At 67.5% G+C, this 55,045-nt stretch carries 59 protein-coding genes and 1 pseudogene (2 of these 60 only partly in view); 38 read left to right on the top strand and 22 right to left on the bottom strand.

The features are described 5' to 3' along the window. The 7 genes from NFL01S_RS28660 to NFL01S_RS34010 form a co-directional block, all read left to right on the top strand. A protein-coding gene (locus NFL01S_RS28660; RefSeq protein ID WP_062979429.1) for a class I SAM-dependent methyltransferase crosses the window boundary here: on the top strand, positions 1–660 show its 3' portion. The gene continues 105 nt to the left of window position 1, outside the view; only the last 660 of its 765 coding nucleotides appear in the window; its start codon lies off the left edge, out of view; it ends in the stop codon at positions 658–660. Between the two features lie 384 nt (positions 661–1,044). Next, entirely contained in the window at positions 1,045–1,710 is a 666-nt protein-coding gene (locus tag NFL01S_RS28655; RefSeq protein WP_062979428.1) for a GntR family transcriptional regulator, read from the top strand. A gap of 366 nt (positions 1,711–2,076) precedes the next feature. Beyond that, positions 2,077–3,402 (top strand): nucleobase:cation symporter-2 family protein, encoded by a 1,326-nt coding sequence (locus tag NFL01S_RS28650; RefSeq protein ID WP_062979427.1) that lies wholly within the window; start codon positions 2,077–2,079, stop codon positions 3,400–3,402. Next, a complete protein-coding gene (gene atzD, locus NFL01S_RS28645; RefSeq protein WP_062979426.1) occupies positions 3,399–4,457 on the top strand; it encodes a cyanuric acid amidohydrolase in 1,059 nt (352 codons plus the stop codon). The genes NFL01S_RS28650 and atzD overlap by 4 nt, the downstream gene beginning before the upstream one ends. Beyond that, positions 4,454–5,767, top strand: coding sequence for a cytosine permease (locus tag NFL01S_RS28640; RefSeq protein ID WP_084493332.1), 1,314 nt, complete (start codon positions 4,454–4,456; stop codon positions 5,765–5,767). The genes atzD and NFL01S_RS28640 overlap by 4 nt, the downstream gene beginning before the upstream one ends. Beyond that, on the top strand, positions 5,764–6,465 hold the full coding sequence (biuH, locus tag NFL01S_RS28635; protein WP_062979425.1) for a biuret amidohydrolase: 702 nt from the start codon (positions 5,764–5,766) through the stop codon (positions 6,463–6,465). The genes NFL01S_RS28640 and biuH overlap by 4 nt, the downstream gene beginning before the upstream one ends. After that, complete coding sequence (locus NFL01S_RS34010; RefSeq protein WP_063916077.1) at positions 6,462–7,181, top strand: alpha/beta fold hydrolase; 720 nt, start codon at positions 6,462–6,464, stop codon at positions 7,179–7,181. Before biuH ends, NFL01S_RS34010 begins: the two co-directional genes overlap by 4 nt. A 276-nt stretch (positions 7,182–7,457) precedes the next feature. On the opposite strand, the gene NFL01S_RS28625 is transcribed toward NFL01S_RS34010, so the two are convergent. Together NFL01S_RS28625 and NFL01S_RS28620 are read right to left on the bottom strand one after the other, a co-directional pair. After that, positions 7,458–9,002 carry an acyl-CoA synthetase gene (locus NFL01S_RS28625; protein WP_062979544.1) on the bottom strand — a complete coding sequence of 515 codons (1,545 nt, stop codon included), beginning with the start codon at positions 9,000–9,002 and terminating at the stop codon, positions 7,458–7,460. 432 nt (positions 9,003–9,434) lie between these two features. Next, positions 9,435–10,178, bottom strand: a complete 744-nt coding sequence (locus tag NFL01S_RS28620) for a sulfite exporter TauE/SafE family protein (RefSeq protein ID WP_062979424.1) — start codon at positions 10,176–10,178, stop codon at positions 9,435–9,437. 375 nt (positions 10,179–10,553) lie between these two features. On the opposite strand from NFL01S_RS28620, the gene NFL01S_RS28615 reads away from it, so the two are divergent. The 4 genes from NFL01S_RS28615 to NFL01S_RS28600 all read left to right on the top strand — a co-directional run bounded on the left by NFL01S_RS28615 (position 10,554) and on the right by NFL01S_RS28600 (position 14,950). Beyond that, positions 10,554–11,201 carry a GntR family transcriptional regulator gene (locus NFL01S_RS28615; protein WP_062979423.1) on the top strand — a complete coding sequence of 216 codons (648 nt, stop codon included), beginning with the start codon at positions 10,554–10,556 and terminating at the stop codon, positions 11,199–11,201. A gap of 277 nt (positions 11,202–11,478) precedes the next feature. Next, positions 11,479–12,336 carry an alpha/beta fold hydrolase gene (locus NFL01S_RS28610; RefSeq protein WP_062979422.1) on the top strand — a complete coding sequence of 286 codons (858 nt, stop codon included), beginning with the start codon at positions 11,479–11,481 and terminating at the stop codon, positions 12,334–12,336. A 247-nt stretch (positions 12,337–12,583) separates the two neighbouring features. Beyond that, positions 12,584–14,116, top strand: a complete 1,533-nt coding sequence (locus tag NFL01S_RS28605) for an acyl-CoA synthetase (protein ID WP_062979421.1) — start codon at positions 12,584–12,586, stop codon at positions 14,114–14,116. A 234-nt stretch (positions 14,117–14,350) separates the two neighbouring features. Beyond that, positions 14,351–14,950, top strand: coding sequence for a TetR/AcrR family transcriptional regulator (locus NFL01S_RS28600; protein ID WP_062979420.1), 600 nt, complete (start codon positions 14,351–14,353; stop codon positions 14,948–14,950). Here NFL01S_RS28600 and NFL01S_RS28595 read toward each other — a convergent pair. After that, on the bottom strand, positions 14,939–15,868 hold the full coding sequence (locus NFL01S_RS28595; protein ID WP_062979419.1) for an alpha/beta fold hydrolase: 930 nt from the start codon (positions 15,866–15,868) through the stop codon (positions 14,939–14,941). The genes NFL01S_RS28600 and NFL01S_RS28595 overlap by 12 nt on opposite strands. Positions 15,869–16,101: 233 nt before the next feature. Between NFL01S_RS28595 and NFL01S_RS28590 the strand changes: the two genes are divergently transcribed. From NFL01S_RS28590 to NFL01S_RS28560, 7 genes are all read left to right on the top strand, one after another. Continuing rightward, positions 16,102–16,458 (top strand): hypothetical protein, encoded by a 357-nt coding sequence (locus NFL01S_RS28590; RefSeq protein WP_062979418.1) that lies wholly within the window; start codon positions 16,102–16,104, stop codon positions 16,456–16,458. A gap of 177 nt (positions 16,459–16,635) precedes the next feature. After that, on the top strand, positions 16,636–18,159 hold the full coding sequence (locus NFL01S_RS28585; RefSeq protein WP_062979543.1) for a hypothetical protein: 1,524 nt from the start codon (positions 16,636–16,638) through the stop codon (positions 18,157–18,159). A gap of 204 nt (positions 18,160–18,363) precedes the next feature. Next, a complete protein-coding gene (locus NFL01S_RS28580; protein WP_062979417.1) occupies positions 18,364–20,799 on the top strand; it encodes a sensor histidine kinase in 2,436 nt (811 codons plus the stop codon). Between the two features lie 69 nt (positions 20,800–20,868). After that, positions 20,869–21,246: a DUF742 domain-containing protein gene (locus NFL01S_RS28575; RefSeq protein WP_062979416.1), complete on the top strand. Its 378-nt coding sequence runs from the start codon at positions 20,869–20,871 to the stop codon at positions 21,244–21,246. 347 nt (positions 21,247–21,593) lie between these two features. Beyond that, entirely contained in the window at positions 21,594–23,942 is a 2,349-nt protein-coding gene (locus tag NFL01S_RS28570; RefSeq protein ID WP_245670930.1) for a sensor histidine kinase, read from the top strand. After that, positions 23,939–24,451, top strand: a complete 513-nt coding sequence (locus tag NFL01S_RS28565) for a roadblock/LC7 domain-containing protein (RefSeq protein ID WP_084493330.1) — start codon at positions 23,939–23,941, stop codon at positions 24,449–24,451. The genes NFL01S_RS28570 and NFL01S_RS28565 overlap by 4 nt, the downstream gene beginning before the upstream one ends. A gap of 2 nt (positions 24,452–24,453) precedes the next feature. Further along, entirely contained in the window at positions 24,454–24,828 is a 375-nt protein-coding gene (locus NFL01S_RS28560) for a DUF742 domain-containing protein (protein WP_062979414.1), read from the top strand. A 29-nt stretch (positions 24,829–24,857) separates the two neighbouring features. Here NFL01S_RS28560 and NFL01S_RS28555 read toward each other — a convergent pair whose 3' ends face one another. Beyond that, positions 24,858–26,813 carry a GMC family oxidoreductase gene (locus tag NFL01S_RS28555; RefSeq protein WP_062979413.1) on the bottom strand — a complete coding sequence of 652 codons (1,956 nt, stop codon included), beginning with the start codon at positions 26,811–26,813 and terminating at the stop codon, positions 24,858–24,860. Positions 26,814–27,011: 198 nt separating this feature from the next. Between NFL01S_RS28555 and NFL01S_RS28550 the strand changes: the two genes are divergently transcribed. Continuing rightward, complete coding sequence (locus tag NFL01S_RS28550; RefSeq protein WP_218019639.1) at positions 27,012–27,377, top strand: DUF4345 family protein; 366 nt, start codon at positions 27,012–27,014, stop codon at positions 27,375–27,377. A gap of 22 nt (positions 27,378–27,399) precedes the next feature. On the opposite strand, the gene NFL01S_RS28545 is transcribed toward NFL01S_RS28550, so the two are convergent. Further along, a complete protein-coding gene (locus tag NFL01S_RS28545; RefSeq protein ID WP_245670929.1) occupies positions 27,400–28,203 on the bottom strand; it encodes a DUF72 domain-containing protein in 804 nt (267 codons plus the stop codon). A 32-nt stretch (positions 28,204–28,235) separates the two neighbouring features. Further along, the gene (locus NFL01S_RS28540) at positions 28,236–29,039 is read right to left on the bottom strand and encodes an SDR family oxidoreductase (RefSeq protein ID WP_062979411.1); all 804 of its coding nucleotides are present in this window, start codon (positions 29,037–29,039) and stop codon (positions 28,236–28,238) included. 477 nt (positions 29,040–29,516) lie between these two features. Here NFL01S_RS28540 and NFL01S_RS28535 point away from each other — a divergent pair, with 477 nt between their 5' ends. The 3 genes from NFL01S_RS28535 (at position 29,517) to NFL01S_RS28525 (ending at position 31,863) form a co-directional block, all read left to right on the top strand. Further along, positions 29,517–30,170: an AIM24 family protein gene (locus tag NFL01S_RS28535; protein WP_062979541.1), complete on the top strand. Its 654-nt coding sequence runs from the start codon at positions 29,517–29,519 to the stop codon at positions 30,168–30,170. A gap of 116 nt (positions 30,171–30,286) precedes the next feature. Then, positions 30,287–30,694 carry a YciI family protein gene (locus NFL01S_RS28530; RefSeq protein WP_062979410.1) on the top strand — a complete coding sequence of 136 codons (408 nt, stop codon included), beginning with the start codon at positions 30,287–30,289 and terminating at the stop codon, positions 30,692–30,694. Beyond that, the gene (locus NFL01S_RS28525; protein ID WP_062979409.1) at positions 30,694–31,863 is read left to right on the top strand and encodes an RNA polymerase sigma factor; all 1,170 of its coding nucleotides are present in this window, start codon (positions 30,694–30,696) and stop codon (positions 31,861–31,863) included. The genes NFL01S_RS28530 and NFL01S_RS28525 overlap by 1 nt, the downstream gene beginning before the upstream one ends. Positions 31,864–32,127: 264 nt before the next feature. On the opposite strand, the gene NFL01S_RS28520 is transcribed toward NFL01S_RS28525, so the two are convergent. The 3 genes from NFL01S_RS28520 to NFL01S_RS28510 all read right to left on the bottom strand — a co-directional run bounded on the left by NFL01S_RS28520 (position 32,128) and on the right by NFL01S_RS28510 (position 34,168). Then, positions 32,128–32,982: a prenyltransferase/squalene oxidase repeat-containing protein gene (locus NFL01S_RS28520; protein WP_062979408.1), complete on the bottom strand. Its 855-nt coding sequence runs from the start codon at positions 32,980–32,982 to the stop codon at positions 32,128–32,130. Between the two features lie 11 nt (positions 32,983–32,993). After that, on the bottom strand, positions 32,994–33,701 hold the full coding sequence (locus tag NFL01S_RS28515) for a helix-turn-helix domain-containing protein (RefSeq protein ID WP_062979407.1): 708 nt from the start codon (positions 33,699–33,701) through the stop codon (positions 32,994–32,996). Between the two features lie 65 nt (positions 33,702–33,766). Then, complete coding sequence (locus NFL01S_RS28510; protein ID WP_063916076.1) at positions 33,767–34,168, bottom strand: winged helix-turn-helix transcriptional regulator; 402 nt, start codon at positions 34,166–34,168, stop codon at positions 33,767–33,769. 87 nt (positions 34,169–34,255) lie between these two features. On the opposite strand from NFL01S_RS28510, the gene NFL01S_RS28505 reads away from it, so the two are divergent. Then, on the top strand, positions 34,256–35,083 hold the full coding sequence (locus NFL01S_RS28505) for an SDR family oxidoreductase (protein WP_062979405.1): 828 nt from the start codon (positions 34,256–34,258) through the stop codon (positions 35,081–35,083). An 18-nt stretch (positions 35,084–35,101) separates the two neighbouring features. On the opposite strand, the gene NFL01S_RS28500 is transcribed toward NFL01S_RS28505, so the two are convergent. After that, positions 35,102–35,461, bottom strand: a complete 360-nt coding sequence (locus NFL01S_RS28500) for an Rv2640c family ArsR-like transcriptional regulator (protein ID WP_062979404.1) — start codon at positions 35,459–35,461, stop codon at positions 35,102–35,104. A gap of 96 nt (positions 35,462–35,557) precedes the next feature. Between NFL01S_RS28500 and NFL01S_RS28495 the strand changes: the two genes are divergently transcribed. Then, positions 35,558–36,058: an ArsI/CadI family heavy metal resistance metalloenzyme gene (locus NFL01S_RS28495; protein ID WP_062979403.1), complete on the top strand. Its 501-nt coding sequence runs from the start codon at positions 35,558–35,560 to the stop codon at positions 36,056–36,058. 130 nt (positions 36,059–36,188) lie between these two features. Further along, positions 36,189–36,887: a dienelactone hydrolase family protein gene (locus NFL01S_RS28490; RefSeq protein ID WP_210744921.1), complete on the top strand. Its 699-nt coding sequence runs from the start codon at positions 36,189–36,191 to the stop codon at positions 36,885–36,887. A 6-nt stretch (positions 36,888–36,893) separates the two neighbouring features. On the opposite strand, the gene NFL01S_RS28485 is transcribed toward NFL01S_RS28490, so the two are convergent. Next, positions 36,894–37,175 carry a hypothetical protein gene (locus NFL01S_RS28485; RefSeq protein WP_062979402.1) on the bottom strand — a complete coding sequence of 94 codons (282 nt, stop codon included), beginning with the start codon at positions 37,173–37,175 and terminating at the stop codon, positions 36,894–36,896. Positions 37,176–37,448: 273 nt separating this feature from the next. Between NFL01S_RS28485 and NFL01S_RS28480 the strand changes: the two genes are divergently transcribed. Together NFL01S_RS28480 and NFL01S_RS28475 are read left to right on the top strand one after the other, a co-directional pair. Next, the gene (locus NFL01S_RS28480) at positions 37,449–37,763 is read left to right on the top strand and encodes a DUF2795 domain-containing protein (protein WP_062979401.1); all 315 of its coding nucleotides are present in this window, start codon (positions 37,449–37,451) and stop codon (positions 37,761–37,763) included. Between the two features lie 20 nt (positions 37,764–37,783). Continuing rightward, entirely contained in the window at positions 37,784–38,119 is a 336-nt protein-coding gene (locus NFL01S_RS28475) for a DUF3140 domain-containing protein (RefSeq protein WP_062979400.1), read from the top strand. Positions 38,120–38,135: 16 nt separating this feature from the next. Here the strand turns inward: NFL01S_RS28475 and arsB are convergent. The 3 genes and pseudogenes from arsB to NFL01S_RS28455 all read right to left on the bottom strand — a co-directional run bounded on the left by arsB (position 38,136) and on the right by NFL01S_RS28455 (position 40,895). Next, a pseudogene (gene arsB, locus NFL01S_RS28465) lies at positions 38,136–39,676 on the bottom strand (ACR3 family arsenite efflux transporter). Then, positions 39,673–40,041, bottom strand: coding sequence for an ArsR/SmtB family transcription factor (locus NFL01S_RS28460; protein ID WP_062979397.1), 369 nt, complete (start codon positions 40,039–40,041; stop codon positions 39,673–39,675). Before NFL01S_RS28460 ends, arsB begins: the two are co-directional and overlap by 4 nt. Positions 40,042–40,271: 230 nt before the next feature. Further along, positions 40,272–40,895: a TetR/AcrR family transcriptional regulator gene (locus NFL01S_RS28455; RefSeq protein WP_062979396.1), complete on the bottom strand. Its 624-nt coding sequence runs from the start codon at positions 40,893–40,895 to the stop codon at positions 40,272–40,274. 99 nt (positions 40,896–40,994) lie between these two features. Between NFL01S_RS28455 and NFL01S_RS28450 the strand changes: the two genes are divergently transcribed. Further along, the gene (locus NFL01S_RS28450; RefSeq protein ID WP_062979395.1) at positions 40,995–41,954 is read left to right on the top strand and encodes a zinc-binding dehydrogenase; all 960 of its coding nucleotides are present in this window, start codon (positions 40,995–40,997) and stop codon (positions 41,952–41,954) included. A gap of 54 nt (positions 41,955–42,008) precedes the next feature. On the opposite strand, the gene NFL01S_RS28445 is transcribed toward NFL01S_RS28450, so the two are convergent. After that, on the bottom strand, positions 42,009–42,794 hold the full coding sequence (locus tag NFL01S_RS28445; RefSeq protein ID WP_062979394.1) for an adenylate/guanylate cyclase domain-containing protein: 786 nt from the start codon (positions 42,792–42,794) through the stop codon (positions 42,009–42,011). An 8-nt stretch (positions 42,795–42,802) separates the two neighbouring features. Further along, entirely contained in the window at positions 42,803–43,585 is a 783-nt protein-coding gene (locus tag NFL01S_RS28440; protein WP_062979393.1) for a MerR family transcriptional regulator, read from the bottom strand. A 225-nt stretch (positions 43,586–43,810) separates the two neighbouring features. Here NFL01S_RS28440 and NFL01S_RS28435 point away from each other — a divergent pair, with 225 nt between their 5' ends. Continuing rightward, positions 43,811–45,157, top strand: coding sequence for a PucR family transcriptional regulator (locus NFL01S_RS28435; protein ID WP_062979392.1), 1,347 nt, complete (start codon positions 43,811–43,813; stop codon positions 45,155–45,157). Between the two features lie 87 nt (positions 45,158–45,244). Here NFL01S_RS28435 and NFL01S_RS28430 read toward each other — a convergent pair whose 3' ends face one another. Further along, on the bottom strand, positions 45,245–45,655 hold the full coding sequence (locus tag NFL01S_RS28430; protein ID WP_062979391.1) for a RidA family protein: 411 nt from the start codon (positions 45,653–45,655) through the stop codon (positions 45,245–45,247). A 79-nt stretch (positions 45,656–45,734) separates the two neighbouring features. Here NFL01S_RS28430 and NFL01S_RS28425 point away from each other — a divergent pair, with 79 nt between their 5' ends. Further along, positions 45,735–46,124 carry a winged helix-turn-helix transcriptional regulator gene (locus NFL01S_RS28425; RefSeq protein ID WP_062979390.1) on the top strand — a complete coding sequence of 130 codons (390 nt, stop codon included), beginning with the start codon at positions 45,735–45,737 and terminating at the stop codon, positions 46,122–46,124. A gap of 19 nt (positions 46,125–46,143) precedes the next feature. On the opposite strand, the gene NFL01S_RS28420 is transcribed toward NFL01S_RS28425, so the two are convergent. The 4 genes from NFL01S_RS28420 to NFL01S_RS28405 all read right to left on the bottom strand — a co-directional run bounded on the left by NFL01S_RS28420 (position 46,144) and on the right by NFL01S_RS28405 (position 48,992). Further along, on the bottom strand, positions 46,144–46,764 hold the full coding sequence (locus tag NFL01S_RS28420) for an antibiotic biosynthesis monooxygenase (protein WP_062979389.1): 621 nt from the start codon (positions 46,762–46,764) through the stop codon (positions 46,144–46,146). Between the two features lie 279 nt (positions 46,765–47,043). Beyond that, positions 47,044–47,595: a hypothetical protein gene (locus tag NFL01S_RS28415; protein ID WP_062979388.1), complete on the bottom strand. Its 552-nt coding sequence runs from the start codon at positions 47,593–47,595 to the stop codon at positions 47,044–47,046. Continuing rightward, entirely contained in the window at positions 47,592–47,867 is a 276-nt protein-coding gene (locus NFL01S_RS28410) for a hypothetical protein (RefSeq protein ID WP_157117040.1), read from the bottom strand. Before NFL01S_RS28410 ends, NFL01S_RS28415 begins: the two co-directional genes overlap by 4 nt. Positions 47,868–48,197: 330 nt before the next feature. Continuing rightward, complete coding sequence (locus NFL01S_RS28405) at positions 48,198–48,992, bottom strand: quinone oxidoreductase family protein (protein WP_245670943.1); 795 nt, start codon at positions 48,990–48,992, stop codon at positions 48,198–48,200. A gap of 364 nt (positions 48,993–49,356) precedes the next feature. Here NFL01S_RS28405 and NFL01S_RS28400 point away from each other — a divergent pair, with 364 nt between their 5' ends. The 3 genes from NFL01S_RS28400 to NFL01S_RS34865 all read left to right on the top strand — a co-directional run bounded on the left by NFL01S_RS28400 (position 49,357) and on the right by NFL01S_RS34865 (position 51,410). Then, on the top strand, positions 49,357–49,986 hold the full coding sequence (locus NFL01S_RS28400) for a TetR/AcrR family transcriptional regulator (RefSeq protein WP_245670928.1): 630 nt from the start codon (positions 49,357–49,359) through the stop codon (positions 49,984–49,986). Between the two features lie 339 nt (positions 49,987–50,325). Next, positions 50,326–51,207, top strand: a complete 882-nt coding sequence (locus NFL01S_RS28395) for a helix-turn-helix domain-containing protein (protein WP_062979385.1) — start codon at positions 50,326–50,328, stop codon at positions 51,205–51,207. Beyond that, positions 51,138–51,410, top strand: a complete 273-nt coding sequence (locus NFL01S_RS34865) for a DUF397 domain-containing protein (protein ID WP_307616037.1) — start codon at positions 51,138–51,140, stop codon at positions 51,408–51,410. Before NFL01S_RS28395 ends, NFL01S_RS34865 begins: the two co-directional genes overlap by 70 nt. Before the next feature lie 135 nt (positions 51,411–51,545). On the opposite strand, the gene NFL01S_RS37210 is transcribed toward NFL01S_RS34865, so the two are convergent. Next, entirely contained in the window at positions 51,546–51,695 is a 150-nt protein-coding gene (locus tag NFL01S_RS37210; protein WP_245670946.1) for a hypothetical protein, read from the bottom strand. Between NFL01S_RS37210 and NFL01S_RS34005 the strand changes: the two genes are divergently transcribed. From NFL01S_RS34005 to NFL01S_RS28370, 5 genes are all read left to right on the top strand, one after another. Continuing rightward, entirely contained in the window at positions 51,637–52,146 is a 510-nt protein-coding gene (locus tag NFL01S_RS34005) for a DUF3558 domain-containing protein (RefSeq protein ID WP_245670942.1), read from the top strand. The two genes, NFL01S_RS37210 and NFL01S_RS34005, sit on opposite strands and share 59 nt — an antisense overlap. Positions 52,147–52,208: 62 nt before the next feature. Continuing rightward, complete coding sequence (locus NFL01S_RS28385) at positions 52,209–52,586, top strand: hypothetical protein (RefSeq protein ID WP_062979383.1); 378 nt, start codon at positions 52,209–52,211, stop codon at positions 52,584–52,586. A 2-nt stretch (positions 52,587–52,588) separates the two neighbouring features. Continuing rightward, positions 52,589–53,842 (top strand): hypothetical protein, encoded by a 1,254-nt coding sequence (locus NFL01S_RS28380; protein ID WP_062979382.1) that lies wholly within the window; start codon positions 52,589–52,591, stop codon positions 53,840–53,842. Next, entirely contained in the window at positions 53,839–54,759 is a 921-nt protein-coding gene (locus NFL01S_RS28375) for an ESX secretion-associated protein EspG (protein ID WP_063916074.1), read from the top strand. The genes NFL01S_RS28380 and NFL01S_RS28375 overlap by 4 nt, the downstream gene beginning before the upstream one ends. Positions 54,760–54,892: 133 nt before the next feature. Beyond that, positions 54,893–55,045: the beginning of a phosphotransferase family protein gene (locus tag NFL01S_RS28370; protein ID WP_245670927.1), read on the top strand. 711 nt of this gene lie beyond the right edge of the window; the window shows 153 of its 864 coding nt (coding positions 1–153); its start codon is at positions 54,893–54,895; its stop codon lies off the right edge, out of view.

Genomic DNA, 55,045 nt, shown 5'->3' with positions numbered 1-55,045 from the left:
ATCACCGGACTCGTCGTGCGGGAGCGACTACGCGTGCTGGATGTGGGCGCGGGGACCGGCATCGCCTCGGCCCAATTGAGGGCCGCCGGTGCGGATGTCCTCGCGGTGGAGCCGGACCCGCGGATGGCGGAAATCGCCGCCGGAAAAGGGCTCCCGGTCGAGCAGGCGAAATTCGAGGACTGGGAGCCCCGGAGCCGGACGTTCGACCTGGTCGTGTTCGCCCAATCCTTTCATTGGGTTGATCCGCGGGAGGCATTGCGGAAGGTCGCCACAGTGCTGAGCCCGGGCGGCCGGTTGGCCTTGTTGTCGAATCGGTTCTCCCCCACCGCGCCGCCCCGCCAGGACCTCGACGACATCTACGCCGACTTCGATATGCCCCACGGACCGCCCATCGACGCCACCCGCAGAACCGAACTGTTCGCGCTCCTCGACGAATGCGGATACTCCCTCGAGGAGCGCGCGGAGGTCGAGGACCTGCACTACACAACCGGCGACTGGCTCGGCATGGTCTTCACCTACTCGAACCATCTCGGCCTCGAGCCGGAATCTCGCGCGCTGTTGCGTTCTCGTCTCGAAACGCGTATCGGGACCGCCGGAGTCACCGCCCGGAACGACGCACTGGCAATCGTCTGCGCACCCACAGATAACCAGGGCCGGTAGCCGCTTCCGGGGTCCTTCGCACAGGCGTCGCGCCGACCGTGGCGCGGTGCGCGGCCACGGTCCGCGGTAGACCTGTACGCGACTCTAGGGCTCGGTGGTCCGAATTCTGCCGACTCCGACAGTGCGAGCGGCCAATTCGCGGTCCGGCGATCAGCCGGTCCCGGTCGGTACCGACGGCGCGTGCGGACTTCGCCACATGAGGAAGGCCCGGTTGTTCACTCATTCGCGGCACTGACGCCGGATTTCCTCCGCAATGCGCGCTTGATGCGGTTCAGGCACGAATCCCAGCGCCCCATCGGCGTGGCGCGTAGGAGTCCGGCCCGATCCAACACCGCCAGATGCACCCCGAAGGCCCACCATCGCCCCACCGTTTACCCTCGGACCGTGACCACCTCGCCGCAGAACGGCCGGACCGCACCCCGCGCCGCCGTCGCCGACGCGCTTCGGGAGGACATCCTCGCCGGGCGACTGTCCCCGGGTGATCGCCTGCGCGAAGTCGACCTCGCCGACCGCTTCGGGGTCTCCCGGATTCCGGTTCGCGAGGCACTGTCGCAATTGCAGAGCGAAGGGTTCGTCACCCTGGTGCGCTACCGCGGGGCGACCGTATCCGCGCCGTCGGGGACGGCGGCGCGCGAGCTGGTGCAGATCCGGCGCGGACTCGAGGCGCTGGCGGCGCAGTTGGCCGCCCGGAATCGCGGTGGCGCGGTGGCAGCCGAACTGGCTCGCGTGGTGGAACTGGGCCGCTCGGCGAATCTCGGGCACGCACACGACGAGCTACCGGCGCTCACCCTGCGCTTCCACTCCCTCGTCGCAGAGGCCTCCGGCAATCAGCAGTTGCAGGCGATGCTCGAACAGATCCTCGGGCGCGTGGCATGGATCTTCGGGCAGCGGCAGGACACCCGCACGGGTGTGTCGTGGAGCGATCACGCCGCGATCGCGCAGGCCATTCTCAACGGATCCCCCGTGCAGGCGGGCTACCTCATGGACGAGCACATCGCCCGCGACGAAGACCTACTGGTGGATCTGGAAACCGAGCACGCCGGGGAGTGAACCCGGCCCCGCGGAGCCCGTCAGCACGATTTCCGCATCGGCCGGTTTCACCGGACGCCGAATGAACAGGGCCACCCACGGCTGAGACGGCCGAAAATATGCGCGACGGAGCGGACTCGGCCGGTCACTCGCGACCGTCGCGTAATCGGCACGCAACACAGCCGCACATCCCGGGGATCGTCACGCCGATCCGAGCAGCGACCGCCGCGATCAGAACCACACCACCAACGCTTGTATACAAACAATTACTCGCATCTACCCCCTCTTGCATAGTTCACGGCAATGGAACGTCTCGCAACACCACGGAAACGTTGTTTGTATACAAATTCAGGTGTTGCTTGTTTCTTCTGCCCGAGGCCAGGTCCTATGTCCACCGACGCCGCCCCGACCCAGTCGCCGCCGCTGAAATCCCCTCCTCCGCTCCCCTTCTGGCGCACAGCGCTTTTCGGTGTCCAGCATGTGCTCGTCATGTACACCGGCTGCGTCGCGGTGCCGCTCGTCTTCGGCGCCGCGCTCGGCCTGGACACCTCCACCATCGCGACCCTGGTGAACGCCGACCTGCTGGTCGCCGGTGTCATCACCCTCGTGCAGGCCCTCGGCATCGGGAAACTGCTGGGGGCGCGGATGCCGGTGGTAGCGGGTGCTTCGTTCACCGCGGTGACACCAATGATCCTCATCGGCGAGGAGTACGGCCTGTCCGCCGTGTACGGCGCGATGATCGCGGCCGGGATCTTCGGGGTGCTGGTCGCGGTGCCGTTCGCCAAGCTGGTGCGGTTCTTCCCGCCGATGGTGCGCGGGGCGGCGGTCACCATGATCGGGCTGTCGCTGATCGGCAAGGCCGTCTCCATGACCTTCGGCGGCGAACCGGCCGGGGGCGCGCCGCTGGCCCTGGCGGCCGGTGTGGTGCTGACGATCATCGCCCTGATGAAGTACGGTCGCGGGCTCATCGCGCAGTCGGCGGTCCTGATCGCGCTGGTACTGGGCACCCTTGCCGCCGCCGCGCTCTCGCTCACCGATTTCAGCGCCGTGGGCAGTGCCGGCTGGTTCGGCCTGCCGAACCCGTTCCTTTTCGGCACCCCGGCCTTCCCCATCGCCGGAATCATCTCGATGTGCCTGGTGATGCTGGTGATCTTCACCGAATCCACCGCCTACCTGATGGCCACCGCCGACAACCTCGGCCGGCCGCTGGACCAGAAACAGCTGGCGCGCGGGTTGAGCGCGGACGGTGTCTCGGCGGTTCTGGCCGGATTCCTGACCTCGTTCCCCGACACGATCTTCGCGCAGAACGTGAGCCTGGTGCGGATGACCGGGGTCGCGAGCCGGGGCGCGGTCGCGGTGGCCGGCGGTCTACTGGTGGCGCTGGGCCTGGTGCCGAAGATGGGCGAGGTGGTGGCCAGCCTGCCGGGGCCGGTGATCGGTTCGGTGAGCCTGGTCATGTTCGCCACGGTCGCGGGCGTCGGGATCGCCACGCTCGCGCGGGTCGACTACTCCCGTAACGACAATCTGCTCGTGGTCTCGCTGGCGATGGGAATCGGGATGATCCCGGTGGTCGCGCCCGAGGTGTACGAGGGGTTGCCGGCTTCGGTGCGGATTATCGCCGGGGGTGCGATCACCAGCACGGTCATCGTCGCGTTCGTCCTGAATCTGCTGTTCAACCACCTGTTCCGGAACTCCGAGGAGACCGCCGTATGACCGGTATCGCCCTGCTCACCGTGCCCACCGCCGACCCCGGCGATACCCGGCCTTTCGATATCTTGACCGAAACCGGTTATCGCACAGACGATCTGGTGTCGGTGATCGGCAAAACCGAGGGCAACGGCTGCGTCAACGATTTCAGTCGCGGCCTCGCCGCCGCGATCTGGGAGCCGCGGATTCCGGACGCCGCGGTCACCGTGTTCTCCGGCGGTACCGAGGGTGTGCTCAGCCCGCATGTGAATCTGTTCGTCCGCGACGAGCAGCGATATCCCGGTTTCGATCGTGGCCTGGTCGCGGCGGCCCGGCGTAGCCGCCCGCTCGACCCGGCGGAAATCGGCCGGGCCGCCCAGGTCGACACCGTTGCCGGTACGGTCGGGAAACTGCTGGCCGAACTCGGCGTCACCGCCGGCGACGTGCATCTGGTACTGGTGAAATGCCCACTGCTCACCTCGGACAGCATTGCCGCGCTGTACGCCGCTGGGCAAACGCCGGTCGCGACCGATACCTACGCGTCGATGGGCTGCTCCCGGGCGGCGAGTTCGCTGGGTATCGCGGTCGCCCTGGGTGAATGCGACCGTGAGACCGCGCTCGACGCCCTCGCCGGAGAGGCCGGAGTATGGTCGGCCCGCGCCTCGGCCAGCGCCGGCGCCGAACTCGACGACTGCCACATCCTGGTGATCGCCGAGAGTCCCACCGCGGCGAATCCGTTGCGCGCGGTGCACGGTCATATGGCCGATGCCATCGACCTCGCCGCGGTGCAGCAACTACTGGACCGGGTCGCGGCCGAGGGCGGCACGGTGCGCCAGATCTTCGCCAAGGCCGAAGCCGACCCCGCCGGCTCCGTGCGCGGCCTGCGCCACACGATGCTCACCGATTCCGATATCAACGCCACCCGGCACGCCCGTGCGGCGGTCGGTGGCGTGCTGGCCGCGTTGAAAGGTGACGGCGCCGTGTATGTATCCGGCGGTGCCGAACATCAGGGCCCGCCGGGCGGCGGCGGCATCACCGTGATCTACGAACTCCCCACTCCCGATCGGAACGATGCCCGATGAGCACCACAACCATTACCGGTGATGAAACCAACTGGGAGATAGCGGAATACGAAGATAGCCCCGTACCCGCCGAGCGCCGCCGCGGACTCGGCTCGGTATCCGCCGTCTGGTTCGGCTTCCCGATGGTGCTGACCTGCGCCATCTTCGGTGGACTGATCGTGTACTCGCTCGGCTTCTGGCTCGGCCTGCTCGCCATCGCCGTCGGCAATATCTGCATGATGCTGTATGTCGGCGCGCTCAGCGTGATCGCCGGACGCAGCGGGAAGAACTTCGCACTCACTGCCGCGGAAAGCTTCGGCAAGGCCGGCGCTTTCCTGCCGTCGGCTTTCCTGGCGACCATCGTCATCGGCTGGTTCGCCTTCCAGACCGGGATGGCGGGGGCGATCCTGCACGACACCCTCGGCTGGCACGAACAGCTCACCGCACTCGCCGCAGGTATCGCGTTCATCGGGGTCACGCTGCTGGGGATCCGGGCGCTCTCGGCAATCGGCCTGGTCGCGGCCCCGGTCTACGTGATACTCGGGCTGGTCGCGATCGGTCTGGCCGTCGCCGACGGCGGCGGTTCACCCACCTCCTATCAGGGCAGCGCGGGCGCGGCGGCCATGAGCTTCGGTGCCGCGGTGACCCTGGTGATCGCCTCGTTCATCGACTCCGGCACCATGACCGCCGATTTCACCCGGTGGTCTCGTAACGGCCGGGAGGCCTTCCTCGCCGCCGCATCGGCGTTCCCGGTCGGCAATTCGATCGCGCTGGTGATCGGCGGCCTGGTGGTTGCGCTCGGCGGCAGCGCCGATCCGGCCGCAGACGGCGGGAACTTCCTCGGCCTGCTGGTCGACCACGGTGGCCTGCTGGTTCCGCTGGCGGTGGCGTTCGTTTTCATCAACCTGGGCTCGGTATGCGCGCACTGCCTCTACAACGGCGCCGTGGGCTGGAGCCAGCTCTCCGGTGGCACGATGCGGCGGCTCACCCTGATCCTCGGTGCGGTCGGTGTGGTGCTCGCGGTGGCCGGTATCTGGTCGTATTTCGAGCAGTGGCTCAACCTGCTGGGGGTTATCGTGCCGCCGATCGGCGCGGTCGTCATCCTCGACCAGCTGATACTGCCCCGGTTCGGCCTCGGCGCCGCGAACCGCGAAACCCGCTGGTACTGGCCGGCCTTCATCTCGTGGGCCGGTGGGGCCGTCGCCGCCCTGATCACCCACGAGTTCGCTCCCTGGCTGTCCGATGCGGTCATCGGTTTCCTGGCCGCCGCCCTCATCCTCACCCTCTGCGCGACCCGTACCGCGCGAAGCACCAAGGAGATCCCAGCATGACCATCACCACCGTGGACGCGACCCCCTACACCTGGCCCTTCGACGGCCCGATCACCCCGGCGCGCACCGCGCTGCTGCTGATCGACTGGCAGACCGATTTCTGCGGCCCCGGCGGCTATGTCGACCAGATGGGCTACGACCTGGCGCTCACCCGAGCGGGTCTGGAACCCACCGCACGCGTTCTCGGGGCCGCCCGCGAACTCGGCCTCACCGTCATCCACACCCGGGAAGGTCACCGGCCCGACCTGTCCGATCTGCCCGCGAACAAGCGCTGGCGTTCCGCGCAGGTCGGCGCCGAAATCGGCAGTGCCGGCCCGTGCGGGCGCATCCTGGTGCGTGGCGAACCGGGCTGGGAGATCGTGCCCGAGGTCGCGCCGATCCCCGGCGAACCTGTTGTCGACAAACCAGGTAAGGGTGCTTTCTACGCCACCGACCTCGACCTGCTGCTGCGTGGCGCCGGTATCACCCACATCATCCTCACCGGTATCACCACCGATGTCTGCGTGCACACCACCATGCGTGAGGCGAATGACCGCGGTTACGAATGCCTGGTGCTTTCCGATTGCACCGGCGCCACCGAGCGCAAGCATCACGAGGCCGCGTTGAGCATGGTCACCATGCAGGGCGGGATCTTCGGCGCGGTCGCGACCTCCGGCCAGCTGCTCGCCGCGCTCGGCAAGCAGACGGTCACCACATGAAGGTCGCGCTGATCCACGGTGTGGCCACCGACAGCCGGGTGTGGGCGGGGACGATCACCGCGCTCGGCTCTTCCGTGGAAGTCCACTGCCCCGACCGGCCGCAATCCGGGGATATGGACACCGAAATCGCCGCACTCGCGCCGCTGTGCGAGGGGGCGTTCGTGATCGGGGTCAGTGGCGGAGCCACCCTGGGGTTGGAGCTGGCTGCCCGCGGCGTCGAGTTCACCGGTGCGCTACTGCACGAACCGGCCGCCGGTTCACTGGCGCCCGGATTACTCGACGAGGTCACGGCGGCGTTCCAGCGTGATGGGGTGGCCGGTTTCGGCCGCGCGCTCTACGGGCCGGCCTGGACACCGGAACTCACTACCGCTGCCCCCGAAACGGTCGCCGGCGAACTGGCGATGTTCCGCGCCTTCGAACCCCGGCCCGTCGGCACACTGGCGGACCGGATCACATTGACCGTGGGCCAGAGGTCGTCGCCGGCACGGCACCGATCGGTCCGTGCCGTGGCCGCCACCCTCGGAACCCGATGGCGTGTGGTGCCGGGCGTGAGCCACGCAGTCCAGATGCAGGCCCCACACCATCTGGTCCGAGAACTCGAGGCCGCCGCCGGCTGCTTGCAGAGCATCGGCAGGTCGATCAGCGACACCTCGCCGGCGGCCGCCGCGATGCCGAGTTCGTCGTCGGAACCGGCACCACTGCAACACCACTCGTGAGCACAGTCGAACATATCCGCGGGTTACGCATGCCGGCTCCACAATTCATCGGGGTGCACTTCATAAAGTGCACCCGATATATGTTCAGAGTTGCACAAAGGCTGCGGCGGCGGAGACGACAGCGATCGCTGAGGCCCCATACACACGGGCTCCGCTGAATTCGTACGGCATTCCGGAGTCATGCCCGTGGCGCAACCACATCCGGACCGCCGGAGAGCCGAGCCGTTCGGTTCGGTGGCGGAGCGTTGAGGGTTGCCCGGCGCCGACTGCACCGGATCAGATGATCAGGTTGTCGTGGTCTTTCCAGTACGACTCCCGCAGGCGCCGCTTGTAGAGTTTGCCGCTCGGGTCGCGGGGCAGTTCGTCGGTGAAGTCGATCGAGCGGGGGCATTTGTAGGCCGCCAGCTCGGTGCGGCAGAAGGCGATAAGGTCGGTGGCCAGGGCGTCGCCGGCGGCGGCCGGGTCGACCGGTTGAACCACCGCCTTCACCGCCTCCCCCCTCTCTTCGTCGGGAACGCCGATCACCGCAACGTCCGCGACCGCGGGATGGACTGCGAGGATGTTCTCGGCTTCCTGGGGATAGATGTTGACGCCGCCGGAGATGATCATGTGGGCTTGCCGGTCGGTGAGGTAGAGGTAGCCGTCGGCATCCAGATATCCCATATCGCCGAGAGTGCGCCAGCCGTTCGGGTGGGCGGCCGCGGCGGTTTTCGCGGGATCGTGGTGGTATTCGAACGGGCGGCCGCCGTCGAAGTACACGACCCCCACCTCTCCCGGCGGGAGTTCCGTGCCGTCGTCGCCGACGATATGGCATTCCTGGGCCGGGCGGCCCACCGACCCCGGATGGTCCAGCCATTCCCGGGCAGTGATGAAAGTGTTGCCGATATCCTCGGTGCCCGAGTAGTACTCGGAGATGATCGGCCCCCACCAGTCGAGCATCTGTTGTTTGACCCCGACCGGGCAAGGTGCGGCGGAATGAACGACATCCACCAGGCTGGAAGTGTCGTAGCGGTTCCGTTCGGCGGGCGGCAGCCGCAGCATGCGCACGAACATGGTCGGCACCATCTGGGTGTGGGTGATGCGGTGGCGCTCGATCAGCTCCAGGCACCGGCGGGCATCGAACCGTTCCATGACGACGACGGTGGCGCCGAGCCGGTGCCACGACATCGAGAACACGAGTGGAGCACCGTGGTACAGCGGTGCCGGCGACAAGTACACCGCGTCCTGCGTTGCTCCGCTCACCAGCAGTCCACGGGCAATCTGGACCGGCGCGGCGGACGGATCGCCCAGCGGGGTGGCCGGGAGCGGTTTACGAATTCCCTTCGGACGCCCGGTCGTGCCCGAGGAGTAGAGCATTTCGCGGCCTTCGCACTCGACGGCGCCGAGCGGATCCGCCGATTCGGCGGCCAGCACCTCGTCGTATCGTTCGAAACCTGCTATATCTCCTATCCCCACGATCCGCACCGGGATCCGCGACAGATCCAGATCCGCGACCACGTCCCCCACGAACTCGTCGCAGATCAGCGCGGTAGCGCCGCAGTCGTCCAGGATGTACTGAACCTCACCGGCGGTGAGGTGCCAGTTGACCGCCGTGTAGTAGAGACCGGAGCGCTGTGCTGCCCAGGCGGTTTCGAGATACGGGCGGTTGTTCGTCATCAGGATCGCGATATGGTCACCTGCCTTCAGCCCGCGAGCACGCAGAGCTCGGGCAACTCGAATCGACCGCTGTTCCAGTTCCCGATAGGTGACGACCTCGCCGCTCGACACCATGATGATCGCCGGCCGCTCCGGTGCGCGTTCCGCATGCCACCCAGGGGCCATCTCCGCCGTCGGCCCGCCGGTCTCCGCTGAATGCTGCTGGTTCGTCATACGCCTGTCCTCACCCCGGCGATTCCGCCTCAGTGTGGTTGTACTCCACGGCAGGGGTTCGGCGCGGCAATTCGGCAACGTTCGCTATCGACCGGCCAGCACGGCCGCTGCGTAGACCAGATCGGCACCGGCGCCTGTGATGGGGCGACCGCACACAGTAGTCCGCGTCTGTCCATCAGGGTTTCGGGACCACGGGCAAGGCGATCGCTCAGAGTGCCGTCGGGCCCGTTGCCGACGATCTGCTCCGCGACCTGAACCTTCACCGAATCGGTTTACCGGCGGGGGTCATCGGTGGCCTGTCGGGGATGGTTCCGGCGATGCGCAGCATGGCCGGGTTCACCGGTTCGGGGTCGGCGATGTAGTCGACCTGCGTTTTCGACAGGTTCAGGTGAACAACATGGCGACGCCCGCACCGGCACCGAAGACGATCACCACGGCGCGGAATACGCCGGGGCGTAAACGGTCGGCGATTTTCGCGCCGAGCATCCCACCGGCGAGGCACGCCGGGGCCAGGACGGCTACGGACCACCATTCGACAGGTCCGAAAAGCGCCACCGCCACGGTCGCCGTGGTCGAGACAATCAGGGCCAGGAGGCTTTTGAGACCGTTGAGCATGTTGACGGAAGCATCGATACCGAGCGCGAGGGCCGTGAGCAACACGATGCCCATACCGCCGTTGAAGTAGGCGCCGTAGACGCCGCCCAGGAAAACCCCCACGAGCATGGTGAACCGGGAATCAGCGCCCTTCTCGGCGAGCCGCCGGGATATCACCGGCTGGGCCGCGAACAGGGCGGTGGCCGCCAGCACCAGATAGGGAACCAGCGCGGCGAAGACCTCGGGCGGCGCGGCAAGCAATGCGATCACACCGCCGACGGCGCCCGCGATGCCGGTGACGATCAGTCGCGGGAGCAGGCTGCGATGCTCGGTGAGCCGGGAACGCAGGGCGGCCGCGCCACCCAGATATCCGGGCCACACCGCGACGGCATTGGTCACCGTCGCGGTGACTGGCGGCAGACCGGCGGCCAGCAGCGCGGGAAACGACAGCAGGCTGCCACCACCGGCGACGGCATTGCAGACGCCGGCACCGAATCCGGCCACCAGTAGCAGAACCACGTACGCGGGGTCCATCACTTCCCTCCAATCCGAGCGTGACCGAATCGTATACGAAAAGTCGATCGACTGCCCGTCGGGCCCCATCGGGCCGACGGGCTGCGACACCGCGACCACATCGCGAGGAGCCCACCTCCGAGCACCGGCAGGTGATTCTCTGCACTCCGCTGCCGCCGCAGAACGTGGCGCTGAGCAGGCAATTCCGGCCGCCGCTGCGCACCCGGTAACCGGACCTGGCCGCGCCGTTCCGACCTGCCGAGCGGATGAGCACAACACCCCCACCGGCGCCTCGGGCGCACACCTGGTATCCAGTGGGGAGTACCGGGCACCGGATCGTATCCGACCAAGCCCCCGACCCGAGCCGAGGACGATGTGGCCAGCAGGAACCCGCGAATGACCAAACAGCAGGTGTGCCGTGCCATTCGCGACGACATCATCAACGGTGTCTTCGCCCCGGGCCAGCGGCTGACCGAGGATACGATCGCCGAGGGTTACGGGGTCTCCCGCGTACCGGTGCGGGAGGCGCTGCGCACGCTGGAAGCCGAGGGCTTCGCCTATTCGCGCCCCTACGCGGGAACCTTCGTCGCCGAACTGACCGAGGACGAAGCAGCCGATCTGCTGGAGATCCGCGCCCGCCTGGAACCGCTGTGCGCGAGCCGGGCCGCACACCGGCGCACCCCGGAGCAACTCGGCCGCCTGAAAGAGCTCACGGCACTCGGACAGGACGCCGTACGTACCGGCCGCCTCGACGAGCTGACCAGGCTCAACAGTCGTTTCCACGAGGTTCTGGCCGAAGCCTCGGGCAGCCCCCTGCTGGCTCAGCTGATCACCCAGCTCGGCTGGAAAATCGCATGGGTCTACGCGGTGGAACTACCGCGCCGCGCCGGTGATTCCTGGGAGGAGCACGAACGGATCTGCGCCGCCGTGGAAGCCGAGGACGCGGAGCTCGCCCAGCGCCTGGTCACCGAACATATCGGCCGCGCGACCGTCGCGTACCGGCTGCGCGACCGCCGGGCCGCCGCAGCGGGATCGGGTTCGTAACGCCCGCGAAGCGTTCCGGTACCCCTCTGGAAATATGCGGGTCGTATACAACCGGGGCGTAATATTCGCCGCCCGGGAGGTACCGTTGCCGCACCCCGCCGCCCCGGTGAACCGCACATCCGGGCAGGCCTCCACAGGTTCGACCGGCCGGAGATCGTCGTGCTCGCGATCCCCGGATTCGACGGGGTGGTCCCTTTGCGCGGCCGGCCCCGGCACCAGCACTTTCCCGGACATTCCGTAGCGTTCACCGCAGAATCCGCCGAAAAGGAGGTCGAGCGTGACGGAGATCGAGGGCGGGCGAACCGTACGTATCGGCGACCGGGATATCTACTACACCGAATCCGGCTCCGGGCCCACCGTGTTACTGCTGCACGGCGGAGGCCCGGGTGCCTCCGGTACGGCCGCGTACGCACGCAATATCGACGCACTGGCCCGGCGGTTCCGTGTGCTGGTACCGGATATGCCCGGGTACGGGCGGTCGAGCAAGCAGATCGACCGGTCCGACCCGTTCGGCGACCTTGCGGCCTCCATGGCCGGATTGCTGAACGCCCTCGAGGTGCGCAGCGCACATGTGGTCGGCAATTCTTACGGTGGGGCGGCGGCGCTGCGGATGGCGATGGAGTCGCCCCGCAAGGTCGAGCGGCTCGTACTGGCGGCTCCCGGCGGTATCGGCACCACCCGGGCGCTGCCGACCGCGGGTTTGCGGGCACTGCTCGCCTACTACGGCGGCAATGGCCCCAGCCGCGAGAAGCTCGCGACATTCATGCGCGAATACCTCGTGCACGACCCGGGTGCCATCACCGACGTGATGATCGACAACCGCTATCGCGCGAGCCTGGACCCGGAGGTCATCGCGAATCCGCCGCTACGCCGGCCCTCGGGCCGGTCCGCCCCACGCACGCTCATGCGGATGGACCTCACCCGCGATCCCCGGCTGCGCCGGATCACGCAACCGACCTTGGTGATCTGGGGTGCGGAGGATCGGGTGAATCGCCCCGGCGGGGCACATATGCTCGCCCGCCGCATTCCGAACTGCGATGTGTACCTACCGGCCGCCACCGGCCATTGGGTCCAAGGGGAACGGCCCGAGTTCTTCAACAGGCTGGTCACCGCCTTCCTCGCCGAACGGCCGTAACCGGCGTCCGCCCGGGCCGCCGGTTACGGCGCGGCCATACCGATCTCGTATCTCCCGCGCCGGTCCGGTAGGAAAGCCGGACCGCACCGATCAGTTTCGGCGTACTGACCGAATCGCGGTTCACTTTCCGCTAGTGTCGCGCTGGTCGGGCGAATGCCCGGCGGGACCGGTGCCGCGATATGACCCCGGCCCCGATATCGGCTCGGCGGTCGGTCCACCGATCGCAACGTTTCCGCAGAGGAGCAGCATGTATCCCGGCGCGCATGTCGATCGTTTCCCTGACAAACCGGCCGTAATCCTCGCCGGGACCGGTGAGACGCTGACCTATCGGGAGCTGGAGGACAATTCCGTCCGCCTCGCCCGGCACCTCCACGAGGCGGGTCTGCGCACGGGCGACCACGTCGCGCTGCTGTCCGGGAACGATCCCAAGGTGTACGAAGTCTATTGGGCAGCGTTGCGATCCGGGCTTTACATCACCGCCGTGAACCGGCATCTGTCGCCGAGCGAGATCAGCTATATCGTCGCCGACTGCGGGGCACGGGCGCTGATCACGTCGGCCGGTCTGCGCGAGGCCGCCGAGAAGATCGTCGAGGAGACCCCGGGAGTGGAGATCCGGCTGGCCTTCGGCGGCGAGGTCGAGGGGCACGGATCCTATGAGGAAGCGCTGGCCGCCGCTTCCCCGGAGCCTTTGGCCGATCAGCCACGCGGCGCCGATATGCTCTACTCCTCCGGGACCACCGGGCGGCCGAAGGGCATCAAACATCCGCTGCCGGACCGACAGGTCGGCGATCCGCCCGGTGATACCTACACCGCCGTTTTCGGCCCGCTCTACGGATTCGATACCGAGACGGTCTACCTGTCGCCCGCCCCGCTGTACCACGCGGCACCGCTGCGGTTCGGAGGCGTGGTACATGCCCTCGGCGGGACGCTGGTGGTGCTGGAACGTTTCGACGCCGAGGAGGCCCTGGCGGCCATCGAGCGCTACCGCGTCACCCACAGTCAGTGGGTCCCGACCATGTTCGTCCGGATGCTGAAACTCGACGAGGCCGTCCGCGCCCGCTACGACGTCTCGAGCCTGCGGGTGGCCGTCCATGCCGCCGCGCCGTGCCCGGTCGAGGTCAAACAGAAGATGATCGATTGGTGGGGGCCGGTGCTGTACGAGTACTACGCGTCCACCGAGGGGAACGGCGCCACCTTCATCGACAGTGAACAGTGGTTGCGGAAACCGGGGTCGGTGGGACCGGCCGGGCTGGGCGCGGTGCGGATCTGCGGTGACGACGGCGCGGAACTTCCCGCCGGCGAGATCGGCACGATCTATTTCGAACGCGAGGAAGTCCCGTTCACCTACCACAACGATTCGGCGAAAACCGAGCAGGCGATCCACCCGCAGCATCCGACCTGGACCACCACCGGCGATATCGGCTACATCGACGAGGACGGTTTCCTGTTCCTCACCGACCGTAAGGCGTTCATGATCATCTCCGGCGGTGTGAACATCTATCCGCAGGAGATCGAGGATGCCCTCGCCCTGCATCCGAAGGTTCTCGATGTCGCCGTGATCGGCGTCCCGGACGAAGAGATGGGCGAATCGGTGAAGGCCGTTGTCCAGCCCGCCCCCGGCGCCGAACCCGGCCCCGGATTCGCCGCGGAACTCCGCGACTACCTGCGCGCCCGTATCGCGGGATACAAGGTCCCGCGCACGGTCGATTTCGCCGACGAACTCCCCCGAACCCCCACCGGCAAACTGGTCAAAGGCAAACTCCGCGCCCAGTACCTGTGACCCGGCCGTCGGGGTAGGTCTCCGGTAACCGCACCCGGTCACGTCGGTCACCTGGCTCCTGGTGCTCGTAAGGTGAAGCGATTGCGCCGGCGGGGTGCTGCCGCCTCTGTACGGGGAGCCTCCGGTGCCGGATAATCGGTGCCGACCCAGTGCCCGACATCGGAGACCACAGATGCCCATGGCGGTCGGCCGGCCCGCCCCAACCGCGCACGTGACCTCTGGGTGGCTTCGCCCATGAGCCACGGCGTGCGGCGGTCGCCTCGGCAGGACAGATCGCGTTTCACTGTCGACGCCCTCTTGGAGGCGGCGGCGCAACTGTTCGGTCGCGATGGCCTGGCCACCACCACCAACCACATCGCCGAGCGGGCCGGTACCTCGATAGGCACGCTGTACCAGTACTTCCCGGATAAACAGGCGATTCTGCACACGCTCGCCCGGCGGCACGTCACCGACGCGGCTACCCGCCTGGGCGCCGTGCTGGACGAGGTGCGCGCCGCCGAGCCGCCGTTCGAGCAGGCACTGCGCAGAGTGCTGGACACGGCCATCGATCTGCATCGCGACCGCCCCGGATTGCACGCCTTGATGCACCGGATGGCTATGCGCGGGGCGGATGAGCTGGCGGCCATGCATGCCTTCGAGGATCATCTCGCGAACGAACTCGCCTATCATCTCCGCCGCTGCGGTCGCGGCGGCACAGACCCGGAGTCGACCGCGCGCCTGCTGGTCCACACGATCGATGCGCAGATACATCGGGTGCCTCCGCGGCATCCGATGACCACGGACGATCTGATGGCCGTGGTGGAGCGGTTGGCGCCCCCGGTATCAGCGCCCTGACCCGCTCGCTTCGGCGAGGATCGCGCGCAGGGCCGCGGCCAGCTGCGCGACCCCCGGTTCTTCGACGGGAAAATGCCCGCAGTTGTCCAGCAGCACGGTTTCGCGCCGGGCCGGAATCCGTTCGAGGAAACGGATACTCAGCTCGGGCGGTGTCCACTGGTCCGCGGCGGGATGGACCAGTGTGACCGGAGCGGCGGTGAACTCTTGCGGCGGTGCGTGCCGGTAGTCCACGAAACTACGGAGGAACCCCAGCGGGATACGGGCGCCGCCACCCAGCGGATCGGCCGCGCACAGCCGCGACAGGTCGGGGTCGAGGCTCATCTTGTCCATATGGGTGATCCAGCGGATGGGCACGCGGAGCCGGCCGCAGACCGGGTCGATCCACCGCAGCAGGCGCGGACCCGACCGGCCGGGCAGATTCCATCGGGTGAGGACGGGGAGCGAGTGCGGATCGGCGGGGTCCAGCAGACAGGTCGCCACGACATGCGCGACCGCACCGGTGCGTGCGGCGATCTCGTAGGCCAGCATCCCGCCCATACTCGCGCCGAACAGCACTATTGGCCGCTCGTCCGCCGCGGCCTGCGTGTGCACCAGATCGCACAGCAGGTCGACCCACTCGCCGTAGCGCACCCCGGCCGGATCGGGTTCGACCGTCCGTCCGTACAGCGGGAGGTCGACGGCCGTGGCATCGACGTTCTCCCGCAGCCCCAGCGTCACTGCCGGCCAGAGCAGGCCCGAGTGACCGCCGGCGCCGTGGATCGCCAGGAGCCGCACCGGAGCGTCGGGTACCGCGGCGCGCAGCATATGGACCCGGCGGCCACGCCACTCCCACCATTCGGATACCGGTTCGGCGATCGGATCGGACCGGTAGGGCTCGGGCAGGAACTCGGCGTATGCGCGGCGGGTTTGTGCGTTCATACCTTCAGCCTCGGGACACAAGACAGGCCCGGCAACTCGCTTTCGGCAGCCGAGAAAATGCCTACTGAACTGCTGGAACAGTACTCTTATGGGCGGCTGCTCAGCTTTCGGTTCACCTCCCACGGTCCACGTGGCGATTCCCGGGGACGTCCGCGCAACGTTTGCCGCGCACGATCCGGGCAATACCGCGGGGGGCGAGACCGGTCCGGCGACGAGCGCAGGAGGGCTGGGCGATGACGAACGACGTGGAAAAGCGCTGGTCCGGCGACGGGAACTTCCGCCGGGCCGTCCGCTACACCCTGGCAGTGCTGGCCGTTGCGGCACTGGTGTGCGCGGGAACCGCGATCTGGTCGGCCGCGGCGCAGTGCCGGGACGCCGATTCGCTGCTCTGCGATACGCCGTCCCAGGTGGCGGTGCTGTTCGGTCCCGGTGTGCTGCTGTTCCTGGGTGGTATCGGGGCATTCGTGGAGACGATCCGGGTGTGGCGGCGCGGTGGCACCTGGCCGATCTGGCAGGGCGCGGGCTGGTTCCTGTTCCTGATCATGCTGTTCTATCTCGGTATCGGTGCCACCACGGTCCCCGCCACCTGACCGGGAGCACCCGGATCCGGTGGCGCAGAACAGCCGGGTTCCGGTAAGGGCCCCGGTAGGCCTGCTGATCGAGCCCTACTTGTGGCAGACTTTCGAGGAATGCTCGGATGACGGCCACGCGACTCGATGGGTCGGCAGGGACCGTGCGCGGAAGGTGATGCGGGAATTGAGATCGCGATGGATCTGATCGCCATCGAGGGGCGGGTGGCCACCGACCGGATCGCGGCCCGGGACCGCACCCCGGAAACCGAATTACAGCTGGCCACCAGCCTGTCCGAACTCGCCGCCGCATATCTGGCCACCAAAACAGATGGCTCGGTACGGAACCGGGTGGCCGGGGCATTGGAACCCGCGCAGGAGGCGGTGATGATCCGGCTGCGCTGGTTCACCGCCGGGCAGGTCACCGCGCAATTCGCGAACAAGGTGCAGGACACGCTGCGGCTGCTGGAGCAGGCGGCCCGGGAGATCGGGCACCGTGAACTGGCCACCGCGACCATCCGCGATGCCTGCAACGCCTATACGCAAGTAGCGCACGATCATCCGAATGCGGCGGGAGCCTGCGCGGACAGCCTGTCGAAATGCGGTGTATGGCTGTGCCGGCTGGATCCGGGCGCGGCGGTCATGGCAACCGACGAGGCCGTGCGGATCCGCGCCGGTTTGTTCGCGGCCGATCCGGATCAGTCGCGCAAGTACCTCGCCACCTTGAACACGCTGTTACGCACCCTGATGGTGGGCCGGCAGCGCAAACAGGCGGTGGCCATGTACCGCGAACGGTATACCGCGCTCACCACCCCGGAGATGGCCGCGCAGCTGCGCGCGATGAAGATCGAAGAGATCGGTTTCACCAGCAAAACCCAGTCCGCGCTGCGCAAACTCGAATGCCGCACGCTGGAGCGCGCCGGCTATCTGACCCAGCAGCAGATCCTCTACCAAAGCGCCGGTGATCTGGCGACCATCGAGGAGATCAACTGGAATCTGGCGCTGGTCGGGCTCAAACCACTGGTGGCGGGTGCCATGCCGGATCAGCCGGCCAAACCGGTGGAGATCGGCTCGTCGTTCGGTGCGCTCGGTGTGCTCTGTTCGGCGCCGGACGCAGTGCAGCAGGTGCGGGCGGCGATTATCGCCGCCTACAGCGAGGCGGGCGCAGAGCTGGTGGATATCAACACCGCGTACGGCGTGGACAAGGCGCATTGGGGCACCCGCGATCCGCAGATGAACGCGACCCCCGAACTCGGGGAGGATATCGTGCTGATCGAGCGGAGGTCGGGGAGCTGGGTCGCGGTGCAGAGCCTGAAATGGGAACTCACGCCGGTGGCGAAGAACCCGCTGGCCCTCCGTCTTTCGCGGCAGTGGCCGGTGATGAGCGTGACCAGCACCGAGAGCCTGGCCTACGAGCTGTGCTGGTACGAACAGGGCGCGGCCGCCCAGTACGCCGCGCTCGGACGGCCCGCGGAGCCGGTGGCGCTCGATACCCCGCTGGCGCCGTTGGATTTCGGCAAGCTCGCCGATTACGGCGCCGATTACGCCTCGGAGACGCAGATCCGTTCGGCCTTCGGTAATGCGACCATGTTCGCGAAGCTCACCGAGCTGCCCGCCAGCGGTATCCGCCAGGCCGCCGAGGCCCGGCCGCTGGCCGGCTACGGCGATCAGGTGCTGTGTTTCCGCGGTCCCGCGGGCCCGAAACGGGCGGGTCGCTCCTGAACCGCGGGCGGCCTGTACCCGGGATCACTCCGATACCCTGACGACCGCTTGGTGAGACTCGTCTCGGCCCGCGCACCATGCTTCGCTATGGTTTGGACCGAAGCTGATGCATTGCCGGACAACGGCAATGCCGGGAACATTAGGGTGATATGCGCCGATCACCATGGTGTCGTCTGCGCATGCCCTGGAACGGGTTGATCTATCGTGGCTGTTCGGCGGCATCTGTCCGACTCGTGGGATCGGGCACTCCGCTCCGGCAGGAATGTCACTCGAGGCCGTGTCGGTATCCGCACCCGGCTGCTCTCGATCCTGCTGATCACGAATATCACGCTGTTGATCATCGGTGTCGGCGCCGCCGGATACCTGGTGAAGGACAGTCTGTCGGCCCGGGTCTGGGCCAATCTCATCAGCAGCACCACCACGCCGGTGATCTCCATGGTCGAAACGTTCGAGGAGGAGCGCAGACTGTCGATGCTGTACCTGGAGGGCGATCCGGTCGCGGCCGGCGCTCTCGCGGACGCGCGAGCACGGTCCGATTCCGCGCTTGCGGCGACGATCGCCAAGGGCGAAGCTGCCCAGCGGCTCGACCCCGGCGGGACGGCAGCCGAACTGGAGACCTTCCGTCCGCTCTACAACAGCGTTCCCGGTTTCCGCGCCACCATCGACGCCCGCGCGGTACCCAGTGCCGACGCTTTCGGATTCTTCAATACGGTGATCGACACGATTTTCCGGGCGTCGCTGATCGCCGCCCGGGTCGCGCCCGACGCCGGCCTGGGGATCGCACTCGGTTACGGCGTCGAACCGCTGCGGGCCGCGGAAGCCCTCTCGCGCGCCGATACCCTCGGTATCGTGAGCCTCGCCCGCGGGGACGCGACGCCTGAGCAATTCCTCGAATTCCACCGGTACGTCGGTGAGTTCCGCGCGCAGGCCGCCTATTCGTCGTCTGTACTGAAGGGTCCGCGACTGGACCAGCTGCACGCTCTCATCTCGTCACCGGACTGGCAGCAGGTGACCGCCATGCAGGACGCGATGGTGCTGCGCGGCCCCTTCCCGGCTCCGTCCGAAAGCGTCGACGGCGGGGGCGAGTCCGGGCAATCCGAGCCCGCCACCCTGCCGATGACCGGACCGGCCTGGCAGGAAGCGTCCACCCGGCTCGGCTCGGCCCTGCTGAAACTGTGGGAGGACCAGAGCCGCGACGCACATGCCATCGCCCGTGAGGAGGGCACCGATACGGCGAGCCTGTCGTTGATCGGCGGGATCGTGGTCCTGGTCGTCACACTGGTGGCGTTCCTGGGCACCTTGTTCGTGGCCAACCGGTTCATCGCGCGTATGCGCCGGCTGCGCAGCGACACCCTCGAACTGGCCGACCACCGGCTGCCCGATCTGATGCGGCGCCTCGACAGCGGCGCCGAGATCGATACGGCCGCCGAGGTGGCCCGCCTGGACTTCGGTACCGACGAACTCGGCGAGGTGGCCGACGCGTTCAACCGGGCGCAGGTCGCCGCGGTATCGGCCGCCGTGGCCGAATCCCGTACCCGGGCCGGTTTCCGCACGGTCTTCCTCAATATCGCTCACCGCAATCAGGTCGCCGTGCACAAACAGCTGGCCCTGCTCGACCGCGCGGAGCGCCGGGAGGAGAACGCCGACCAGCTCGAGTTGCTGTTCGAACTGGACCATCTGGCCACCCGCGCCCGGCGCCATGCCGAGAACCTCATCGTGCTGGGCGGTGAGAACCCCGGCCGGGTGTGGCGTCATGCGATTCCGCTGTGGGATCTGATCCGCGGAGCCGCGGCGGAAACCGTCGACTACACCCGGATCCACACCGGCGGCGCTCCCGATGTGCTGATCGCCGGCCAGGCCACCGCCGATCTGATCCACCTGCTGGCCGAGCTGATGGACAACGCCACCGCGTTCTCACCGCCGCAGTCGCGGGTGGAGGTCTCGGCGGCCGTCGTGGGCCGCGGGGTCGCGGTCGAGGTCGCCGACCAGGGGCTGGGCATGTCGGCCGACGAGATCGTCGCGAACAACCAGCTGCTTTCGCAACCACCGGATTTCGGGGTCGCGGCGCTGTCCGGCGATACCCGGTTGGGGCTTTTCGTGGTGGCCACGCTGGCGGCCCGTCACGGCGCGTCGGTACGACTGTCGGATTCGATATACGGCGGAGTCAAGGCCGTCGTGCTGATTCCCACCGAACTGATCGAAGAACGCGGCGTGCCCGGCGCGGGAAACCCGGCGGACAACGGAACGCGTTCCGAGGAAGCCGGAGGCCGGGACTCCGCGGAGAAACGCAGCGGACCGAACGGCAGCCCCGCACCCGCCGGTGTCCCGACCCCGGCACGACCCGGCGGGCCCGGGCAGCCGGCCACCGATAATGCGGCGCAGCAACCGAGTACGGGCACCCGCCCTCCGCTTCCCCGACGGCGCCGGCAGAGCGCCGAACCCGCCCCCTCTCCCGAACCCGCCGATTCCGGTACCGCCCCGGCCGCCGAAGCACCTCGTCCCCGCAGCGCCGAGGAAGCACGCAATCTGATGGCCGCCATCGAGGGTGGCACCCGGTCGGGACGCAGTGCACTGCCGGAGCCGGCCGAATCCGAGAGAACTCGACAGGAAGGCGACGATGACCACTCCCCCGCGCATTGACCCGAACCGGCCGTCGGCGAAGCCGGTGAGCAGGCCGCCGGAGACCGGAGCGAACGGCAAGCCGCAGCCATGAGCGGTCCACACGACACCTCGGGGGACGAGGAGGACGCCGGCCCGGTCGTCCGTCTCTATGCGCTGACCCGCGGCCGGGGTCGTAGCGAGCGCACGGAGCTCACGCTGGATTCCATGGTGGCCGACGCCGGCTCCGGCCTGGCGCTGCGACGGCCGGAACCCGAGTACGCCGAAATAGTCCGGCTGTGCCGGGCACCGCAGTCGGTGGCCGAGGTATCGGCTCAACTCGGTGTTCCGCTGGCGCTGACCAAGGTGTTGATCGGGGATCTCGTCGACGACGGCCGGCTGATCGTGCGTGCACCGGTGGAAACTCCCGACAACGCGGCCGGACTCGATCTCCTGCGGACGATCGCGAACAGTTTGCGGGGCGGTTGATCGGGCCCGCCGATCGGTCTTCGAATACGCCGCAGCGCGACCCGCGCCACCCGAACTTCGGGGTGAGCGCCGCATTCGCCTATCCGCTTCCGGGGACCACACGCATCCCGTTCGCTAGAGTCTGGGACAGACAAAGCGCATTGCGAGGAAAAATCTAGTAGAAATTATCGCAATGCCGGGATAGCTGGGATGGGCCGCCCCGCGGCCGGGCGGCCCATCACCCTGAAACGAGTGGGTCTACGTTGGGATTTCGCCTACCTCTCGCCGGAAAATTCCTGCGAAAAGCGCGTTCCGGAGCGAATCGCACGCGCGGGCGGGTCCGCATCCGCACCCGACTGCTCGCGATCGTGCTCGTCACCAGTCTCGCGCTGGTGACGATCGGGACCGGCGCAGCCGCCTACCTCGTGCGGTCCGGCCGGGATGCGACGAACTGGGCCGAACTGGCCAGCAGTACCACCGGTCCGGCAATTCTGATGGTGCGAGCATTCGAGGAGGAACGGCGGCTTTCCCTGCTGCTGCTGGCGGGCGATACGAGTGTGGCGCCGGCGCTGGTGGCGGCGCGCGATCAGTCGGATATCGCCCTGGGCGCGGTCATTGCCAAAGGTGACGCAGCCCAGCAGCTCGATCCCGACGGTTCCCGAGCCGAACTCGAGGCTTATCAGCAGTTGTTCGGCCAAGTGCCCGCCACCCGGGCAGCTGTCGATACGGGCACGATCCCGCGGCCGGAGGCTTTCGGTTTCTTCAGCGCGGTGATCGATACGATCGTCGCGGCCTCCATGCTGGCCGCCCGGGTCGCCCCGGACGCGGGGGTGGCGATATCGCTCGGCTACGGCGCCGAACCTCTGCGCGCCGCCGAAGCACTGTCCAAGGCGGACACCCTGGGCGCGGTGGCGCTCACCCTGAACGAACTGACCGCGGCTCAACTGGTCGAATTCAACCGCTACGCCGGTGAATTCCGCGGTGAAGTGGCGTATTCCGGGGCGGTACTCAAAGGCGAACGGCTCGCGCAACTCCGGGCGATCACCGATTCCGCCGACTATCGGCAGGTGATCGCCATGCAGGACGCGATCATGGCCGGCGGCGCGCGCTCGGCCGGCGAATCCGAGGACAGCTCCGGCAGCACCGACGAATCGGATTCCGCCGGCGAACGGGCCGCGTTGCCGATGGATATCGCTGCCTGGCAGCAGGCGTCCGGCCGGGTCACCGGGGATCTGTTGAAGCTGTGGGAGGACCAGAGCAACGATGCCCATGCCACCGCCCGCGCACAGGGCGATGAGACGGCCACGAAATCGCTGCTCGGCGGTATCGCCGTGCTGCTGCTCACCGGGCTGACGTTCCTCGTCGCGCTGCTGATGGCCAACCGCTTCATCGCCCGGATGCGCCATCTGCGCAACGACACCCTGGACTTGGCCGACAACCGCCTGCCCGACCTCATGCGCCGCCTCGACGACGGCGCGGAGGTGGACACCACCGCCGAGGTCGCGCAGCTGGATTTCGGTACCGACGAACTCGGCGAGGTCGCCGACGCGTTCAACCGGGCCCAGCTGGCCGCCGTATCGGCCGCGGTGGCCGAGGCCAAGACGCGGGCGGGTTTCAACGCGGTGTTCCTGAATATGGCGCATCGCAACCAGCTCGCGGTCCATCGCCAGCTGGCGCTGCTGGATCAGGCCGAACGCCGCGAGGAGAACGCCGATCAGCTCGAACTGCTCTTCCAGCTCGACCATCTCGCCACCCGCGCCCGCCGCCATGCCGAGAACCTCATCGTGCTGGGTGGCCAACAGCCCGGCCGGCGCTGGCGCAAACCCGTCTCCCTGTGGGACATCATCCGGGCCGCGGCCGCGGAGAGCCTGGATTACACACGTATCCACACCGGGCGGGTACCGGAGATGCGCATCGTCGGGAAAACCGCGGCCGACCTCATCCACCTGCTCGCCGAACTGATGGACAACGCGACGGCGTTCTCGCCGCCCGATTCCCGGGTCGAGGTATCGGCCACCCCGGTGGGGCGCGGTGTAGCGATCGAGGTGGCCGATCAGGGTCTCGGCATGCCGGAAGACGAGATCGGCGAACGGAACCGGGCGCTGGCCCAACCGCCGGACTTCGGTGTCACGGCATTGACCGGCGATACTCGCCTCGGACTGTTCGTGGTCGCCACTCTTGCTGCCCGGCAAGGCATTTCGGTACGACTGACCGAATCCGCGTACGGCGGAATCAAGGCGATCGTCCTCGTTCCGACCGCACTCACCGAACCCGGCGGGCCGCCACCCCTGGAAGCCGCCCCGGTGATCGCACCCGCCATGGCGGGTGCGGCACCCGCGGCGCCCCTGCCCTTCCGCACTTCGCCGGCGACACCGTTCGCCACCGCTCCGGTGTATGAGGCGCCCTACGATTCCCGCACGCTGGGCTCGGACGTCTACCCCGCCGTCACTTCCGAAGCCCCGTATCCGGACCCGCACACAGAGCCGGATCCGTATCGCGCAGGTGCCGGCCGGCCGCCGCTGCCGCGCCGCCACCGCAAGGCCGCCGAGCCCACCGCCCGGGACGAGAACCCCGATCCCGGTGCTGTCCGCCCCCGGACCCCGGAACAGGCCCGCAACCGGATGTCGGCGATTTCCCGTGGGAGCCGTTCGGGCCGCCGCGCACCGTATTCCGATCCCACTGCTCCAGAACGCTCTAGACGAGAAGGCGAACGATGACCGACCCCAATCGCACCGATCTCAGCTGGCTACTCGAGGATTTGGTCCGCGGTCTACCGGACGCCGATTCCGCGGTACTGCTGTCCACCGACGGCTTGCTGATGGGGCATTCCTCCGGGCTCGACCGCGACGATGCCGAACGTTTCGCCGCGATGGCCTCCGCCTTCCACAGTCTGGCCCGGAGCGCCGGAAGCCATTTCAAGGCCGGTGGGGTCTGCCAGACGGTGGTGGAGCTCGACCGGGCGGTCCTGTTCGTCACCGCGGCCGGCGGTAATGCCTGCCTCTCGCTGCTGGCCGCCGACTCCGCCGACCTGGGGATGGTGGCCTACGAAATGAACCGCACCGTACAGCAGGTCGGCGCTCATCTCGGCGTCGATTCCCGCACATATCAGGACGACCGCGGCCGGCCGGGCCCGTATGACCGGCCGGTGCCTCAGAACCGGTCGCCGATCCCCGCCCACGACCGGCCCGGCACCCAGGTGCGTGGCTATCCGAACGGCATACGCTAGCCGTGTACGGGCCCGAGGATCACTGGGACGAGGACGACGGTCCCATCGTGCGCCTCTTCGCGGTGACCCGCGGGCGGGGCCGCACGGGGCGCCGGGAGCTCACCCTGGATACCAGGGTGGTGGACCGGGGTGCCGGGCTGGCGCCGCAGCGCACCGAACCCGAGTACGTCGATATCATCCGCCTCTGCCGGACCGCGCAGTCGGTGGCGGAGATTTCGGCGCAGGTGCAGCTTCCGCTGGCGATGGCGAAGGTGCTCGTCGCGGATCTGATCGACGACGGCCGGCTGGAGGTCCGGCCGCCGTTCGAAACCACGATAGATCCCGCCCGGGATATCGGTCTGCTGCACAGCATCGCGCGCAGCCTGCGGGAGGCCTGATCATCGGGCCGGACCTCCCGCGCCCGCGGTCAGTCCAGCCGGGCCGCCAGGCGGGTGGCGTTCATATGCGCGATTGCCTCGATCGTAACCATCGGGTTCACACCCGAGGAGGTCGGGAAGCACGACGCGTCGGCGACGACGATATTCTTCACATCCCAGGTGGCACCGTCTGGGTCGGTTGCGGAGTTCTCCGCCGAGCCGCCCATCCGGGCCGACCCCATGATGTGCAGGGCGCCCATCGTGCAGCGCCCGGGACCGTATCCGGCGGCCTTCGCGGCGGCCGAGAACTCGGCGAGCGAACCACGAACACCCGGTTCGTAGGAGACACCCGCTTGATGTCCGGAGAAGATGCGGGTGGCGCCCGCGGCTTCGAGAATCCTGGCGGCGCCCTCGATACCGGTGTGCAGGTGAGCGGCGTCGTAGTCGGAAATCCGGTAGTCCACGGTGGGTTCCCCGCCCCGGTCCACCTTCACCGCACCGGAGTCACGGTCGCGGGTGATGATGCCGACGGCATTGGTGCGCGCGAAATCCTGCATGACCCGGCGATGATCCGCCGAGCCCTGCCAGCTCATGAATCCGGTGGACGAGCCGGGTGCCAGTGGACCCGTCTCGTAGATCACGCCGTAACCGTTTCCGTCGAGATCGGCGTGCTGCCGGCAGATCCGGGTCTGCAGACCGCCTTCCCAGGGCCGCACTTCTTCGTCGAACAGACCGAAAACGGCCGCCGCCGGATGCAACCGCAGGTAACGGCCGATGTTCTTGTTACCCAGACCCGACCGGCGCAGCAGTGCGGGTGTCTGGATCGCGCCCGCCGCCACCACCACCGCTCGCGCGCGGACCTCGAATTCCACGCCCGCCGAGGTACGCACGGTCACTGCTTCGGCGATACTGTCGCGCACCGAGATCCGGCGTACATTCGCGTCCACGATCAACCGTGCGCCGCGGGCCGCGGCATCGGCCAGCCAGGTCTTGGTCACCGACTGTTTGGCTCCCAACCGGCAGCCGCTACCGCACCGGCCGCATTCGATACCGGCGTCGCAGGCATCGGTCACATTGCGCGGCAGGGGGTCGACCGGCCAGCCGAGCGCACGTGCGCCGCGCTCCAGGATGTCGTCCCGCACCAGCGGGGTGGAGCGCCGCTCGTTCACGCCGAGCCGCCGCAATACCGTATCCAGCGATTCGGTGAACTCGGCGCCGGCGAACTGCTGGGCGCCGATCGCGGCCCATTCGTCGCGCACGCTCTCGGGAGTGGGCAGCGACGTACTCCAGTTCACCACCGTGCCGCCGCCGAGGCAGGATCCCGCGACCAGCGCGAGCTGGCCCTCGCTGGATGCCAGCGGTCCGGGCGAATACAGCAGTTGCTGCCCGGCGAGTTCACCGCCGCCGAAATCCTTGTCGTCGTAGTACTCGCCGCGTTCGAGCACGACCACATCGAGACCCGCCGCGGCGAGCACGCCGGCGGCGGTCCCACCACCGGCACCGGAGCCGACGATCACGACATCACAGGTGAGGCTCGTCGGTGCGGTGATGCGCTGCGGTGCGAGCGCGGGCTGCGGCGCATTCGCCAACGGACCGGGAATCGCGTCGTAGCCCAGGTGTTTCCACAGCGGATTGACTCCCGTCGGCCCCGGGGTGATGTTGTATGCCAGCAACGACGCCTGCTTCAGAGCCTGGAAAACCGCGCGCACGGCACCGAACCGGGAGGCGCCGAGCCGCAGCAGCGCCTTCTCTCGGTCCTGCTGCGACAGTTTCGAATACCGCCGCGGGCCCCATCCGGCGAGCAGTCCGGTGACCGGACCGTCCCACAGGTCCAGCAGCATCGCCAGCTGTTCGGTCTCGGCTTCCCGCGGATTGCGCGCCAGCAGGGCCAGCACCGTGTCCACAGCGCCCAACTCGGACGCCGAGGGCAAGGTCAGCCCGTCCCCGGGCAGGAACGTATCGCAGATCATCTCCAGCGCGGCGCGCTGTTTGTCGGTCGGTTGCATGGTTGTCCCTTCGCTACAGCCGATTTCTACCACGATGTGCGAATATTCGCTCACTTATAAAGCAATACCCTGCGATATAATGGTGTTCTGGTCTAGAACAATTGTTCACTTGTCAGTGCTCGGTGCCGCATGTTTACGGAAGCGCCCGCAGCGCCGGTGCTCGAAGATCGAGCGACGGAAGCGTTGCAAGGAGGCGTAGTGCGAACAGTGGTTCTGACAGCAGCGGGTCTTTTCTTCACGGGAATGGGCCTGTACGCCCTCGCCGCGCCCGCGCGGCTCGTGCGCCCCTTCGGCATCGCCGTCGGCACCACGCCGGGACGCTCCGAAGTGAGGGCGGTGTACGGCGGGTTCGGTCTCGCGGTTGCCGCCGCACTGTTCTGGTCGGCGACGACGACCGGCGACCTGGGGCGGGGCGTGGTACTCGCGGTCGCGGTCGCACTGGCCGGGATGGCGGCGGGCCGGGTGATTTCGCGGGTATTCGATGCTCCGGCCGCGTTTTATCCGACCTGGTTCTACTTCTGGGTGGAGACGCTCGCCGCCGCGGCGCTGCTCACGGTGAACTGAATCGGGATGCGGCGCGAAACCGTCAGAACAGCGTCATCGGTTCGGTTTCGGCCGGGTCGGGCAACGGTGCGAGGTCCGGGACATGGACACGGACCTCGTCGTGGAAACGGCGCGCCAGATCCCGGGAGGACGCATTGTCCGGGGTGTGCAGGAAGACCGTCGGCGAACGCCCCTCCCGCAACCATTCGACCGCCTGCTCCACCCAGGGCCGCCAGCCCGCCATCGTCACCTCGGGATCGTCACGGCCGTGATATCGCACGATGGGGCTCTCGGTGAGCGCCCGCATCCGCCGCGGCAACCGCGGTTTCTTCGATTGCGCCTCGTACTCCGCCGAACTCGCCGGCCGCGCCGCGAACAGAACGGTGGTATCGAACGGAACCCATTCCGCCCCCGCCCGGCCCAGTACCCGTTCGAGCCGGTTCGCCGCATCGTCGTCGGTGAAGAACGCCGGATGCCGCACCTCCACCGCCACCCGCAGACCGGCCGGGACCTGCCGGACGAATCCGGCCAGCGACCCCAGCTCGTTCGGCCCGAAGGTACCGGGCAGCTGGACCCACAGCGCATGCATCCGGGACCCGAGAGGCTCCATGGTGTGCAGGAAATCGTTCAGCTCAGCGTCCACGCCCGAGAGCCGGCGTTCGTGCGTGACGGTTTTGGGCAGTTTGATCACGAACCGGAAATCCGGGGCGGTCCGCTGCGCCCAGGTCTCCACGGTGCGCCGGGCCGGCACCGCGTAGAAGGTGGTGTTGCCCTCCACCGCATCACACCAGCTCGCATAACTGCGCAGTGTGTCACCCGTCGCCGGCCACTCGGCGTGTGTCCACATGGCACAACCCACGGATAAACGCATATCCGGCCTCAGCGCTTCAATCCGTGCCTCCGCGCGACGACCTTCTCGATCACCGCCGCCGGTAACAGCCGCCGCAGCAGGAAGACGATCGGCGCCCGGCTACCCTTGGCATACAGCGGTTTCGGCTTCGTCGCGGATATCGCGCGCACGATCGTGCGCGCCACGTCGTCCGGGCTCGTCCCGGCCCGCTCATTACGATCCAGATTGCTGATCATCGTCGCGAAATCCGCCGCGTACACCGAATCCTCGGCGATGTACTTGGTGCGCCGCTCCCCGATCCCGGTCGCGATCGACCCGGGTTCGACGGTGCTGATCCACACCCCGAACGGCGCCGTCTCCAACCGTGCCGCGTCCGCGAAACCCTTGATCGCCGCCTTCGTCGCCACATACGAGGACCGGTAGGCCAGCGGGAAACTCGCCAGCATGGACCCGACCATGATGATCCGCCCGTACCCGCGCTCCCGCATTCCCGGCAGGACTGCCTGCGTCAACTGCACCGCACCGAAAACGTTCAACTGGAATATCCGGGTCACAGCGTCGTGGGGCAGTTCCTCGATCGGGCCCGACTGGCTCTCCCCCGCATTGTTCACCAGCACATCCACCGGCCCGAGCTCATGCCCGAACTGTTCGATACCGGCCGGATCGGTGAGGTCGAGCGCGCGATACTCCACCTCCGGAACCCGCGCCGAGGCCGCGATCGAATCCGGATTCCGGCTGGTCCCGATCACGCGGTAACCCTGTTCCACCAGCAGCGCGGCCGTAGCCCGCCCGATCCCCGACGACGCCCCCGTCACCAGCGCGGTCTTCGTCATACGACCCCTATCCTCGACAACCCGGGCGCCCGGCAAGGTCCAGGCGGAACCGCCAATCTAACCGATCGGCGGGCCGGCCCCAGGAATCACCAGGTGGGGTACCCGGCGAGCACGCCCAGCATGTTGAGAAAGATGATGTACTTCAGGAAGCCAGGCATAACGGTCTCTCTTCGATCGTCGAACTCGGTCGCCGGAGGGCGTCCATCTACCGATTACCCTCCGACCAGGCGTCACACTCCTAAATATGTGCGCTGCTGAACTTTTCGATCACCGAGAAGAAATCGTTACTCCCCCGGGCCGGCCGGCGGCAGCGGCTCCCGCCACGATGCGCGGTGCCCCGGCGCCCCGCCGCGCGCAAGTTCATCCAGCCGGCCGCGGTGGGACCGGGTCGAACAGGCCGAACGCCACAGGTGATGCCGGCAGCATTTCGCAGACCACTCCCGCCCATGGCGATGACAGTTGCGGCAGGATCGCGGTATGCAGAGTGAGATCTTCGCCAACGAGAACATGGCCCAGCCCGCGACCGCGCCCGGGTTGACCGCGCAGAGCACGAAAGCATTGAAGTACGCCGTGAACGGCGAGTGCCTCGCGCGGCAGGGGTCGATGGTGGCGTTCCGCGGGAGCCTGCAGTTCGAGAAGAAGGGACAGGGGGTCGGGAAGTTCCTGCAGCGGGCACTCACGGGTGAGGGTGTGCCGCTGATGTCGGTGCGGGGGCAAGGGGAGGCGTGGTTTGCGCATTTCGACCGGAACTGTTTCCTGGTCGACCTGGTGCCCGGCGATGCGCTCACCATCAACGGCCGCAATATTCTGGTGTTCGATTCGAGCCTGCAGTACGACATCCGGATGGTGCAGGGCGTCGGGATGGCCGGTGGCGGGCTGTTCAACTGTGTGTTCACCGGGCAGGGGCGGCTCGGGCTGGTGTGCGCGGGGACACCGATCATCATTCCGGTGCATCCGCAGGCGCCGGTTTTCGTGGACACCGATGCGGTGGTCGGGTGGAGCGCGCAGTTGCAGACCTCGTTGAATCGTTCGCAGAGTTTCGGTTCGATGGTCCGTGGTGGTTCGGGCGAGGCGTTCCAGCTGCGTCTCGACGGTGAAGGATTCGTCATCGTGCAGCCCAGCGAGGCCTGATCGCAGACCCGGTAAAAAAGTTCCGGAAATTTCCGGCGTGGATGTCGAGAACGTCGTAACGGCTCCGTCCCAGGTGTGATCGACCAACCAGGGTCGGACATCCGAAGGGAGAATCCATGGCGAAGTACCTGCTCCTCAAGCATTACCGCGGCGCTCCGGCGTCGGTCAACGATGTGCCGATGGACCGGTGGACCCCGGCCGAGATCGAGGCACATATGCGATATATGCGGGATTTTGCGGACCGCCTGGAGAGCACCGGCGAATTCGTCGACGGTCAGGCTCTGGCGCCGGAGGGCGCGTGGGTCCGCTACGACGGCGAGGGCAAACCGCCGGTGACCGACGGCCCGTTCGCGGAGACCAAGGACCTGATCGCGGGCTGGATGATCATCGACGTCGACTCCTACGACCGCGCCGTCGAACTGGCCGGCGAGTTGTCCGCGGCGCCCGGCGCGGGCGGGAAACCGATCCACGAATGGCTCGAGGTACGCCCGTTCCTGACCGCCCCGCCGACCGTCACCGAGTGATGACCGCCGACGCGCTGGACGCGGGCCGGCTGCGGGACCTGATCCCCGGTGTCCTGGCGGCCCTCGTCCACCGCGGGGCGGATTTCGCGACCGCCGAGGACGCCGTGCAGGAGGCGCTGCTGCGGGCCGTCGATACCTGGCCGCGGCGGCAGCCCGACGATCCCAAGGGCTGGCTGATCACCACGGCGTGGCGGTGTTTCGTGGATCTGGCCCGCTCCGAATCCGCACGCCGAAACCGTGAGCTGCGGGTTTCCGAAGAACCGGCGGCGGGGCCCGCCGCGGCGGAGGACGAGACGCTGCGGTTGTATTTCCTGTGCGCGCATCCGGCGCTGACGTCCGCCTCGGCCGTGGCGTTGACCCTGCGAGCGGTCGGTGGTCTCACCACCCGCCAGATCGCGCAGGCCTACCTCGTCCCCGAAGCCACCATGGCGCAGCGGATCAGCCGGGCCAAACGCACCGTGAGCGAGGTCCGGCTGGATACTCCCGGCGATCTGCGCACGGTGCTGCGGGTGCTGTACCTGGTGTTCAACGAGGGATACAGCGGTGATATCGACCTGGCCGCGGAGGCGATCCGGCTGACCCGCCAGCTCACCGCCACCACCGGCGACCCGGAGGTCGCGGGCCTGCTGGCACTGTTCCTGCTGCACCATGCCCGCCGCCCGGCCCGCCTTCGCGCCGACGGCAGCCTGGTTCCGCTGGCCGAACAGGATCGGGAGCTGTGGCGCCGGGACCTGATCGCCGAGGGCGTAATGATCCTGCAGGCGGCCCTGGCCCGCGACCGGCTCGGCGAGTACCAGGCGCAGGCGGCGATCGCGGCACTGCACGCCGATGCGCAGACAGCGGAGGAGACCGACTGGGTGCAGATCGTCGAATGGTACGACGAGCTGGTCGGGATCACCGGCAGCCCGATCGCCCGGCTCAACCGTGCGGTGGCCGTCGGCGAGGCCGACGGCCCGCAGGCGGGTCTCGCAGCGCTCGCCGGACTCGACCCGGAACTCCCCCGATACACCGCATCCGCGGCTTACCTCCACGAACGGGCCGGCGATATCGCCACGGCCGCGCGGCTCTATGTACAGGCCGCCGACCGAGCGCAGAACCTCGCCGAACGCAACCACCTCACGCTCCGCGCCGCCGTCCTCCATCAGCAGCTTCGGGATGACGGCAGCTGACGCCGGATCCGTCCGGGCGTTGTCCGGTCGGTCCCACGCGTCGGCGTTCGCCGTCCGGAAGCGAGCCGAGAACGCGGTCGTCACATCGCCGGGCTGCGGTGAGCGCCACCTCGAGGGGGATGCCCGGCATCCAGCGGGCTTTCCTTGCGTCGCGCGACCGGACGATCGCTGTCGTGCCACGGGCAACACTCTCGCGCGAGCTCCAGCGGCAGCGTGCCGAGGTCGCCATACCGCCGCCGCGAGTTCACGGCTGCGTGATACGGATCAGATTCTGCCGTGTTCGCGCAGCGTGCTGATATTGCCGAGGGTCACCACGCCACGCCATTCCACGGTCTGACCGGGCGTGAAGTGCAGGAAGTCGAAATCCCAGCCGCCGTCGTCCAATTGCTCACCCTCGAGCCGGTCCAGTTCCACGGCAATCGTATGTTCGTCGAACAACACCCGGCTCGGTGCCGCCGGATGCGGAGACAATGTGAGCGGGCCGATCTGCTCGTTCTCGACACCGCCTTCGACCGGGACCGTGCCGTCGGCGCGGATCGCGGACCGGAAACGTTCGACGGCCGCGGCGGCGCGGACGGGGTCGGGTACGGCATCGAGGAATTGCAGCGCGAATTTCACGGTGTAACCGGCGGGGGCCTCGGCGGCGTCGATCCGGTGCCAGCACCATGTTGTCGCCTTGTCGAGCCATGGATGCTGCACTCCGAGCCGCCACAGGGCGGCAGCGAGGGCGTAGGTGAGGAATCCGGCCTCCGGATCCGGTGCCATCCACGGGGCGTGTGGGTGGCCGGTAGCCGACGGCAGGACGGTCGGCACACCGCCGTCCGGGTCGGCGATACCGGCGATCCAGCCGGCCAGCCCGGTGACCATCGGATCTGCGGCCGTATCCAGTTCGGCGAGTATTTCCAGCGCGGACAGTGCCGCCGACGGCTGGCTGCCGGGGCATCGCACATCGGGTTCCAATGCGTGCCCGAATCCGCCGTCGGGGTTGCGGTAGGCCGCGAGCGCGGTGCGGACGGGGTCGACGGGGCTGCCGTCGAGGAGTACGGAGAGCCGGTGCCGTTCCAGGACACGGGCACTGGACTCGATGTAGTGCCGGGCCGCTGCGAGGTCGATGCTCATGTACCCGGAGGTTAGGCAGCTGTGAGTGTGGCGTCTTCCAGAAATCGGACAGGAGTGAGGCCGGTGAGGTGCCGTACTTCGTCGGTCATATGCGCCTGGCCGGCGTAGCCTGCCGCGTACGCGCGCTCCGCGAGCGATTCCCCGTCTGCCGCGACCAGCCGCCGCAGCCGGGCAACCCGGGCCAGGAATTTCGGCCCGTACCCGACGGCCGCCGTAACCCGCCGGTTCAGGTGACGCTCACTGATGCCCAGGTCGGCGGCCACGGCCGCGACCTGGGCCCGGGGGACGACCAGCCGGCGCACGGCGGCACCGATCAACGGATCCGGTTCGGCCTTGCGGTGCAGTACGGCTTCGGTCAGCAGCCGCAGCCGGGCCGCCGGGTCCGCGGTTTCGGGGCGATCGGGCCAGTCGGCCACCGCGGGCCAGAGATCGGACAGCGGCAACTGCCGATCGCGGACCTCGTCGGCGGGCACGCCGAGAACACGGCCGGCGGTTCCCGGCCGCAACCGGAGGCCCTCGGCTGTCTCGCCGACCGTCGGCCACAGCATCGGCTCGGTATCGGCGCCGACCACCAGCAGGCGCCGGCCGAGCCACACCAGGTCGACGCATCCGTCCGGTATGACTCGCTGCGTACCGGCGAGGAGAGCGTCGCTGTTCCACACGCACGCCACCACCGGTTCCGATCCGGTCGGCGGCCGGTACTCGCGGTAACCGCCCACGGCTCGACTCTAGCCGGGACCGCCGGACGTTCTCCGCCGCGCGGGGACGACCGCCGGAGCCGCGATCAGCGCTTTCGGCGCGTTTGCCGATCGGCGTCGTAGGCGCGGCGCGCCCGCTCGACCTCGGCGAGGTTGACCGACCAGTCGGCCAGGGCCGCGAACAGCGGCGCCAGGCTGCTGCCCAACTCGCTGATCTCGTAGACGACCCGGGGCGGAACCTCCGGATGGTATGTGCGCGTGATCAACCCGTCGCGTTCGAGCTGCCGGAGCCGTTCGGTCAGCACTTTCGGGGTGATCGTGGTGATCGATCGCTGGAGTTCGACGAAGCGGTGCGGCCCGCGGTAGTGCAGCACCCACAGGATCGGCGTGGTCCAGCGGCTGAACACCACATCGACCACCGGTGCGATGGGACAGGCGTTCTCCGGAGCGATCTCCACGTCCGGGTTCCAGGCTGTGGTTTCGGTCACAATAGTGCCCTACCTCCAATACTTCCCTCTAGGTACCTACTGTCTTTCGAATAGTAGCGTCGCATCACCGAAGTCGAGAGGAAAAACATGATCGTGATAACGGGAGCGACCGGCAATGTCGGACGACCGCTGGTACAGGCGCTGGCCGCGGCGGGAGCAGAGGTCCGGGCGGTCTCGCGGGCAGCGGAGGCAGCGGATTTCCCCGCCGGTGTCGAGTATCGGCGGGCCGACCTGCTGCGGACGGAGGAATTGACTCCCACTCTCACGGGCGCCCATACCGTATTTCTGCTGACTTCCGGCGATTTTCTCGGCGCGGGCGGAGATCTCGCCGAAGTCGTGAAGTCGGTCCGCAGCGCGGGCGGGCGCCGAGTGGTACTGCTGTCCTCACAAGGGGTCGGCACCGGAAATCATCCCGCGGACGCGGAAGCGGCGGTGCGGGATTCCGGTCTCGACTGGACGATCTTGCGCCCTGGGAACTTCGCCTCGAATGCACTGCAATGGGCGGAATCGGTGCGCGCCGAGCGGACCGTCACGGCGCCGTTCGCCGATATCGCGTTGCCGGTGATCGATCCGGTCGATATCGCCGCGGTGGCCGCCGCTGCCCTGCTCGACGACAGCCACGACAGCACGATCTACGAACTCACCGGCCCCGAGCCGGTATCCCCCCGGCAGCAGGCGGCCGCCCTCGCCGCAGCGCTGGGCGAACCGATACGTTTCACCGAACTGTCGCGCGCGCAGGCAACGGAGCGGATGGCGCAGTTCATGCCCGGGCCGGTGGTCGAATCCACACTGGACATACTCGGGAGCCCGGCACCCGCACTACAGCAGGTCAGCCCGGACGTCGAAAAGGTACTGGGCCGGGCACCGCACACTTTCGCCGAGTGGGCGGTACGCAACTCGGCGGCGTTCCAGTAGCCGGGCCGGGCGCCGCGATCAGCGGCAGCAGTTGGGATCCAGCACCACACACAGGGCGGCGAGCGCGTCGCGGTGGGCGCGGTGGACGACGTTCATTCCGTTGCGTTCCGAGGTGATCAGGCCCGCTTTGCGGAGTTGCGCCAGATGATGACTGACGGTGGATTCGGACAGGTCGACCGCGGCGGCGAGGTCGCCACCGTTGGCCCCGGCGACCGAGGCGGCCAGCAGTAGCGACATGAGCTTGACCCGGACGGGGTCGGCGAGCGCTTTCAGGCGGAGCGCGACGTGCAGGGCCGCTTCGTCGTCGATGGGACCGGCGGCCACGGGGGCGCAGCAGACGGGGGCGGTCGTATCGATGACGGGTAGCGCTTTCGGCATATTCCGATACTACCGACAGCGTTGACATATGTCGAAAAGGTGGCAGACTCGGCCACACCACCTTTTCGATATAAGTAACACAACTGGAGGTTCGTGATGTCTCGTGTACAGCTCGCCCTGAATGTCGACGATCTGGAGCAGGCGGTCGGGTTCTACTCGACCCTGTTCGGTGCCGAACCCGCGAAACGCAAACCGGGCTATGCGAATTTCGCGATCGACGAGCCGCCGCTGAAACTGGTGCTGATCGAAAACCCCGGTCAGGGCGGCAGCGTGAACCATCTCGGAGTGGAGGTCGAGTCCTCGGAGAAGGTCCACGCCGAGATCGCACGCCTGACCGAGGCCGGTCTGTTCACCGAGGAACAGATCGCGACCACATGTTGCTTCGCCACCCAGGACAAGGTGTGGGTGACCGGACCGAACGCCGAACGCTGGGAGGTCTACACGGTCCTCGCCGATACCGAGCACTTCGGTACCGCGCCCGAGTTCGCCGAGACGGACGACCGCGCGGCAGTACAGGCATGCTGCGGCACCGGCAACAGTGGAGCCGCCGACGCGGACGAGGTCGCGTGTTGCGCACCGGCGGCCACCGGAAGGTGAACTCCGCGCCGCGATACGGGTTCAGCAGCCCGTACCTGACCTGAGCAGCTGTTTGCCGGAGGGGACGCGGGTAAACCGCTCCCGATATGCCGGTACGCCGGCGATCCGTACGACGGGAACGGAAAAAACCATGAACGACTCCACCGGCAACAGCATGTTCGTCGACGAGGAAGTGCGGATACCCGTCGGCGATATCCACCTCGACGCGCGGGTCCGGCTGCCCGCGCCGGACTGCGGGATCGTCGTTTTCGCACACGGCACCGGCAGCGGCCGGCACAGTCCGCGCAACCGGTACGTGGCCGCCGTGCTCGAGCGGGCGGGACTCGGCACCGTACTGCTCGATCTGCTCACTGCCGAGGAAGAGCACCGCGACCTGAGTACCCGGGAGCTGCGATTCGACATACCGTTGCTGTCCGGCCGGCTGGCGGCAACGGTGGACTGGCTGGCCGGCCGGGCCGCAACCGCGGAGAACCCGGTCGGCCTGTTCGGGGCCAGCACCGGCGCCGCGGCCGCACTCCGCACTGCCGCCGAGCGTCCGGCCGCGGTCCACGCCGTCGTCTCCCGCGGCGGCCGCCCGGACATCGCGGGCGACGCCCTCACCCGGGTCCGGACGCCCACGCTGCTGATCGTCGGCGGCGCCGACGAAATAGTTCTCGATCTCAACCGGCAGGCCCAGCAGCATATGACCGTGCGCCCCCGCCTGGAGATCGTGCCGGACGCCACGCATCTGTTCGAAGAACCCGGAGCGCTCGACCGGGTATCCGCGCTCGCGACCGACTGGTTCCTGGCCAACCTCGGCACCGCACCCACGGCGAGCCCGGCGTCCTGAGCCGGGTCAGGCGCCGAGCGACCGGACCTCGCTGTCGAGCAGTGCGGCCTGGGTGACCAGGTCATTGTCTGCCGGGCTTTCCCCCAGTTGGGCGACGAGGCCGGCACGCGTCACGACGACCAGACCGGCACCGTCACCCGGGGAGCGGTCTTGGACCTGCATTCGCCCCTCGGACAGTACGAGGCAACTGTCCGGCCCCGCTTCGAGCAGTCGCCGTAGATCGGCCGGATCGACCTGTGTGTGGACCCGGTGCTCGGCACTTTTTCCAGCGGAATTGTCGGTATCCATGCGCCCCGTATGCCCCGGGTGTCCGCGCGGAAACACTCGTAGCGCTCGCCCGGCCGCAGCGTCGTCACGACCCCGTGGCCTTTCGCACCCGACGCGAGCGCCGCCGCTGCGCGGCGGCTCGCAACTGATTACGGATCACTGTGAGTGCGGGCCCCGCGGCGGCGCCGATATCGGCGGCCCCGCCCTGTTTGCCGGCGGCACGGCCGGGTACTGCCGCGCCGCAAGCGAGATATTCACGAGGGTCGCGGTGGCGTCCCGGGAAGGTTCTCGAGGGTGACAACCGATGTGGAACGCATCCGGCGGGCGCTGTCGGAGGCCGACTTCCCGGCGGAGGAGGCCGGCTTGGTGAGCTGCGCTGCCGAGTCGGGCGCCGACGAGGATACGGTGCGCGCTGTGAAAGCCATCCCGCCGGTGGAGTACGCCGACCTGGCGGAAGTACCGCAGTCGGTGAGCCTCGACGACGGCCGGACCGATGCCGAACGCGCCGCGCAGAGCCGCGACCACGCGCATCCGACGGTGACCGAACGAGAACGTGCGGTACCGCCGAATCCGGTGGTCGACGAGCTGGGCGAGAACCGCGGGAGCTGATCCGTAGGAGGTGGACACCCATGGCGGAAACAGTGGTCGACGACGAACTCTGGGACGATTTCCATCGGGTGGTCAATATGTCGTCGCGTGAACTCGGCGATTGGTTGCGCACCGAGGCGGCGAGCGCGGTGGCCGAACGGGAACCGGATCGCTCCGGGCCCGAAATCGGCCGTCAGGTTCTGGCGATTCTCGGCAAACGCCGGACCGATCTGACCGCCGGGGATGTAACCGTCATGCGCCGTGTGGTGGCCACGGTCACCGCGGAACGGCGCGACGATCTGGAACCGGTGACCGGCGACGCGCAGTTCCGGCATCGGCTGATGTGCCTCGGGCACGACCCGCTCAAAGCGGCGTAACCGCTGTCCGGCCGGTTCAGGTAGGCAGCAGTTCGGCGATGAGTGCCACAACTCGGGCGCGGATCTCGTCGCGGATCGGGCGTACGTCGTCGATACCTTTGCCCGCCGGGTCGGGGAGGTCCCAATCCCGGTAGCTGATGCCGGGGAAGACCGGGCAGCTGTCGCCGCAGCCCATGGTGATCACCACGTCCGAGGACTGCACCGCGTCCGCGGTGAGAATCTTCGGCGACTGGGTGGCGATATCGACACCGACCTCGGCCATCGCCGCAACCGCCGTGGGATTCACGGTGGCGGCGGGTGCGCTGCCCGCGGAGCGGACCTCGATTGCGTCTCCGGCGAGGTGGGCGAGGAATCCGGCGGCCATCTGGGAGCGTCCGGCATTGTGGACGCAGACGAACAACACGGTGGGTGGCGTCATGGAATCGTCTCTTTCTGAGGCGTGGTTCAGGGCCGGACGTCGACGTCGCGGTGACCCGCCTCGGTCGGTGTGCCGGAATTCCGGAACTTGTTGCGTAGGGCCAGGGAGACATAGACCAGCCCGACCAGCACCGGGACTTCGATCAGCGGGCCCACCACCCCGGCGAGCGCTTGACCGGAGGTGGCGCCGTAGGTGGCGATCGCGACCGCGATGGCGAGTTCGAAATTGTTGCCCGCCGCGGTGAACGCCAGTGTGGTGGTCCGCTCGTAGCCGAGGCCCATGAGCGCGCCGAGCAGGTAGCCGCCGCCCCACATGATCGCGAAATACGCGAGCAGCGGCACCGCGATCCGCACAACATCGAGGGGCTGCGCGGTGATGCGCTCGCCTTGCAGTGCGAACAGCACCACGATGGTGAACAGCAACCCGTACAGCGCCCACGGCCCGATCCGCGGGATCAGCGTGGATTCGTACCAGTCGCGGCCTTTCGTGCGCTCCCCGAAGCGGCGGGTGAGGTATCCGGCCAGTAGCGGGATGCCGAGGAAGATCAGTACCGATTTCGCGATCTCCCAGGGGGAGGCCTCGATCGTGGTCTGCTCGAGGCCCAGCCATCCGGGCAGCACCGAGAGGTAGAACCAGCCCAGAACTGCGAACATGATCACTTGGAAGACCGAGTTCAGCGCCACGAGTACAGCGGCGGCTTCCCGGTCACCGCAGGCCAGATCGTTCCAGATGATCACCATGGCGATACACCGCGCCAGCCCGACGATGATCAGTCCGGTGCGGTATTCGGGCAGGTCCGGTAGCAGCAGCCAGGCCAGCGTGAACATCAGTGCCGGCCCGAGCAGCCAATTCAGCGCCAGTGACCCGGCCAGCAACCGCCGGTCGCCGGTGACGGTGTCGAGGCGGTCGTAGCGGACCTTGGCGAGCACCGGGTACATCATGATCAGCAGCCCGAGGGCGATCGGCAGCGAGATCCCGTCGATTTCCACCGCGGCCAGGTTGTCGCCGAGTCCGGGGATCAGCCGTCCCAGCAGCAGTCCGGCGAGCATCGCCACCCCGATCCACACCGGCAGGAACCGGTCCAGCGTGGAAAGCTTCCCGACCACACCCGGCGCACTGCGGGTCGTCTCGGCGCTCACGCGTTCATCTCCGCGGCCGCGCCGCTTTCCGTCAGCAGAACGTCCGAGAGCCGCCGCAGCACCTCCGGGACCACCCGGTAGTACACCCAGGATGCGCGCCGCTCGCTGGTCAGCAATCCGGCACCACGCAGCACCTTCAGATGATGCGAGATCGTGGGCTGGCTCAATGCGATGCCTTCGGACAGATCGCAGACGCAGGCCTCCTGCCCGGCCCGCGACGCGATCGAGCTGAGCAGCCGTAATCGCACGGGATCCGACAGCGCTTTGAATACCGCTGCCAGCTCCACCGAGGCATCCGCCGACAGTGGTTCCCGGATCCGCGCAGAGGGACTGCACCCCTCTATCGGCACCTGCGAATTAGACATTCATCGATATTGACAATCATCTAACCCATAGGCAAACGAATAGCGGGTGAACTATCCCACGACCGCTGCGCCCGGCCGCCCGGCACGCCGGCCCCGGGTGCGTGGGCGTCTGCCTCGGACCGCCCGGCCACCTCTCGACAGCGCTCACCCTCGGTTCCGCCGGGCTGCCCGGCGCCGGGACACCGGACGCGCTCATGCCGGTTCCGAAAAGCGAAGGCCGGGGCGGCGCTTCAGCCTGCGGCGGGCGCCAACCGCGGGACCGGCGGCAGCGACGCGGACCCCGGGGTGGCGCGGAACGCTTCGATCACCAAGGCGGCGAAGCGCCGCGAGGCCGCGGTGCGGGCAGCTTGCGAGCCGGGTTGGATACCCCGGTGCGCCATGAGCATCAGCATCAGGTCGTCCAGCGCGAAATCGGCGCGGAGGTGCCCCGTTTCTTTGGCGCGGCGTGCCAGTTCGGTGACCGATTTCAGTGCGTACTCCCGGCTCGCGGCGAAATCCATGGCGTTCGGGAACGTCGACATGAAGGCTTCGGTGAAGCCTCGGCTGTGCGCGTTCAACTCGAACGTCCGCTCGATGACGTGGCAGAAGCCGCGCCACGGGTCCGGATCGGCCAGGCCCTCGTCGGCGATGGCGTGGCAGGTACGCATCTGGTCGGCGAATGCCTCCGTTGCCAGGGATTCCTTGGTCGGGAAATGGCGATAGAGGGTGGCGGGCCCCACCTCTGCGAGCCGCGCGATCTCCCGCATCGGCACGTTCAGCCCCTCGGCGGCGAACAGGACACGCGCCGCGTCCAGGATGCGTTCGCGGTTGTCTCTGGCGTCGGAGCGCAGCGGGTGAGTCAAATGTTCGGGCATCGCTCTCAGTTTAGCTAAACGGACGGGGGCGTCCGTTAGCGTCGGGAACGAGCGAGACGATCCATTCCTCGCCGACCGGCCCCAGACCGAGGAGAGACAGTGAAGGTAGTCGTCATCCAGTCATTCGGCAGCCCCGACGGGCTCGCCGTCACCGATATCCCGTCCCCCGTTCCCGGCCCGGGACAGGTGGCGATAGCCACCGAGGCGATCGGTGTCGGCGGTGTCGACGCGATGATCCGGCGCGGCACCATCGCCGGGGTCGGCATCGAGGAAGGCCACGTTCCCGGCTCGGAGGTCGCCGGAATCGTCACCGCCGTCGGCGCGGGTGTCGACACCTCGTGGACCGGTAAGCGCGTGTGGGCGTTCACCGGCCGCGGCGGCGGTTATGCGGAACAGGCCCTCGCCTCGGTCGAGGAAATCCTGCCGCTGCCCGCGGGCTTGTCCGCGGCCGACGCGGTCACTCTCGGAAGTTCCGGAATGGTGGCACATTTCGCCCTGGCACACGCCCATTTCGCGGCGGGGGAAGCCGTGCTGGTGCGCGGCGCCGCCGGCAGTATCGGAGTCATGGCGGTCCAGCTGGCGGCCCGCGGCGGCGCCCGCGCCGTGGCGGTCACGACCTCCTCGGCGGAGCGCGGCGCCCGGCTGAGCGCACTCGGAGCGACACATGTGCTGGACCGTTCCGGCGCAGGCGCCGACGCGCCCACCGGCTACGACGTCATCATCGACATCATCTCCGGACCGGATATGCCGGCGTTCTTCGACAAGCTCGCGCCGAACGGCCGCATGGTCGCCGTCGGCGCCGTCGCGGGCTTTCCACCGGCGGATTTCGGCGCAACCATGCTGGCTTCGTTCGTGAGGTCGCTGTCGTTCGCGACCTTCAGCGCGGATACGGTCGCGCTGCCCGACCGCCGTGCCGTACAACTCGACCAGTGGGCCGCCGCGAGTCGCGGCGATCTGCGGGCGGTCGTCCACGAATCGCTGCCTCTGGAGAAAGCCGCACTCGCGCACCGGAAAATGGACGAGGGCGACGTGTTCGGCAGATTCGTCCTGATTCCGTAGCCACACCTGAACAGTGAACTGCGGTGCGCCCCGGCCGATTCGGTATCGGACCCCTCAGTCGTCCGATACCACTGTGTAGAGCTGGAAACTGCCACGGAACCCCTTGAGTTCGGCTTCGCGGGCGGCGGTGACAGCGATACCCGGCCGATCGGCCACGACGTCGCGCACCGCCTCGCTGACGAGAACCTCCCCGCCGCCCGCCTGTGCGGCGACCCGGGCGGCCAAGGCCACATTCCGGCCGAACAGGTCGTCGCCGCGGCGGACGGATCGCCCCATATGGATCCCGATCCGCACTCGGACACCGGCCACAGGTTTGCCGAGGGCGCCGATGGAGCCCTGCACGTTCAGGCCACAACGCACAGCCTGCTCGGCGTCACCGAATGCGATCATGAAACCGTCGCCCTGGCTTTTCACGATATGCCCGTTGTGCGCGGCGACGTACTTGCGGATCAGCCGGTCGTGCCGGCCGAGCAGCGCGACCCAGGCGCGGTCGCCCAGTCGTTCGTTCAGCGCGGTGGACCCTTCGATATCGGAGAAAGCGATCACCACATCGCCGTCGGCGCTGAGCCGCGCCAGATCCGGTCGTTCCACCTGTGCCCAGCCGGCCAGGTCTTCGATCGAATCGAGTACCGCCGCGCGAAACCCTTTGCGGCGCACGAGTCCGGCAGCCTGCCATACGGTTCTGACTGCTTCGCGGCCACTGTCCACCAGCAGCTGCCGGGTATCGGGCCGGCGCCGCGTCTCGGCGAGTTCCCGGCGGCTGCGTACCAGCAACCGCCACAGCACGATCAGGCTCGCGGCCTCGGCTACGACAACCGCCGCCAGGATGTATTCGACCATCGGGTCTCCTACCGCTGCGCGGTGTCGCCCGAAGGGGCTGGTTCGGTGTGCGCGGCCCGGCTCAACTGCTGGGACACTTCGGGCAGGTCGAGGTGGATTCGGCGGTCCATGGCTCGGGCGAGCAGTTCATCGGCGACCTGGCGGACCGCCGGGCGTAGCTGGGCGAGTGCCCCGGCGAGCTCGTTCAGCCGCTCGGGGGCCGGGTTCTCCGATATCGGGTCGACGAGGTTGACCCGGAATTCCCGGACGAAGGCGAAGGCCATCCGGTCGAACGCCGCTTCCAGTTCCCAGCTCAGGGCGAGGACCGAGCGCAGCGGAATACCGGCCGCCACGAAGGCGGTCGCGGCCTCGAGCAGCCGTCCGCTGGAGTAGACGAAGCGGTCTTCCTCGATACGCAGGTAGCCCAGCGCAATTGCCTCGGTGATGGCCTCGGGAGTGGCTTGTTCGCCGAAACGTGTCATCATCTGGTCGAAGTCCAGGGTGACTTCCCCGTCTCCCCAGGTTTGTGATGCCGCTGTTTCGAATCCCAGCAGCTCCGATACTCCGCCGCCGTGCTCGGCGCTTGTCAGCAGATCGGCGATACCGTCGAGGCTGTGGCCGCGGCCGAGCAGGTCGGCGATGAGTCGCAAACGTTCGAGATGGGCCTCGTTGTATACGGCGTGGCGCCCCTGACGCCGCGGGGCGTCGAGCAGGCCCCTGTCCTGGTAATAGCGCACAGTCCGCACCGCGACGCCGGCGGCCTCGGCCAGCTCCGCGACCCGATACTCGTGCGGATGTTGCGTCATTCTCATCCTCCCGCTCCTCGCCTGCGAGCCGCAGTTTCGGCAATCTTAGCGGCACTGTCTCAGTAGATGGTGGTTTCTACTACCGGATCGTCCGGGCCGGGCGCGGGTAACCGCGGGAATGTTGTGGCATGGGTCACCGACGGTTACAGTTCCTACTGATACAGATGGGCGCCGGCGGACCGAGCCGGCACAGGGGACCCGCGCAGTTCGGCGGTAAGGAGGCCGAGGTCAGTGCTGACGAACACCCCTCGCACAAGCAGGGAACTCGAGATCGCCGGATTGCCGGCGATCGCGCATCTGCCCCGGCCGCGGCGACTATCCCAGCAGTTGCTGGACCATCTCGCCCGTGGAGGCGGCGGTGCCGCGCCCGGGGCGGTACTGCCGTGTGGCGTCGCGCGGCGCGAAGCCGGCGAGGTAGTGGCCGGATGCCTGGAACTGGTGGCCGCGGCGCTACAAGGTCGCGCGGCCGGTCGAATGCCCGAGCCGGTTCAGGAAAAGATCGCCGATTGGGCCGCCGACGGCGTGGCGCTGGAAGCCGTGCAGCACGCCACCCACGTCGGGTTCCGTTTCGTTCTGGATCTGCTCGCCCGGCATGCCGACGGCACCGACAGCCGGGCACTCGTCGTGGCCGGCCAACGGCTGGCCGAGGTTCTGGACGGCGTGATCACCACTTTCACCAGCGCCTACATGCGCGAACTGCGTACCAATACGGCCATGCGCCAGGCCGGTGCGGAAGCCCTGGCAGCGGCTTTGATCGCTGGGACAAGCACGCCGGAGTTGGCGCGTGAGTGCGGATTCCGCGGTGCGGAGGCATACGCGGTACTCGCCCTGACCCTCAGCGGTCCGGCGAACGAGACCGTCGACGATGGACACGATCCCGTGGGCGCGCTCCGCCGGCTGCGACGTCTGCGCGGTGAGCTGACCATGGGCGACGATGTGCCGCCGGCACGGCTCAGCGAGGAAGGCGGCACCGTGCTGATCCCCTCGGTTTCGCACGACGACGCCACCGCCGCGCGGCTGTTCGAGCGTCTGCGGATGGCCGCGGGCGACCCGCTGCTGGCCACCGTGGTCCACGCTCGCCGCGACCAGATCCCCGAAGCGACCCGGCGCGCACATGAACTACTCGACCTCGCACAGCGCCTGAACCGTCCCGCCCGCTTGTACGGGATGGCCGATCTCGCCGTGGAGTACCAGATCACCCGTCCCGGCCCGGCCCGGCGCCGCCTGGCGAAATCGCTGGACCCGCTGCTTGCCCAGCCCGAGTTGCTGCAGACGCTGTCCACCCACCTGGCCAATGACCGCAACCGTAAACGCACCGCCCGCGCCCTCTACATCCACGCCAACACCATCGACTACCGATTGCGTCGTATCGCCCGGCTCACCGGACTGGATCCCGCGGATGCCGAAGGCCTGTGGCAGCTACAAGCCGCCCTCATCGCCCATGCCTACGAAACCGTCCGGTCCGGCCCGGATTTGTCCGCACCGGCCCCTCTCGAGAATCCCGGGCACCTCGTAGCCTCCGCGGCCGTCCTTCCGGCGTCCGGACCACCGGTCGCCCCCGTAGGAGCCCTCGGTTAGGCGACGGGATCCTTTGCCTGCTGTGCAGTCCGTCGTTCCGGGCGCCGACTCGTCGCGGAGCCCGCCCGGAACCCCGGATGCTGGCGATCAGTCGAGGACGGCGTATGCCTCGACCTCGACCAGCACATCCGGTTCGAAGAGGTAGTCCACACCGATCGCCGACAGCGGTGGTAGCGGCCGGGGTATCCCCAGCTCGTCCACGACGCTGTCGATACCCGCGACGAAGTCGTCGTCCTTGTCCGGGCTCCAGTTCGTGACGAAGAACCGCAGGCGGACGACATCGGCGAAGGTCGCGCCCGCCCCCGCGAGGCCGCGCGCCGTACTGCGCAGGGCGTGCGCGACCTGGCCGGCGAGGTCGCCTGTCGCGACGGGATTACCGTCGGCGTCGCGTGCGATCTGTCCGGCGACGTGCACCTGGCGGGCGCCGGTGGCGATGGAAACGTGGTGATACGGAACGGGGGCGAACATACCTTCGGGGGTGAGCAGCTGCACTGCCATGGTTGTCCCTTTCGCTGGTCGAAGCAGGTATCTGATGTCTACCTGGTGCACGAAGGGAACTTCAACGAGACTAGGTTTCATGATGGAAACCACCGCACCGGCCCCGCAGCTCACCGCACAGCACCGCGATCTGCTCGATCAGGTGCTCGACAAATGGTCGTTGCGGATCCTCGATGCCTTGTGCGAGCACGGACCGCTGCGCTTCAACGGCCTCCGCCGGGCCATACCGGTCGTGACCCAGAAATCGCTCACCACCGCCCTGCGCCGCCTCGAACGCAACGGGATGATCGAGCGGATCGTCACCAGCACCCGCCCCGTCGCCGTCGAATACCGCCTGACACCGCTCGGCCGGTCCTTACAGGACCTCCTCGACGCACTCCTGAACTGGGCGACGGGCACCTTGCCCGAGGTCGAACGCGCCCGGGCGGAATTCGACGACCGGCTGGAGGCGGTTCAACCGGAGCTGTAGCACCGCGCCCCCTGAGCCGTCAGGCCATCTCCGGGACCCGCAGATGTGCGAGCGCCAATTCGAATTCCCGCACGTCGAGTGCTTCCACCCCGGCCTGCCGGGCCGCATCCACCCGCAGTGACGCCGACTGCTCCCGGCTCGCCCGCATCGCCGCGGCACTGTCGTAGCTGGTACACGAGACCGCGCGGCCCGTCCGGCGGTTGACCATCAGACTCGCACTGCAGAATCCGTCCAACTGCTCCATTGCGGGCAGGGTGGCGGACTTGTACACCTTCACGGCCGAATCGATGCGGCTCGGCTCGGTCTTCACCCAGGTCGCGCGCGCACACGCCCCCTCGCCCACTCGGTGCGCCCGATGCAGTCCGGCGATCTCCCAGTCCTGGATCTGCGCACTTCCGCCGAACGTGACGAGCCCCCGGTCGCGGATGGGAGCGACCCGATCCTTGCTCTCGTCCATCGCCTCCCGAGACTCCCACGAACTGGTGGCGATGCAATGCCCGGTATCCCGGTCGACCAGCAGCGACAGCCCCATACACCCGGGAATCTCCCGCAGCGCGGGCAGGACTTCATCGCGCATATACGCGATCCCGGAATCGATAGCGGAGGGTCGCGCCTGAATTCTGGTAGATCGCGCGAACACGACCCACCCCCTCTCTGCTCGGGGCGGCACCCCGGTGGCGCCACCGGCCCCTTTCACCCTGCTCCCTCACCGCCGCGCAGACAAGAGCAGGCCGGTCGCCGTTTCACAACTCCCAGCGTTCACGGTGACGCTACCGGGCGCCGACCAGGTCGGCCCTACCGCTTCCAGCGGCGTCATCCCGCCGCTCGCCGGACGCGACCTGCGCGGTCGAGTCCCACACCGGTTCGCGGGCCATGGCCAGGTGAATGGCGTCCAGCCTGCCGGAGTAACGGTGATTCCTCACCGGCATCGGAGCAGGTACGGGTGATTGGTTTCGTCGAGCGCGAGCGCGGCAGTCCACAAGGAGGCATCGAGCGTGCCGGGAATCCGCCACTCGGCGGTGGCTGGAACGTGGATACGCACCGGGTCCAGCTCGAGCAGGTACCGGTCGGCGACCGCCCACCACTGCCGCCCGGCCGCGTCCATGACCACGGCAACGATCAGGTCGCTCACCCCTGGCAGCTGCCGGCCCGCGACCCGGACCTGTTCGGGAATATGCCGGTTCTCGGCCCGCTCCTCGAGCTGATCGGCACACACCACGAACACGAGTCCGAATCCGAACATGTCCGGCCCCAGCGTGTTCCGCAATTGCGCGGCGCGCAGATGGATCGGGTTGGGTTCATCCTCGCCGCGCTCACCCGCGAGATCGACTGCGGCGCATTCGGCGTCGATACTTTCACCGTCGAACCGGAACCCGTACAGCATGGGCAGCAGCGTCGTGGGCATGGACAGTAGGTAGCGGGCGGTGATCTCGTCGACGGTTTCGGCATCGGGATATCGAATCCCGCTCATCCGGCGACCTCCCAGAACTGGCGCCGGACCACATCCCACAGCGCGGCGAGTTCCGGGAACTGCTCCCGCATATCGGCGAGGTCCGGCGCGGTATCCAGGTCGCGCACCGCGATCACAGTGCGGTCCTGAGCGAGATTGCGCACCCGGATGATCCGGATCCGATTACGGTCCCGCTGCCACACCGCTCGCCACTCCCCCAGTTCGGCGCTGTGGGTTCTACCCCCTGGATGCCGTAGTCGCCCTGGGGCGGTATTTCGCTGTCGATCGACCATGGCGGCTATCGTGCGCCGGAAAACCGGGCCGTGAATGCCTAGCGGCACAATCCTGTTCGAGCCGAGCCATCCATCCAGCACGCCGAACGCCGGACCGGCCGCAGAAGTACGGATCGGACCGTGATCAGGGCCGTTCCGTACTCACGATTGCACGTCGGCGCCTGCTGTCTCGCGGCCGGTGTCGGTGTACCCGCCCGGAATTGAGGCCGGTATTCCCGACCGACCGCGAGGATGAACCCGATGTGGCGGCCCGACGCCGACGCGGATGCCGATCAGCGGGCAGTTCGGCGGCCGGACCGGCCGCGACATGGTGCACTGCGCTGCTGATGCTCACAATGCGGAGGTGTCCATCCGCAGGGCGACGCGGCCCGTGTTGCGTCGTTCCTGGATCGACGCGATGGCCTCGTCGAGGCGATGGACCGCGTACTCGGTGTACTGCGGCCGTATCGCACCGTCCGCCAGTAACTTCCACAGCTGGGACCGACACGACTCGATCAGCTCCGGCTGCGTTCGGGCCAGCAGCCCTATCGAGAATCCGGTGACCGTCTTCAGGTCCGCGAGCAGGCTACCGACCTCGACCGAGCCGCCACCGGCGCTGTAGGCCACCAGCCGGCCGCGCGGAGCCAGCGCCCGGACCGCACGCGGCACCAGCGAGCCGCCGACACCGTCCACGATCACGTCGAATCGCTCATCCCACGGATCGTCGTACGCCACCACGGCGTCCGCACCGCACTCCCGTACGAACCCGGCCTTGTCGATTGCGCCGACCGCGCCGACAATTCGCTTGGCGCCCAGCGCCCGTGCGATCTGCACCGCCAGATGACCAGTTCCGCTTGCGGCGGCGGTGATGAGCAGTGACTTGCCCGCAATGTCGCCACCCGAACGCACGGCGCCCATCGCCACCAGGCCGCCGCGGACCACCGCGAGGCCGGCGGCGGCACCGACATCGGCGGGCAGTTCGGTGACCAGCGCCGGGGCGGCGAGTACGTAGTCGGCGTAGACGCCTTCGAGGACCACACCGCCGACCCGCTTGCCCAGCCATGCGGCAGGGACTTCCGGGCCGACATCGGCCACTCTGCCCACCATCTCACCGCCGGGTTCGGATGCGTTGCCGGCTCGCAGCATTCGCACCAGACCGAGGTGGACTCCGACCAGCTGTGTACGTACCAACAGTTGGCCGGGCCCGGGTACCGGCTGCCGGGCCTCGACTGGTTCCGGACGCCCGGAAAAGCGAATCTTGCGCACTGATGATGCCTTTCGGATGGCTGTGCCGGAACAACCTCCGGCGCGCGAACTGGCAAATTCGTGAGCGGGCGGAGATGCCGCCCGGTCTGGCCGCATCTCCGCCGCCGTTGCTCCCGGTTCCTACCGAGACGCGGTCAGCAGCTGTTTCGAGGCAGCATCTCGACCTCCCTCCAATAATCTTACTATCGGCATAAGATTATGTTCGACGTACTAGATATGTCAAACGCAAATTTACGATGGTGGTATGTTCATGATGGTGAGCACCGAACCCTTCGGCCTGCGAGAGGCCAAGAAGCGCGAGACCAGGCAATCGATCTCCGACCACGCGACACGGTTGTTCATCCAGCGCGGGTTCGAGGCAACGACGATCGCCGAGATCGCCGCGACGGCACGGGTCGCCAAGAAGACCGTGACGAACTACTTTCCGCGCAAAGAGGACCTGGCGCTGGACATCCATCACGACTTCGTCTCCTCGCTCGCGGATATCGCTGTCGCCCGGGCACCCGGCGAGTCGGTGCTGTCGGCTCTGCGCAACGGATTCATCGCCTCAGCACAGCGTTCCGACGCACTGATCGGATTCTCCGGACCCGACTTCTGCCGTATGGTCACCGACAGTCCGACACTGGTAGCCCGGTTGCGGGAACTTCACGAACTGCGTGAGCAGGCGCTGGCCGATGTGTTGCCCGGCGACGACATCACCCGTCGCGCCGCCGCCGCCCAGTTCGGCGCTGCCCACCGTCTGCTGTTCCAGCGCATCCAGGAGCTCACACTTCGGGGCCGGTCGCCCGGGCGGATGGTGGCCACCGTGATCGACGAGGCAACCCAGGTGTTCGATCTGCTCGAGCCCGCGCTCGGCGACTACGCAATCGCCTGACGGCTCGCGTTCCCCGTTTCGCCTCGACGACGTGGCCGGCCGGTTGAACGGTCCTTCCGATACGGTCCGCGCGTTCGACATACCCGGTTGCAGTTTCTCGCGTGCAACGCTGCACCACGGAACGGGAGTGTTGGACTCTGGATATATTTCCTGATCACAGGGCTTTCGCCGGACCCGGGCATATGGTTGGGTTTTCTGGGCACGTCGATGAATTCCGCGGCGAGACAGCGTGATTCATGATGTACCGAAAGCACAGGGTTGGGACCGTTTCGAGAACCGAATTCGTCCGAATCGGACCGCGTCCTGGGCGTTCACGGACCAACGGACGGAAGGGGAGATATGGCACGAGACGAACAGTCCGGTTCCACCCTGCCGCGACGGCAGCTGGGCCGGGCACTGCGCGAGGCGCGGCAGGCGGTGGGGTTCACCCTGGAACAGGCGGCGCAGGAAATGGAGATGAGCAAGACCTCGGTCATCCGGATCGAGAAGGGCCACAACGAGAAGGTCCGGTTGCGGGATGTGGAGGGGTTCGGGCAGCTGTACGAACTCACCGAGAAACGCATAGAAGAGCTGAAAGCGCTCGCCCAACAGTCGGCGACGAAGTCGTGGTGGCAGGCTTCGCGACATCTGCTGCTTCCTGGATACCGGACATATCTCGGGCTTGAATCTGCTGCCGCGCAGCTCTTTTCATATCAACAGGCGATTATTCCGGGTCTGCTACAGATCGCACAATATTCCAGGGCAATCGAGCGGCCATTGTTCCCGAGCGATACACCAGAAGATCTGGAAAGCCGAGTTGCCGTCAGGCTACGGCGCAAGATTCTGCTTACGCGTAAGCGGAGGGCCCTCCCCGCCGAATTCGTCCTCCACGAGGCCGTTCTCCACACGGTTGTCGGATCGCATGAGGTCATGGCTGCTCAGCTACGACATATCGCCGATATCGGCACCTACCCGGGCGTTACGGTACACATTTTGCCCTTCGAGGCCGGGTTCCCAGGCGAAGTGGTTCCGGTGCTTCCCTACGTCATTCTCGATTTTCCGGCGGAAAGCGCAGAACCGTCGATCGTCTTCTGTGAGCAGCCCATCGGCGCAATGTTTTTCGAGGAAGATGCCGACGTCAAGCGTTACCGCGGTATCCATGAAGCTCTTCGGTGCGCCACACTGGACGCGCAACGGTCGAGAGACCTGCTGCGGCAGATGGCAAGGAGATACGAGCAGTGAACTACGAACTACCGGGCGCACAATGGTTCAAGTCGTCCCACAGTGGTACGGCCAACGAGTGCGTGGAAGTCGCCTGGCTGGGGGATACGAACGTCGGAGTCCGCGACTCGAAACATGCAGCCGGACCGGCGTTGGTTTTCAGGCGTACCGATTGGGCAGCGTTTACTACGTGGCTCGGGAAGGGCGGGGCTACTTCCGCCTAACTCCGAACCTGCACTGGAAGTTGCATGTGGTGTCCATCGGACTGGACATGGTGGATGCCGACTACAGGGGGCGACAGAGTCCGTGCCCTGCCGATTGCCTGCCTGTATTGTGATTCCTTGGTTCGTGTGGATCGTTCACACGCTGGGCAGGAGGGGTATGCGCACCGCGAGCAGGAAGTACGCAAAGGCAGTGGGGAACGCGGTGGTCGCGATGCTGGCAGCCGGGTTGGTCGCCGGATGCACGGTCAGTGGGGAGTCGGCGTCGGCGGGACCGAGTACAACCACCGGGGAGCCGCGCGTCGAGTGGAATCCATGTTCCGAACTCTCGGCGGAGGCATTGGAGGCAACGGGAGCCAGTCCAGAGACGAAGTCGACGAGGTTCGACGCCCCTGGCGATCGAGCTGCGGTACGTATGTGCTCCTGGGAGCCGGCCGACGGTCGTCCGTACTTCATCGGGATCGGTTCCTTCATCTTCACGCTGGACGAGTTTCGCCAGAACGATCAGGTGACCGGCTTTTCCGAAGTTCAGATCAATGATCGGTCCGGTCTCACCTTCTACCCCACAGGCAACGAGAACCCCATCCGCCGCTGCTACGTCGGCTTGCCCATGGCGAAGGGCGGACTGATGATCTACGCGGATTGGCGCTACGGCAAGCGGGATTCGCTGCCCGAATCACCGCCGTGTGGATTGGCCGTCCAACACGCGCAGACGCTGGAACCGTACTTGCCGGAGTAGATGGTGCAGACGAAAACCTGTTCCGCCCACGGTCGCGGGACACAGTTTCACAGGGGGAGGACATGACCGAGCAGGTCGCGATGCTGCAACAGTGGCAGAATCTGAAAACCCAGGCCGAAAGCGGCGAACTCCGGATGGAATCCGATATCGCCGCCAAACTGGCAGCACACTGCGATGCCTTCGCAACCAGTCTGGAAGACGCGCTCAGCCAGACCGATGACCTGAAGGTTGTCGAAGGCTTCGGTGGTCTGCGGTCCGCCCAGTTTTTGCGGGACAAATTCGCCAAGAAGGCGGTCGAGGATCCCGATTCGGCGGCAAACCGTTTGAAGACCGCGATCGACATCGTGAACCTGATGAAGCAGACCTTCGAACTGTCCTGCAAGCAGATCGAAGAAACCGATCAGTCCACGTCCAGCGCCCTGGGTAATGCGGGGGTCTGACCATGAGTTTTTTCGGCGGCGACGAAGCCCGGCAGAACCAGGAGACCGATAGCCGGCTCATCGAGGATCAGGACAAGAAATGGGGGGACAACCGGGTCTCGGTCAACGGGGAATGGCTCGGGCTGGTCACCGATTTCGGTGGACAGTACGCGCCGCCCGCGATCCTCGAGAAAGACGGCTTCGAGGCCATGACCCATCAGCAGATCTGGGACCTGCTCCAGGGTGTCAACGCGGGGCTGATCAACGATAAGGCGTTGGCGTGGCGAAGCCTCGCCGATCTCACCGAAACCGCCAATCAAGACTTTCTCAAAGCAGTCAACGAAGACCTGGACACCGGCTGGAACGGTCAGTCCGCCACTGCCGCCGTCAACGGTGTCCGGGAGTTCAGCAACTCGCTCATCCCGTTGGTCGCGAGTTTCCGGTTGGTCGCGCACAGCCTCGACCTGATAGAAACCTACCTCGGCCAGGCCAAAGCGTCGGTAGGCGAACCGGACAACGTGACTATTCGTGACAATGTGGTCAACATATTGCCCGACGACTTTTTCAAAACCCCTCAGTATCGCGCCGACGAGGCGCAGGATACGGCTCGCCGTGTAATGACCACCTACTACGAGCCGGGTGCGGAGCAAGTAGACCGCAAGACACCTGTGCTGCCCGAGCCGGTGAAGCCTGTCGACGACGGCAGTAGACCGCAGGGCACCGACTTCCCGCAGGGCAACAACACCACCAACGGGAACAACAACGGCACCGACACCGGCACGAACACCGAGGACCCCGGGCAGCAGCAGCCGGCCGGTGAGGATCCGCAGTCCACCGAACCGCAGTCGACCGAACCGCAGAGCACCACACCGCAATCGACGACTCCACAGTCGACGACCCCGACGACCCCGACGACTCCTTCTCTGACAACCGGATCACCGACGGCCCCTGGCACTCCCGGACTTCCAGCAGGAACACCGTCCGGAATGCCGTCGGGCGCCCCGCAAACCGCCGCGCCCCATATCCCCGGTCAGACAGTGCCCGGCAAGAACCCGAACAAACCGGCCGGCACACCTGCCGCGACCGCACCCGCCAATACCGGTAACCGGGCCGGACGCACCGGAATGCCCGGCATGATGTCGCCCGGCGCCGCGCGCGGTAACCGCGAGGACGACGACGAACACGAAATCCCCGACTACCTGATCTACGACCGCGGTAGCGAACTTCTCGGCACCCAGCCGCCGGCATTACCTCCGGGCGGGGTGATCGGCGGGTGAACGACCTACAGTGGCGCCTGGACGGGGAGATGTTCATCCAGGCGGTACACCGGTTCGAGCGCGACCGGTTGCCTTACCCCATCCGCGTGCTGCCGCTGGGGCCCCGCGAAACACCGCCGACGGCGGAAGAATACGAACAGTTCCGGGTGTCGGCGGCGCATCGGCTTCAGGCCTCGGCGGACGAGAGCATGCTCCGTGCTCTCCGTGTACTGCTCGAACCGCAGGTCCGTATCGAAATCCATGGCGCGTACGACCGGGGTTTCGAACGGGTGGTGCGGATCCATGCCGGTATCGCGGGGCAGTCCGCGACCCTCGCCGTCCAGGCACCCGGCCCGACGAAGGAGTACGGCGGCGATATCCATCTGCAAACCTGTGCGCCACACGAGTTGGCCGCGCGGGTCGTAGCGTGCCTTCCGCGCTGCGCCCCGGGCCGCTTCACGACGACGGTCCGCGGCAGCCGGTCCGATATCGGACAGATCGAGTACTCACGGCACCCGAGCCGGATATCGCGGATCGAACAGATCAACCAGATCTTGCGCCGGCCGCGGTCCGGTGTGGGCGAAATCGGCATCTTCGCGGGCCCCGCGATCGATTCCCGCCCTACCGGTAACCCGCACGGTTTCCACTGGATGGACCTGCTCCCACAGGACGGGCGCTACCTGCTGATCAAACACGGCGGCGAAGAATTCACCCTCGCCCCTGGTTCACCGGACGAGATCGTCCGGCGCGTCCAGCACGCCATCGGCGCTGTCCGGCAGACAACACCCCATCGTGCACCGCCCGCGCAGCAGTTCGTGCCTCGCGAAACTCCACAACTACCCGCACAGGCATCCGCACGACGAGTGCTCTCCCAGGCAGAGATCGACGCCGATGACGCGTACTTCCAGGAGCGCAACCAGCGCGGCTGGCTCGCCTGAAGCTTCGGGTTCGCAAGCGGACCGGTGACCTCGCCGCGTCATCGGCGATTTCGCCGGGCGGGCGAATCGAACATCAGCCGGACTGTCGCAGGCGGGGGATGCTCGGCCACCGATGGCGCTCTAGGCTGTCGCTGTGCTGGGAGAAGATGCTCTGTCGGACGCCCACCGTGCTTTACTGGATAGCTGGTTCGCGGGCTGGGAGGTCGTCGCAGACCACTCGTGGCCGCTGCAGGATACGACGGTCCTGCGGATCCGTGCAGACGGCGGCGACTTCATCGTCAAGGCA

The sequence above is a fragment of the Nocardia flavorosea NBRC 108225 genome, from assembly GCF_001613385.1.
Classification (GTDB): Bacteria; Actinomycetota; Actinomycetes; order Mycobacteriales; family Mycobacteriaceae; genus Nocardia; species Nocardia flavorosea.
Note: the sequence above shows the minus strand (reverse complement) of the source record. Positions and strands in the feature narration are given on the sequence as shown.

What these genes read in the sequence shown, in the direction of transcription:
- NFL01S_RS28410 (WP_157117040.1), bottom strand. Translation starts at nt 47,867, where the DNA reads ATGGTCGATCGACAGCGAAATACCGCCCCAGGGCGACTACGGCATCCA.
- NFL01S_RS28500 (WP_062979404.1), bottom strand. Translation starts at nt 35,461, where the DNA reads ATGCCGAAAGCGCTACCCGTCATCGATACGACCGCCCCCGTCTGCTGC.
- NFL01S_RS28445 (WP_062979394.1), bottom strand. Translation starts at nt 42,794, where the DNA reads ATGGTCGAATACATCCTGGCGGCGGTTGTCGTAGCCGAGGCCGCGAGC.
- NFL01S_RS28625 (WP_062979544.1), bottom strand. Translation starts at nt 9,002, where the DNA reads ATGGCCCCTGGGTGGCATGCGGAACGCGCACCGGAGCGGCCGGCGATC.
- NFL01S_RS28620 (WP_062979424.1), bottom strand. Translation starts at nt 10,178, where the DNA reads ATGGACCCCGCGTACGTGGTTCTGCTACTGGTGGCCGGATTCGGTGCC.
- NFL01S_RS28565 (WP_084493330.1), top strand. Translation starts at nt 23,939, where the DNA reads ATGACCGACCCCAATCGCACCGATCTCAGCTGGCTACTCGAGGATTTG.
- NFL01S_RS28590 (WP_062979418.1), top strand. Translation starts at nt 16,102, where the DNA reads ATGACGAACGACGTGGAAAAGCGCTGGTCCGGCGACGGGAACTTCCGC.
- NFL01S_RS28585 (WP_062979543.1), top strand. Translation starts at nt 16,636, where the DNA reads ATGGATCTGATCGCCATCGAGGGGCGGGTGGCCACCGACCGGATCGCG.
- NFL01S_RS28530 (WP_062979410.1), top strand. Translation starts at nt 30,287, where the DNA reads ATGGCGAAGTACCTGCTCCTCAAGCATTACCGCGGCGCTCCGGCGTCG.
- NFL01S_RS28460 (WP_062979397.1), bottom strand. Translation starts at nt 40,041, where the DNA reads ATGTCTAATTCGCAGGTGCCGATAGAGGGGTGCAGTCCCTCTGCGCGG.
- NFL01S_RS28380 (WP_062979382.1), top strand. Translation starts at nt 52,589, where the DNA reads ATGAGTTTTTTCGGCGGCGACGAAGCCCGGCAGAACCAGGAGACCGAT.
- atzD (WP_062979426.1), top strand. Translation starts at nt 3,399, where the DNA reads ATGACCGGTATCGCCCTGCTCACCGTGCCCACCGCCGACCCCGGCGAT.
- NFL01S_RS28505 (WP_062979405.1), top strand. Translation starts at nt 34,256, where the DNA reads ATGATCGTGATAACGGGAGCGACCGGCAATGTCGGACGACCGCTGGTA.
- NFL01S_RS28605 (WP_062979421.1), top strand. Translation starts at nt 12,584, where the DNA reads ATGTATCCCGGCGCGCATGTCGATCGTTTCCCTGACAAACCGGCCGTA.
- NFL01S_RS28440 (WP_062979393.1), bottom strand. Translation starts at nt 43,585, where the DNA reads ATGAGAATGACGCAACATCCGCACGAGTATCGGGTCGCGGAGCTGGCC.
- NFL01S_RS28425 (WP_062979390.1), top strand. Translation starts at nt 45,735, where the DNA reads ATGATGGAAACCACCGCACCGGCCCCGCAGCTCACCGCACAGCACCGC.
- biuH (WP_062979425.1), top strand. Translation starts at nt 5,764, where the DNA reads ATGACCATCACCACCGTGGACGCGACCCCCTACACCTGGCCCTTCGAC.
- NFL01S_RS28405 (WP_245670943.1), bottom strand. Translation starts at nt 48,992, where the DNA reads ATGCTGCGAGCCGGCAACGCATCCGAACCCGGCGGTGAGATGGTGGGC.
- NFL01S_RS28650 (WP_062979427.1), top strand. Translation starts at nt 2,077, where the DNA reads ATGTCCACCGACGCCGCCCCGACCCAGTCGCCGCCGCTGAAATCCCCT.
- NFL01S_RS28555 (WP_062979413.1), bottom strand. Translation starts at nt 26,813, where the DNA reads ATGCAACCGACCGACAAACAGCGCGCCGCGCTGGAGATGATCTGCGAT.
- NFL01S_RS28575 (WP_062979416.1), top strand. Translation starts at nt 20,869, where the DNA reads ATGAGCGGTCCACACGACACCTCGGGGGACGAGGAGGACGCCGGCCCG.
- NFL01S_RS28485 (WP_062979402.1), bottom strand. Translation starts at nt 37,175, where the DNA reads ATGGATACCGACAATTCCGCTGGAAAAAGTGCCGAGCACCGGGTCCAC.
- NFL01S_RS28600 (WP_062979420.1), top strand. Translation starts at nt 14,351, where the DNA reads ATGAGCCACGGCGTGCGGCGGTCGCCTCGGCAGGACAGATCGCGTTTC.
- NFL01S_RS28520 (WP_062979408.1), bottom strand. Translation starts at nt 32,982, where the DNA reads ATGAGCATCGACCTCGCAGCGGCCCGGCACTACATCGAGTCCAGTGCC.
- NFL01S_RS28595 (WP_062979419.1), bottom strand. Translation starts at nt 15,868, where the DNA reads ATGAACGCACAAACCCGCCGCGCATACGCCGAGTTCCTGCCCGAGCCC.
- NFL01S_RS28385 (WP_062979383.1), top strand. Translation starts at nt 52,209, where the DNA reads ATGACCGAGCAGGTCGCGATGCTGCAACAGTGGCAGAATCTGAAAACC.
- NFL01S_RS28535 (WP_062979541.1), top strand. Translation starts at nt 29,517, where the DNA reads ATGCAGAGTGAGATCTTCGCCAACGAGAACATGGCCCAGCCCGCGACC.
- NFL01S_RS28490 (WP_210744921.1), top strand. Translation starts at nt 36,189, where the DNA reads ATGAACGACTCCACCGGCAACAGCATGTTCGTCGACGAGGAAGTGCGG.
- NFL01S_RS28400 (WP_245670928.1), top strand. Translation starts at nt 49,357, where the DNA reads ATGTTCATGATGGTGAGCACCGAACCCTTCGGCCTGCGAGAGGCCAAG.
- NFL01S_RS28545 (WP_245670929.1), bottom strand. Translation starts at nt 28,203, where the DNA reads ATGTGGACACACGCCGAGTGGCCGGCGACGGGTGACACACTGCGCAGT.
- NFL01S_RS28640 (WP_084493332.1), top strand. Translation starts at nt 4,454, where the DNA reads ATGAGCACCACAACCATTACCGGTGATGAAACCAACTGGGAGATAGCG.
- NFL01S_RS28430 (WP_062979391.1), bottom strand. Translation starts at nt 45,655, where the DNA reads ATGGCAGTGCAGCTGCTCACCCCCGAAGGTATGTTCGCCCCCGTTCCG.
- NFL01S_RS28415 (WP_062979388.1), bottom strand. Translation starts at nt 47,595, where the DNA reads ATGAGCGGGATTCGATATCCCGATGCCGAAACCGTCGACGAGATCACC.
- NFL01S_RS34010 (WP_063916077.1), top strand. Translation starts at nt 6,462, where the DNA reads ATGAAGGTCGCGCTGATCCACGGTGTGGCCACCGACAGCCGGGTGTGG.
- NFL01S_RS28395 (WP_062979385.1), top strand. Translation starts at nt 50,326, where the DNA reads ATGGCACGAGACGAACAGTCCGGTTCCACCCTGCCGCGACGGCAGCTG.
- NFL01S_RS28455 (WP_062979396.1), bottom strand. Translation starts at nt 40,895, where the DNA reads ATGCCCGAACATTTGACTCACCCGCTGCGCTCCGACGCCAGAGACAAC.
- NFL01S_RS28475 (WP_062979400.1), top strand. Translation starts at nt 37,784, where the DNA reads ATGGCGGAAACAGTGGTCGACGACGAACTCTGGGACGATTTCCATCGG.
- NFL01S_RS28525 (WP_062979409.1), top strand. Translation starts at nt 30,694, where the DNA reads ATGACCGCCGACGCGCTGGACGCGGGCCGGCTGCGGGACCTGATCCCC.
- NFL01S_RS28615 (WP_062979423.1), top strand. Translation starts at nt 10,554, where the DNA reads ATGACCAAACAGCAGGTGTGCCGTGCCATTCGCGACGACATCATCAAC.
- NFL01S_RS28495 (WP_062979403.1), top strand. Translation starts at nt 35,558, where the DNA reads ATGTCTCGTGTACAGCTCGCCCTGAATGTCGACGATCTGGAGCAGGCG.
- NFL01S_RS28540 (WP_062979411.1), bottom strand. Translation starts at nt 29,039, where the DNA reads ATGACGAAGACCGCGCTGGTGACGGGGGCGTCGTCGGGGATCGGGCGG.